Consider the following 49,507-nt stretch of genomic DNA (forward strand, 5'->3'; position numbering starts at 1 on the left):
GTCTCGTACGGGGCCCGGCGCCGACGTGTGTCCCGGGCCCGCTCACCGATCGCCCGAAGCGGCCGGGAAGACGGACGAGGGTCGCTAGGCTCGGGCCATGGAGATCATCGAGGGGGCGGGCGCCTGGACGCGGCCCGGTGACGACGACACGGACTGGACCGAGCAGCTGCGCAGGCCGGACCTGTCCGTCGGGACGTACTGCATCCCGGCCGGGGGCAAGGACACCCAGAGCCCGCACACGGAGGACGAGATCTACGTGGTCACGGCGGGCCGCGCGACGATCACGACCCCGGACCGCAGCGCCGAGGTCGGCCCCGGGGCGGTGATCTTCGTACCGGCCGGTGAGGAGCACCGCTTCACCGACATCACCGAGGACCTGGCCCTGCTCGTCGTGTTCGGCCCGGCCTACGGCTCACGCGGCTGAACGAAGCTCCACACCATCACCGCGCACGCCCCCTCGTCCACCCCGCCCGCGCTCCGGTACGCCGCGAGCGCGGGCGCGTTGTCCTGGTCGACGCCCACCCACATCCCGTAGCAGCCGCGCTCCCGGGCCAGGTCGGCCAGGGCGCGGATCAGGGCGCGGGCCGTGCCCCGGCGGCGATGGCCCTCGGCGACCGCCAGTTCGTAGAGGAACATCTCGCGGCCCTTGTCGGGGTGGAGCGTCTCGACGCCGCTGATGAAGCCGATCGGCCGGGCGGGATCGTCGGCGTCCTCGTAGGCCAGGAAGAGGTGGTGGCCCGGCGTCGCGAGGAAGCCGGCGGCCCACTCGGGGCGGGCCGGGGCGTCGAACAGGGGGGACGCGGCGAGGATTTCGGGCACGGTGGTCGCTCGGTCGATCCGCATGGGGGAGTTCTAGCAGGCGCCGCCGGCAGCGGCGATCGCGTTTCCGCGACGCCTACTGCGGTCGGCGTACGCGTGGCGCGGAGCGTACTCCCCGGGGAGGGCGGCGGGTTCAGCCCCCCGGTGGGACGTGCCGGGAGGGGCCGGGCCTTAGCGTGGACGCCATGGATCTACGACTGGGCGGGGCGTGGCGGCGCGGACGGCGATGGGCCGCCGGGGCGGCCGTCGCCGTGCTGCTCGCGGGAGCGGGGACCTGGTCCGCGGTGGCCTCCGGCGGCGAGCCCACCGTGCACCGGCAGGACCGCATGATGACGATGGGCGGCGGCGTACGGGTCGACACCTCGTACTTCACCGCCGGTGACAGCGGCGAGAAGCGGCCCGCGGTGCTGCTCGCGCACGGGTTCGGCGGCAGCAAGGCCGATGTGCGCGGCGAGGCCGAGCGGCTCGCGCGCAGCGGGTACGCGGTGCTGACCTGGTCGGCGCGCGGCTTCGGCCGCTCCGGCGGCAAGATCGGGCTCAACAGCGCTGACGCCGAGGTCGCCGACGTGTCCCGGCTCGTCGACTGGCTGGCCGGCCGCTCCGAGGTGAGGCTCGACAAGGCGGGCGACCCGCGCGTCGGTGTCACCGGCGCCTCGTACGGCGGCGCGGTGTCCCTGCTCGCCGCCGCCCACGACGACCGGGTCGACGCCATCGCACCGCAGATCACGTACTGGAACCTCGCCGACGCCCTGTTCCCCGACGGCGTGTTCAAGAAGCTGTGGACCGGGATCTTCTTCACCTCAGGGTCCGCCGACCTCGGCGCGCGCACGAGCGCGGCCGGCACCGGGTGCGGGCGGTTCGAGAAGGACCTGTGCGCCATGTACCGCAGGGTGGCCGTGTCCGGGGAACCGGACGCCGCCGCCCGCAAGCTCCTCGAGGAGCGCAGCCCGTCGGCCGTCGGGGAGCGCATCAAGGTGCCCACCCTCATCGCGCAGGGGCAGACCGACTCGCTGTTCCCGCTCGGCCAGGCCGACGCGATGGCGCGGCAGATCCGGGCCAACGGCGCGCCCGTCGACGTCGACTGGCTCGCCGGCGGACACGACGGCGGCGACATGGAGGTGGACCGGGTCACCGGGCGCGTCTCCGCGTGGTTCGACCGCTACCTGAAGGGCGACAAGAGCGCGGACACCGGCCCCGCCTTCCGCGTCACCCGCACCGGAGGCGTCGACTCCACCGACGGCGCCGCCACCCTGCGCGGCGCGAGCGGCGCCACGTACCCGGGGCTGCGCGGCGAGCACCGCGTGTCCGTCCCGCTGAAGTCCGGCACCGAGACCTTCGAGAACCCGCCGGGCGGCGGCCCGCCGTCGATCTCCGCCGTGCCCGGCCTGGGCAGCGTCTCCTCGCTGTCCTCCTCGCTCGGGCTGAGCGTCGCCCTCGACTTCCCTGGCCAGTTCGCCCGCTTCGACACGGCGCCGCTGGACCGCTCCGTGCACGTCACCGGCTCGCCGGCCGTCACCGCGCACGTGACCTCGTCCACCGGCACGGCCGTCCTGTTCGCCAAGGTCTACGACGCCGGGCCCGGCGGAGCGCGCGAGGTGCTGCCCTCCCAGCTCGTCACCCCCGTGAAGGTGACCGGCGCGGGCGGCGCCGGCAAGGACGTCACGATCACGCTCCCCGCGATCGACCACGAGGTGCAGAAGGGGCACCGGCTGCGGCTCGTCCTGTCCTCGACGGACCTCGGGTACGCGTCACCGGCCGAGCCCGCCACGTACAAGGTCAGTCTGTCGGGCGGCGCGCTGAGCCTGCCGACGGCGCCCGGCGTCGAGACCGCCGCCGCGCCGCTGCCCTCCTGGGTGTGGTGGCTGCCGGCCGGGGCCGCGCTCGTCGCCGCCGCCCTCGTGCTGACCGCCCGCCGCCGCGCGAGCGCCCCCGCACCGGACCCGGAGCTCGCCGACGTCCCGCTCGTCATCACGGACCTGAGCAAGAAGTACGCGAAGTCCACCGACCGCTACGCCGTGCGCGACGTGTCCTTCCACGTCGAACAGGGCCAGGTCCTCGGCCTGCTCGGGCCCAACGGGGCGGGCAAGACCACCACCCTGCGCATGCTCATGGGGCTCATCCGCCCCGACGCGGGTGAGATCCGCGTCTTCGGGCACGCGATCCGCCCCGGCGCACCCGTGCTCTCCCGGGTCGGCGCCTTCGTCGAGGGCGCCGGCTTCCTGCCGCACCTGTCCGGCCGGGAGAACCTGGAGCTGTACTGGCGGGCCACCGGCCGCCCCGCAGAGGACGCGCACCTGGAAGAGGCCCTGGAGATCGCCGGGCTCGGCGACGCGCTGGCCCGGGCCGTGCGCACCTACTCGCAGGGCATGCGCCAGCGCCTCGCCCTCGCCCAGGCCATGCTCGGCCTGCCCGACCTGCTGATCCTCGACGAGCCGACCAACGGGCTCGACCCGCCGCAGATCCGCGAGATGCGCGAGGTGATGATCCGGTACGCGCGCGGCGGCCGCACCGTGATCGTCTCCAGCCATCTGCTCGCCGAGGTCGAGCAGTCCTGCACGCACCTCGTCGTCATGGACCGCGGCCGGCTCGTCCAGGCCGGTCCCGTCGCGGAGATCGTCGGATCCGGCGACACGCTCCTCGTCGGCCTGGGCGGCGAGATCGCCGACCCGGTGGTGGAGAAGATCGCCGCGCTGGACGGCGTCGACTCGGCGGTCCGCGCCGACGACGGCCTCGGCCTGCTCGTCCGGCTCACCGGCACGGGCAGCGCCACCCGGCTCGTCGCGGACCTCGTCCGGCTCGACGTGCCCGTGGCGTCCGTCGGCCCGCACCGCCGCCTGGAGGACGCGTTCCTCACGCTGATCGGAGGGACCCCCGCATGACCGCCACCGCCCCCGCGACCCCGACGGCCGCCGGCTACCGCCCCGGCCGCACCCTGCCCCTGCGGGTCGAGCTCGTCCGGCAGGTCAAGCGGCGCCGCACCCTCGTCATGGGCGCGGTGCTCGCACTCCTGCCCTTCGTGCTCGTCGCCGCGTTCGCCATCGGCGGCGAACCCGGCGGGCGCAACGGGCGCGTGACGCTGATGGACACGGCCACCGCGTCCGGCGCCAACTTCGCCGCGACCTGTCTGTTCGTGTCCGCCGGCTTCCTGCTCGTCATCCCCGTCGCCCTGTTCTGCGGCGACACCGTCGCCTCCGAGGCCAACTGGTCGAGCCTGCGCTACCTCCTCGCCGCCCCCGTGCCGCGCGCCCGGCTGCTGTGGTCCAAGCTCGTCGTCGCCCTCGGCATGAGCCTGGCCGCGATGGTGCTCCTCCCCGTCGTCGCCCTCGGCGTCGGCACCGCCGCCTACGGCTGGGGCCCGCTGGAGATCCCGACCGGCGGCGCGCTCGACGCGGGCACCGCGGCGCAGCGCCTGCTCGTCGTCATCGCCTACCTCTTCGTGTCCCAACTGGTCACCGCCGGGCTCGCGTTCTGGCTGTCGACGAAGACGGACAACCCGCTCGGCGCGGTCGGCGGCGCGGTCTTCCTCACCATCGTGGGCAACGTCCTCGACGCCGTCACCGCCCTCGGCTCCTGGCGCGACTTCCTGCCCGCGCACTGGCAGTTCGCTTGGGCGGACGTCATCCAGCCGCAGCCCGAGTGGAGCGGCATGATCCAGGGCACGGCCGTGTCGGTGGCGTACGCGGTGGTCCTGTTCGCCCTGGCCTTCCGGGGGTTCGCCCGCAAGGACGTCGTGTCCTGACACGACGGTCCGGTCTCCGGAGGATCACCCACCGGTCACGACCGGCACCCGCCGTGACCCCTTCGAGGCCAAGGCGCAACCGCCCGGGACGAACATTCCGGCCGCCTCCCGCGTCACAGTCACAAGGACACCGGCGACACCGGTGGATGACGCAACGGGAGGGGCGGCATGGAACACCGTACGGACAGGACCCGCGGCCGGAGGAGGCGCGGCGGCGCGCTCGTCGACGCCGCGCTCGCCGGCGGGCTGCTGCTCACCGGATGCGGCGCCTCGGACACCGACGGCATGTCCTCCGCCGAGGACAAGCGGCTGCCGGCCGTCGGCTCCGGTGGCGCGCAGGGCGGTCCCGCCGCCTCCGTCGCCCCCGACGACGAGCGCCGCGACATGAGCGACAACCGCTCGACCTTCGCCCTCGACGTCGACACCGCCTCCTACGGCTACGCCCGCCGCACCCTCGCCGACGGCCGGCTGCCGGAGCCGGACACCGTGCGCCCCGAGGAGTTCGTCAACAGCTTCCGGCAGGGCTACCGGCGCCCCGACGGCAACGGCTTCTCGGTGACCGTGGACGGCGCCCGCTCCGGCGCCGACGGCTGGCGGCTGATGCGGGTCGGCCTCGCCACCGCCCAGGCCTCCGCCTCCGGCGAACGCCCGCCCGCCGCCCTCACGTTCGTCATCGACATCTCCGGCTCCATGGCCGAACCGGGCCGCCTCGACCTCGTCAAGGAGTCCCTCGGCACCCTCACCGACCAGCTCGGCGCCGACGACTCCATCGCCGTCGTCACCTTCAGCGACGAGGCCGAGACCGTCCTGCCGATGACCCGGCTCGGCGCCCGCGACGGCGCCGCCCGCGACCGCGTCCACCGGGCCGTCGGCCGGCTCGAACCCACCGACTCCACCAACCTCGACGCCGGCATCCGCACCGGCTACGACACCGCCGTCGAGGGGGTGCGGGAGGGCGCCACCAACCGCGTCGTGCTGCTGTCCGACGCCCTCGCCAACACCGGCGAGACCGACGCCGACGCCATCCTCGAACGCATCGGGGACGCCCGCCGCGAGCACGGCATCACCCTGTTCGGCGTCGGCGTCGGCAGCGACTACGGCGACGCCCTGATGGAGCGCCTCGCCGACAAGGGCGACGGCCACACCACCTACGTCTCCACACCCGCCGACGCCCGCAAGGTCTTCGTCGACCAACTGCCCGCCAACGTGCAGCTGCGCGCCCGCGACGCCAAGGCCCAGGTCGTCTTCGACCGCGAGAACGTCACCGACTTCCGGCTCCTCGGCTACGAGAACCGGCGCGTCGCCGACGACGACTTCCGCGACGACACCGTCGACGGCGGCGAGATCGGCCCCGGCCACACCGTGACCGCCCTCTACGCCGTCAAGGTCCGCGAGGGCGCCGAGGGCCGCGTCGCCGAGGCCACCGTCCGCTGGCTCGACCCCGAGAGCCGGGCCCCGCGCGAGCGCAGCGGCACCGTCTCGGCAGCCGCCCTCGACCGCCCCCTGTGGTCGGAGGCCACCCCGCCCCGGCTGCGCCTGTCCGCGGCCGCCGCCTACTTCGCCCACCGCCTCGGCGGCTCGGGCGACACCCCGTTCCCCGGCGAACCGCCCCTCGACCGGCTCGCCGCCCATGTACGGGAGCTGGGCGCTTCCACCGAGGACCCGGACGTGCGGGACCTGGCCGAGGCGATCGAGGAGGCGGAGGGGCTGTGGCGGGCCTAGCCTCCCTTCCGGGAGCGGGTCCGTCAGAAGTGCCGGGTCAGCCAGTCGACGAGGATCGCGTTCGTGCCCTCGGGATCCTCCAGCTGCGTCCAGTGCCCCGTGTCGATCATCCGGCGCTCGAACTCCTCGAAGTACTGGAGGAGATCGTCGGTGAGCGCCGGATGACAGATCGGGTCGTGCCGCGCGGCGACGAGCAGTGCGGGGACACGGGCCTTGGGCACGTTCCCGTCCGGGAACCGCTCGCGCTGCACCTCCCAGTTCCGCAGGATGCTGTGGTACCAGCTCAGGCCGCCCCCGAACCCCGTACGGGCGTAAGCCTCGCTGTAGTACCGCAGCTCCTCCGGGCTCATCACGAGCTCGCCCGGCCACGTCGACTCGTCGTCCCACAGCCAGTGGATGTAGGACATGCTGTCGGGGTCGTGGCGGCCCGTCCGGGACAGGTTCGTGCCCGCGCCCGTGTCCCGCCGCATGAAGAAGCGGAACGAGCGCGCCGGGTCCTTGTCCAGTTCCTCCTCGCACTCGGGGGTGCGGAAGTGCGCCACGTAGTTCCGCGGCCCGTACGCCTTCTCGTACAGCTCGACGGGGTTCTCGCGCGAGTGGCCGAACGGGGTGTTGAGCGTGATGACACCGGCCACCGAGTCCGGTTGGAGGTACGGCATCATCCACGAGACCATCCCGCCGAAGTCGTGTCCGACCACCACCGCCTTCTCGTAGCCGGCGTCGGCGATCAGTGCGGCGACATCGGCCGTCGTCTCCGCGATGCTGTAGGCGCTGCGGTCCTCCGGGCCGCTCGACAGGCCGTAACCCCGCATGTCGGGGGCCATCACATGGAAGCCCGCGTCGGCGATCGGGCGCAGCTGATGGCGCCAGGACGCGGCCAGTTCGGGGAAGCCGTGGCAGAGCACGACGCACACGTCACGCGTCCTGCGCTCCGGCTTCTCCTCGAAGACGGCCAGGCGTGCGCCGTCGGTGTCCACGAAGCGCGGCTCGGGCAGCTTGATCTCTGCGGTCATCGTCTTCCGTTCTCCCGTTCGGGCAGGGTGGTTCGGGCGGGGCGTTCGGACAGTTCGGTTCGGGCAGGTCGGTCCGCGCCGTTCCTGGATCAGTTTTGATCAAGTGATTCAAGCGATCGATCGATTTCGGAAGGTCTGGTCTATGCTGCCGGGCATGGCCTCCAGCGCAGCGAACCGGCAGGGCGACGCCACCCGGCAGCAGTTGATCAAGGCCGCCGAGCGCCTCTTCGCCACCCAGGGCGTGGACGCCGTCTCGGTCCGCGCTGTCAACGCCGCGGCGGGCCAGGGACCGGCCTCCGTGCACTACCACTTCGGTTCCAAGGAGAACCTGGTGGCGGCCGTCCTCCTCGGCGTCGGCGCCGCCGTCCGCGACGAGATCGCCGCCAACTGCGACGCCCTGGCCGAACGGCGCGAGGCCCCCACGCCCACCGAGGTCGTCCGCGCCCTCACCGACCCGTACCTCGCCCTGCTCCTGCGCCACCGCGTGCGCGGCATGCGCTGGGTGCAGATCGTGGTGCAGATCTCGCGCGACGGCCGACCCGCCATCGAGTCCACCGGCCAGGACGCCGTCGCGGCGAGCCTGCGCAAGCAGGTGGGCCGCGCCTTCCCCGACTGCGACGCCGAACGCATCGACCTGCGCTGGCCGTTGGTGGTGATGGGCTTCCTCCAGATGCTCAGCCACGCCGACGGGCTCGGCGGCCGGGGCGCCCGCCTCGGCCGCGACGAACTCGTCGAGTTCTACGAGGACCTGGTCACCTTCGTCATCGGCGGCGCGGAGCGCATGCTCGGCTGAGCCCCGCCCTCGTCGACGGCCAGATCGCGGCCCCGGGTCTCCGCCAGCCGCCAGATCGCCAGCGCCGTCACCAGACCGCACCCGATCACCAGGCCCGCGAGCGGCGCGCTGCGCGCACTCCCCGACGCCGCGAACAGACTGCTCGCGACGAGCGGCGTGAACCCGGCCCCGACCAGCGCGGCCAGCTGATAGCCGAGCGAGGCGCCCGTGTACCGCACCCGGGTGCCGAACAGCTCGGACAGCAGCGGGGCCAGCGGCGCGTACATCGACGACTGGAGCAGTCCCTGCCCGAGCACCATCGCCGTGACCAGCAGCGCCGGTGACCCGGAGTCGATCAGCGCGAAGAACGGGAAGGCGCCCAGCATCGTGGCGACCGCCCCGCCGAGCACCACTTTGCGGCGCCCGATCCGGTCGGAGAGCGCGGAGAAGAACGGGATCGCGACCAGCCCGACGAGCGAGGTGTAGAGCAGCCCCGTCATCACGTTCGCGCGCGAGTACCCGATGGCCGTGGCGTACGTGAGCATGAACGTGCTGATCATCGCGGTCAGCGCGAACGGGCCGATGCCCACCGCGCAGCCGAGCAGCAGCGTGCGCGGCCGGCGCAGCACGCGCAGCAGCGGCATCCGCGGGCCTTCGGACGGCTCCCGCGCCGCGGCGGCCTGCTGCTGCCGGAAGAGCGGGCTCTCCGTCACCCCGAGCCGCACGTACAGGCCGATCCCGAGCAGCAGCGCGCTGCACAGGAACGGGATACGCCAGCCCCAGGCGAGGAAGTCCCTGGTCGGCAGCGTGGCGATCGCCGTCACCGTGATCGTGGAGAGCAGGCCGCCGAGCGGGGCGCCCATCTGCATGAGCCCGCTCCAGAACCCCCGGCGGCGGGCGTCGGCGTGCTCGACGACCATCAGCGTCGCGCCGCCCCACTCGCCGCCGATCGCGATGCCCTGCACCACGCGCAGCAGCACCAGCAGGGCGGGGGCGGCGACGCCGATCGTCGCGTACGTGGGCAGCAGGCCGATGAGGAAGCTGGCGCCGCCCATGAGGACCATCGTGAGGATCAGCATGGACTTGCGGCCGAGCCGGTCGCCGAAGTGCCCGAACACGGCGCCGCCGAGCGGGCGGGCGACGTAACCGGCGGCGAGCGTGCCGAACGCGGCGATGGTGCCGGCCGCCGGGTTGGACTGCGGGAAGAAGAGCTGGCCGAAGGCGAGGGCGGCCATGGTGCCGTAGACCAGGAAGTCGTAGTACTCGATGACGGTGCCGAGGAAACTCGACACCGCCACCTTGCGCAGCAGCACGGGGTCGGTGGGGATCGGTTCCGGGGACGGGGATGGGGACGCAGGCATGACGTACTCCCTTGAGCGGTAGGGACGTTGCCGGATCAGCCCTGCTGGTGGCCCGTGCCGTGGGGGAGCACGAGGATCTTCACGTGCTCGGCGGGGGAGCGCAGAGCGGCGAAGGCTTCGGGGACCTCGTCGAGTGGGATGCGGGACGTGATGATCGCCTCGGCGTCGATCTCACCGTCGGCGAGCCGCCGCAGCACCGTCTCGTACGCGTTCTCGGTGGGCCCGTGGCCGAAGTTCACGGCGATGCGCCGCAGCTGACCGACCACGGGGATGACCGTCTCGTCGGCGAACGGCGCGGCGAGGACCTGGATCCGCGAGTCGTACGGGAGCCGGTGCAGCAGCCCGCCCAGCATCCCGGCCCGCCCGCTGCACTCGTACGCGATGAGGATCCCGTCGCCCGTCTCCCCTTGCTGGACAAGGGAGTCGTAGAGCTCGATCGGGTCCTGCTCGGCCGGGTCGACGACATGGTCCGCGCCCATCTTCGCGGCGAGCTCCCGGCGTTTGGGTGAGGGCTCGGAGGCGATGACCGTACGGACGCCGCGGGCCTTCGCCGCGACGATCGCGCCGAGGCCGATCGTGCCGCAGCCGATCACCAGCGCCGAGTCCGCGGCGGTGAGCCCGGAGCGCTGGACGTGCATCTCGCCGACGTGCAGCGGCTCGGCGAGCGCCGCGTGCTCCAGCGAGAGACCGTCGGGCACGTGCCGGGCCCAGAACGCGTCCACGGTGATGAAGTCGCCGAAGGCCCCGTGGTACGTGTTCGAGTAGCCGATGATCGTCGGGACGCCGGTGGCCGGATCGGTGACGATGCCGAGGCCCGCCACGCGGTCGCCGACGGAGAAGTCGCCCACCTCGGCGCCCGCCTCCGTGACGACGCCGGAGAACTCGTGGCCGAGCACGATCGGGCGCTCCGGATCGAACCGGGCGAGCGGATAGTCGGCGCCCTCGACCACCTCGCAGAACCGGTCCGCGTCCTTCGACACCGTCAGATCGCTGCCGCAGATGCCGCACGCGGCGACCTCGACGCGGAGCTGGCGCGGGCCGAGGGGCGGGAGTTCGGGCACGTCGGCGAGGCGGAACTCGCCGTCCAGGAACTGCACGGCACGCATGGCTCAGGCCTCCTCGGCTCGGGGCTCGCCGTAGTACTCGGTGTGCGCCTTGGTGATCGCTCCGGCCAGCTGCCCGATGAGCTGCTCGCGGTGGTCCTCGGCGAACTGCAGGCTGGCCTGGCGGTTCCGGTTCCGGTTGCGGAAGTGCGGGACGACCTCGGAGGCGAACAGTTCGTAACTGCGCTTGGTGTCCTCCCAGTTCGCCATGTCGACGTGCAGGACGAGCATCGTCCCGAAGCCGCCCGTCTTCTCGATCAGCGCCTCGATCCGGGCGATGGCCTGGTCCGGGGTACCGATGACGGCCTGCCCGAACTCGCCGAGGGAGTTGTGGCGCCAGAAGTCGATGACGCCCTGCGGGGTGGCCGCCCAGTCGGGGTAGCGGCCGTTCTGCCGGTTCGCGTACGCGGCCATGGCCTGGATGCGGCGGCTGACCGCGCGCTCGGCGTCGGCCTGCGTCTCGGCCAGGAACATCGGGTTCACCAGGCGCCAGCGGGAACGGTCGGCGACGTGTCCGTGCTCGGCGGAGACCTTCTCGTAGATCTCCCAGTTCCGGTCCAGCGCGTCGAACCCGGCGGGGGAGCTCGCGGCCAGCGACAGCAGCGACAGGCCGTGCTTTCCGGCGAGCACCGAACCGTTCGGGGAGACGGTGGAGGCGGCGACGACCTCGATGCCGGCCGGGTCGTACGTCGGCAGCTGGGCCCGTGCCTCGCGGAGCGTGAACCAGTCCGTCTCCCGCGACACCACCTCGCCGCGCAACAGCGGCAGCACGACCTCCAGCGCCTCGCCCTGCATGCGCCGCTGCTCGGCCGGGTCGATGCCCATCATGCGCGCGTCCAGCGGGATCTTCCCCGGCCCGGTCCCCAGGATCACCCGGCCCCGGGTCTGCAGGTCGAGCTGCGTGATGCGGTCGACGGTGATCAGCGGGTGGTGGTACGGCAGCGAGACCACACCCGTGCCGAACCGGATCCGGGACGTCCGCTCGGCCGCCGCCGCGATGAACTGGTCCGGCGCGGGCACGATCTCCGCCCCCGTCGAATGGTGCTCACCCATCCACGCCTCCTCGAACCCGAGGTGGTCCAGATGGGTCATGAGATCGATGTCCCGCCGCAACTGGAGCGCGGGATCCGCGTCCAGCGGGTGGAACGGGGCGAGGAAGGCCCCGAACTTCAGTGATTCGGCCGTCCACATCGTTGAACTTCCCCTCACTTGACGCTACTTGGCGCTGCGTTGCGCAGGGCGGAGCGAGCACGGGAACACTCGGGCATCCCCGGCGAAGCGGTCCCGACGCCTGGTTGTGTATCACGTATTTCAATCACGTGATAGAACTCTTACCGCTGACCGGGACCGCCCCCCGGACATGCCTCAGGCCCGCGCTGCGTGGGGAACCAGCGCGGGCCTGAATCGACTTCTGTGCGGTTTGAGGGCGGATTGAGGGCGGTCTGCGGGTGGCCTGCGGGTGGGCCTACCGGATCTGCCGCCCCGAGATCGCGCGGGCGATGACCAGGCGCTGGATCTCGCTCGTGCCCTCGAAAATGGTGTAGATCTTCGCGTCCCGGTACATGCGCTCGACGGGGTGCTCGCGGCTGTAGCCGGCGCCGCCGAGGACCTGGATGGCCTTCTCCGTCGCCGAGACCGCGAGTTCGCCGGCCCGGAGCTTCGACATCGAGCCCTGGCCCGCGTCGAAGGTCTTGTTGTTGCGGGCCATCCACGCGGCCTGCCAGATGAGGAGGCGGCAGGCCTCGATCTCCGTACGGATGTCCGCGAGGGCGAAGGCGATGGCCTGGTTGTCGATGATCGGACGGCCGAACGCCTCACGTTCGCCCGCGTAGTCGAGGGCGTACTCGTAGGCGGCGCGGGCGATGCCGAGAGCCTGGGCGCCGACCGTGGGGCGGCTGACCTCGAACGTGGACATCGCGGCCTGTCCGCGACCGCCCCGGGTCCCCTCGCGGGCCCGCGCGAGACGGGCGTCGAGCTTCTCCTTGCCGCCGAGCAGGCAGTGGCCCGGGACCCGTACGTCGTCGAGGAAGACGTCGGCGGTGTGCGAGGCACGCAGGCCCAGCTTCTTGATCTTGCGGGCGCCTTCGAGGCCCGGAATGCCCGGCGGCACGATGAAGGCCGCCTGGCCGCGCGAGCCCAGCTCCGGGTCGACGGAGGCGACGACCACGTGCACGTTCGCTATCCCGCCGTTGGTGATCCAGGCCTTCTGGCCGGACAGGACCCATTCGTCCTTGGCCCCGTCGTGACGGGCCCGCGTCCGCATCGCCGCCACGTCCGAACCGGCCTGCGGCTCGGACACGCAGAACGCGGCGAGCTTCGGGTCCGTCTCGTCGCCGAAGCACTGCGGCACCCACTCGGCCAGCTGATCGGGCGTCCCGGACGAGAAGATCCCGGCCACCGCGAGCGAGGTGCCGAACAGCGACATGCCGATGCCGGCGTCGCCCCAGAACAGCTCCTCGTTGGCGATCTGCAGGGAGATCCCCGTCGGGTCGCCGAACAGCTCGGCCAGCGACTCGAACCCGTACAGGCCGATCTTCGCGGCCTCGCGGATCACCGGCCATGGAGTCTCCTCGCGCTCGTCCCACTCGGCGGCCGCGGGGCGCACGACCTCCGCCGCGAAACCGTGCACCCAGTCCCGCAGTTCCCGCTGCTCCTCGTCCAGTTCGAGAGAGAACACCATGCCCGCCGCGCCCCCTAGGCCTTCGGGATGTCGAAGTAGCGGGTCAGGCCGGAGGCGAGCGCGACATCGCCCGCGATCTTGACCTTGCGCATCATGAACATGGTGACGGGCGAGGAGTTGCCCGAGACCAGCTTGAGGAAGTCGGCGTCGCCCATGATGAGCGTGACGCGCGGCTCCGCGTCCGAACGGCCCTCGGTGACCGTGCAGGTGCCCTTCGAGATGTGCGTCTCGTAGACGGCCTCGGGGTTGTCGCCCTGACCCGTGACCTTCCAGCGGATCAGCGCCTCCAGCTGCCCGGCGACCTCGGGCTTGAACTGCCGCTCCATGCGCCCGAAGACCTCCTTCAGGACACGGCCGCGCAACTCGGCGTCCCGCGCGATCTCGCTGATCTCCTTCGCGGACAGGCCCTTGACGATCCGTGCGAACTCCTCGGGCGTGACGCTCGCGAAGTCGAGGCCCGCGATCTCGTCGGCACCGCTCATGGAAGTCTCCCTCGGTAAGTTTCTTACTAATCAGTAAGATTACTGCTTGGTAAGGTTACGGCGACGTAGATAGGCTGACAAGGGTGACGGGGACACGGGGAGCGGCTCAAGGGCGCACGGCAGCGGCCGGGCGGCGCAAGCGCGTGCCGCGCGAAGTGCGCGAGCAGCAGATCATCGACGTGGCCGTGGGCGTCTTCGCCAAGCGCGGCTATCACGCGGCCAGCGTCGACGAGATCGCCGAACTCGCCGGGATCTCCAAACCGATGGTCTATCTCTACCTCGATTCCAAAGAGGGCCTCTTCCTCGCCTGCCTGCGGCGCGAGGCCGCACGTCTGGTCGCGGCCTTCCAGGACGCGGCGCGCGGCGCCGGCGCCGCCCCCGAACTGCGGCTCTACGCAGGTCTGTCCGCGTTCTTCGCCTTCGTCGCCGAGCACCGCGACAGCTGGGTCGTCCTCCATCGCCAGGCCTCCGAGCTCAGCGAGGCGATCGCCGCGGCCGTCGCCGAGGCACGCCGCGCGGTGATGGCCGAGGTCGCCGGACTGATCAGCGATGGCATCAGCGACAGCGGCCGCGGCGAGCGACTGCGCGCCCAGGACGCCGACTTCGTGGCGCACGCCCTGGTCGGCGCCGCCGACTCGCTCACCGACTGGACCGAGCAGAACCCGGGCCAGTCACCCGAGGGCGTCGCCCTGCGACTCATGAACATGGTGTGGGTGGGCATGCGCGACGTACTCGACGGCGAGGCCTGGCTGCCCCGCGGCTGACTCCTCTCGCGACCTCCTCACGGCTCCCCTCCCGTTTCCTCTCGCGGCTCCCTTCCCGTCTCCCGTGCGGATTCCTGCGTGACCCGTTGAATTTTCCTTACGCGTGGGTAAGTTGACCTCCCAGTAAGTACGAGCAAGCACCGGAGTCCAGCAGCCGCGCGACCGGGAGCCGTCATGGGCGTACGCAAGGATCTGAAGCGGGCCAGGAAGCGAAGCGACCTCGCCGAACGGGCCAGACCCGAACTCGTCAGGGACGAACACGGAACCGTCCGCCAGGCACACGTCGCCCCGCTCGCCGCCCCACCCGCCGACGGCTCCACCCCCGCCGACATCCCGTACACCAACGCCGCCGAGGACCCGGGCGCCGTCGTCCTGCGCCGCAAGGAGGCGGGGGAGTGGAAGCCGGTCACCGCGGCCGCCTTCGCACGCGAGATCACCGCCGCCGCCAAGGGACTGATCGCCGCCGGACTCGAACCCGGCGGGCGCGTCGCCCTCATGTCCCGCACCCGCTACGAATGGTCGGTCCTCGACTTCGCGATCTGGGCCGCCGGCGGCCAGACCGTCCCCGTCTACGCCACCTCCTCACCCGAACAGATCGAATGGATCCTGCGGGACTCCGGCGCCCGTCAGCTCATCGTCGAGACCCCGGAGAACGCCGCGGCCGCCGAGAGCGCCCTCGCCGCGCTCCCCGAGAACGACCGCCCCGCTGTCCGCCAGCTCGACGCAGGAGCCGTCCTCGAACTCGCGACGCTGGGCCGCGACATACCCGACGAGGAAGTCACCAAGCGCCGCGCCGCTCTCACCCCCGACACCATCGCCACCGTCTGCTACACCTCCGGCACCACCGGACGCCCCAAGGGCTGCGTCCTCACCCACGGCAACCTCCACGCCGAGGCCGCCAACACCGTCGAGCTCCTCCATCCCATCTTCAAGGCCATCACCGGCCAGACCGCCTCCACCCTCCTCTTCCTCCCCCTCGCCCACATCCTCGGCCGAACCATCCAGATCGCCTGCCAGCTCGCCCGCATCGAGTTCGGCCACTGCCCGAGCATCAAGCCCGACGAACTACGGCCCGAACTCCGCTCCTTCCGCCCCACGTTCGTCGTCGGCGTCCCCTACCTCTTCGAGAAGATCCACGAGACCGGACGCGCCACCGCCGAGAAGATCGGACGCGGCGCCTCCTTCGAACGCGCCGACCGCATCGCCGTCCGCTTTGCCGAAGCCCACCTCACCCGCTTCCTGGACGGCGGTCAGGGCCCGGCCCCTGCCCTCCGGCTCGCCGCCGGCCTCTACGACCTCCTCGTCTACCGCCGCGTCCGCAAGGAACTCGGCGGCCGCCTGCGCTACGCCATCAGCGGTGGCTCCCCCCTCGACCGCAACCTCAACCTCTTCTTCTACACAGCCGGCATCGTCGTCTACGAGGGCTACGGCCTCACCGAGACCTCGGCCGCCGCCGCCATCACCCCACCGCTGCGCCCACGCCCCGGCACCGTCGGCCTCCCCGTACCCGGCACCACCATCCGGATCGCCGACGACGGCGAGGTGCTCGTCAAGGGCGGCATCGTCTTCGGCTCCTACTGGCAGAACCAGGACGCGACCGACGAAGTCCTCGACCCCGACGGCTGGTTCGCCACCGGAGACCTCGGCGAACTCGACGCCGACGGCTACCTCCGCATCACCGGCCGCAAGAAGGACATCCTCGTCACCAGCGGCGGCAAGAACGTCTCCCCGGCCGTCCTGGAGGACCGCCTGCGCAGCCGCTCACCCGTCGGCCAGTGCATCGTCGTCGGCGACAACCGCTCCTACATCGCCGCCGTCATCACCCTCGAACCCGAGTCCGTCGCTCACTGGCTCAGCGTGCGCAAACTGCCCGCCGACACCCCGATGTCCGAGGTGATCGCCGACCCGCGCATCGTCGCCGCCGTACAGAAGGCCGTCGACTACGCCAACGAGGCCGTCTCCCGCGCCGAGTCCATCCGCAAATTCACCCTGGTCGACGGCGAGTTCACCGAGGACAACGGGCTGCTCACCCCCTCCCTGAAGATCAAACGAACAGCGGTCATGGCGGCGTACGCCCGCGAGATCGAGGAGCTGTACGGTGCCTGAGCGCCAGCCTCAGCCTGATCCCGCGTCCGAGGCCGCGACCGAGGCAGTGTCCGAGACGGAGGCCCCGTCCGAGCCCGAGCCCGAGCCCGAGCCCGGCACGGACTACGACGTCGTCGTCGTGGGCTCCGGATTCGGCGGCTCCGTCTCCGCCCTCCGGCTCACCGAGAAGGGCTACCGCGTCGCCGTCCTCGAAGCCGGCCGCCGCCACACCCGCGACACCCTGCCCCGCACCTCCCTCTCCCTGCGCGACTACCTCTGGGCACCCCGCCTCGGCATGTACGGCATCCAGCGCATCCACCTGATGAAAAACGTCATGGTGCTCGCCGGCGCCGGCGTGGGAGGCGGCTCCCTCAACTACGCCAACACCCTCTACGTACCCCCGACCCCCTTCTTCCGCGACCGCCAGTGGGCCGACATCACCGACTGGCAGCGCGAACTCGCTCCGTACTACGACCAGGCCCGCCGCATGCTCGGCGTGCGCACCAACCCCACCACCACCGAGGCCGACGAACTGCTGCGAGACGCGGCCGGACGGATGGGCGCGGGGGACACCTTCCGGCTCACGCCCGTGGGCGTGTTCTTCGGCGACGGTGAGGACGCCGACGGTTCGACAACGGCCGGGCCCGGCAAGGAAGTTCCCGATCCCTATTTCGGAGGTGCCGGACCCGCCCGCACCGCCTGCACCGAATGCGGATCCTGCATGACCGGCTGCCGCGTCGGCGCCAAGAACACCCTCACCGAGAACTACCTCCACCTCGCCGAACGGGCCGGCGCCGAGGTCCGCCCCATGACCACGGTCACCGCAGTCCGCGAACGCTCCGACGGCACGTACGAGATCACCACCGTGCCCACCAACCGGCAGCGCCGCGGCCGCCGCACCGTGCTCCGCGCCCGCCACGTCGTCCTCGCCGCCGGCACCTACGGCACCCAGACCCTGCTGCACCGGATGAAGGCCGACGGGATCCTGCCCCGCCTCTCCGAGCGGCTCGGCGTGCTCACCCGCACCAACTCCGAGGCCCTGGTCGGCGCCCTGACCTGGCCCCGCCGGCTCGGCCGCAAGGACATCGACTTCACCCGCGGCGTCGCCATCACCTCGTCCGTCCACCCCAACCCCACCACCCACATCGAGAACGTCCGCTACGGCAAGGGCTCCAACCTCATGGCCCTCATCTGCGTTCCGCAGTACCGCCAGAACCTGCCCAAGCCGCTCGCCGCCGCCCTCGCCTTCCTCTCCCACCCGGTCCTCGTCGCCCGCACCGTCGTCCTGCGCCGCTGGTCCGAGCGGACCATCATCGGTCTTGTCATGCAGACCCACGACAACTCCCTCACCACGAGCCTCACCCGGCGCGGGCAGCTCACCGCCGAGCAGGGCCACGGAACGCCCAACCCCGTGCACATCCCGGAAGGCTGGGAGGCGGCGGGCCTGATCGCCGAGTCCATCAACGGCTTCGCCGGCACCAACCTCGGCGAGCTGCTCGGCAAGCCGCTCACCGCCCACTTCCTCGGCGGCTGCCCGATCGGCGCGACGCCGGAGCGCGGGGTCGTGGATCCGTACCACCGGCTGCACGGGCATCCGGGGATCTCGGTGGTGGACGGTTCGGCGGTCTCCGCGAACCTCGGGGTCAATCCGTCGCTGACGATCACGGCGCAGGCCGAGCGGGCCATGTCGTACTGGCCGAACAAAGGGGAGAAGGACCCCAGGCCCGAACCGGGGGCCGCGTACGCGGAACTGAGGCCGGTCATGCCGAAGACCCCGGCCGTTCCGGCAGGGGCGTTCGGCGCGCTGAGGTGGTGAGCGGGCGGCGCTGAGGGGGTGTCGGCGGGTGGAGCTCGGGCGGTCGGTCAGCGCACGGTCAGCGAACGGACAGCGTTCGGTCAGCGCTTGGTGGTGCTGTTGAACTTCGAGCGGGACCAGACGTAACCGACGGAGGCGATGACCATGCACCAGGCCAGCGAGATCCACCCGCTGTTGCCGATCTCCGTGCCCGACAGCAGCCCGCGCAGGGTCTCGGTCATGGGGGTGAACGGCTGGTTCTCGGCGAACCAGCGCAGTCCCGGGGACATGGAGTCGGCCGGCACGAAGGCGGAGCCGAGGAAGGGGAGGAACTGGACGAGCAGCGGCTTGTTGCTCGCGGACTCGACCGTCTTGGAGATCAGACCGAGCGCCGCCGACAGCCAGGTCACCGCGAACGCGATGGCCGCCAGGAGCCCGGCCGCGGCCAGCCACTCCAGCGCGGTCGCGTCCGACCGGAAGCCGACGGCGAACGCGACGGCGACGACCGGCACGAGACAGGCCATCGTCTGCACGACGCTGCCGATCACATGTCCTGTCATGAACGAGGAGCGGGTGATGGGCATGGTCCGGAAGCGGTTGATGATGCCCTCGGTCATGTCCTGGCAGACCGCGATCGACGTCGACATCGACCCGGACGCGACGCCCATGATGATGATGCCGGGCGTCAGATAATTCACGTAGGTGTCGCGGCCACCGCCCATGCCGGCGCCGATCGAGTCACCGAAGGCGTACGCGAACAGCAGCAGCATCAGGATCGGCGTCAAAGCGCTGCCGAAGCCGACCGCCGGGTAGCGGATGGCGTGCTTGAGGTTGCGCCGCAGCATGATCCGGGAGTCGTGCACGGCGTAGGTGAGCGAACTCATCGCAGGGTCTCCTTGATGTGCAGCTGGGCGACGTCGGCCGGGTCGGTGGAACCGGTGCCCTCGCCGGTCAGGGCGAGGAACACGTCGTCCAGGTCGGGGGTGTGCACGGAGAAGTCGGCGGTGCGGACCCCGGCGGCGTCGAGCCGGTCGAAGACGGTGCGCAGTGCGTCGAGGTCACCGCCGCCCGCGAGCCGCAGGGCGAGGTTCTCGTCGTCACGGGCCGCGCTCGGGAAGGCCGCGCCTGCCTGCTCGTAGGCGGCGAGGTCGTCGAAGCGCAGACGTACGTGGCTGCCGGGGATCTGCGCCTTGAGTTCGTCGGCGGTGCCCTCGGCGACGATCCGGCCGCCGTCGAGCACGGCGATCCGGTCGGCCAACTGGTCGGCCTCCTCCAGGTACTGGGTGGTGAGGAAGACGGTGGTGCCGTTCGCGACAAGCCCGCGCACGGTGTCCCACATGGTGCGGCGACTGCGCGGGTCGAGTCCGGTCGTCGGCTCGTCCAGGAAGATCACCTGGGGGTCGCCGACCAGGGTCATCGCCAGGTCGAGCCGGCGACGCATGCCGCCGGAGAAGGTCGCGGCGCGGTTCTTGGCGACGTCCGCGATGTCGAACCGTTCGAGGAGCGCCTGGGTGCGGGCCCGGCCCTCGCGTCGCCCGAGGCGCAGCAGGTCGGCCATGAGCAGCAGGTTCTCCTCGGCGCTGAGGAGGTTGTCGAGGGCAGCGAACTGGCCGGTGACACCGATCGCGGCGCGTACCGCGTCGGGTTCGGCGGCGATGTCGTGGCCCGCGACCTGGGCGTGGCCGCCGTCCGCGCCGACCAGCGTGGAAAGGATCTCCACGGTGGTGGTCTTGCCGGCTCCGTTCGGGCCGAGCAGGGCGAAGACGCTGCCGGAGGGGATGCGCAGATCGATGCCGTCGAGGACGGTCTTGTCGCCGTAGGACTTGCGCAGGCCGACGGCGGAGATCGCGGGGGCGGTCGAGGCCGAGACCGCTGTTGTGGATGTGGGCATGACAGATGAAGGCATGGAGCCCTCCCGGTGGGGGCCGAAGCCGAGGTGAAGGTGAAAGTGAAGGTGGCGGTGAAGGCGGGAGTGGTGGTGAAGGTGAAGTCGGTGGCGGGGCTCAGGGGCGGGCGCGGCGGACTTCGATGTTGCCCGCGCGGGTGCGGGCGTGGATCTTGACGGTGCCCTCCGTCTCCGCGGGCGGGGCGGCGTCGGCGAGGGTGTTGTGCACCTGCCCGTGTGCCGAGATGACGTCGAGCCAGGCGGCGGTGCCCTCGCGGACACCTACGTCGATGCTGCCGTACCCGGTGTCCAACTGGACGACCCCGGAGGCGACTTCACCGAGCCGCAGACTGCCGTACGCCGTGGTGGCGGTGACGGAGTCCTCGGCGCGGGTGATGTCGACCTCGCCGTGCGCACCGCTCGCCCGGAGCTCGCCCGTCACGGTGCCGACGGTGATGTTGCCGTGCGAGTTCTTGAGCACGGCGGAGCCGTCGATCACCCCGACGCGCACGTTGCCGGAACTGGTGGACAGCTCGGCGGCGCCCTCGACGCGGGTGACGTGGATCGCGCCGTGGGCGGCGCTGACCTGGAGCGGCCCGGTCTCCTCCAGGCGGATGTTGCCGCCGGAGGTCTTCACGTGGACCTCGCCGAGCCGGCCGTCACCGAGCACCTGGGTCCAGGAGCCGGTCACGTCCACGCGGGAGCCGGCGGGCAGTTCGACCGTCACGTCGACGGCGCCGCTGGGGCCGATGAAGCGCCGCTCCCTGGTCCGCACGGTCAGGACGCCGCCCGCGTACGCGACCTCGGTCTGCTCGGCGGCCTTGATGTCCTTGTCCCGCTTCGGACTGGCGGGGCGGACCTCGACGACCGTGTCGGCGCGGTCGCTCGCGGTGAGCCGGATGGAGCCGGCGCCCACGTGAGCGGTGACGGAGATCGGTTCCGGAGTGTCGAAAGAAGGCATGGCTGTTCCGTCCTTCTGGGTCTGGTGGGCGTCCCTGCCGGTGAGACGTGACGTGGTGAGGGGTGGTGGAAGTGGAGTGAGGTGCAGTGCAGTCAGGTGACGTGTTCGGCGCGGAGCCCGGTCAGCGCACCCAACCGGTGAAGCTCTGTCCTACGGAGCGGCTCTTCTCCTGGGGGCGTGGGGTGGCGCCACCGGCGTCGAGGGCGCCGGACACGGCGCGGACGAGCCAGGCGTTGACCGACAGCCCCTCGCGGTTCGCGGCCTCTTCGGCGCGGGCCTTGAGGTGGGCCGGCAGGCGCAGATTGACCCGGGCCGTGCCGCCCTCGTCCGTCTCGACGACGCCTGCGGGCGCCGGCGGGGCGAGGGTCGCTGCCGGGGGCTCGGCGCGTGGTGCGTCGCTCGGCGGCGGCGTCACCACGAAGTCGGGGTCGAGCCCGCGCAGCCGTACGTCGACCGAGCCCGGGGCGAGCTCGACGGTGATCTCGTCCATCGCGGCGGACAGAGCGTTGAGCAGGGTCAGGCGGGTCGCCGACTCGAGCGGGGCGGTGAGGCGCTCGGCCAGGGCGCGGGCTTCGTCGCCACCGGCTTCGGCGGCCACCGCGAGCTCCCGCTGGAGCGACTCGACGTACGGCTTCAGGTCCATGACGTCATAGTGGCACCACTGTGGTGCCATGCGCAAGCGGTCCGGAGAAATTTGGCACCACGGTGGCGCGCGGTGGCGCCATCTGGTGTCGCGTGGCGTCTGGAGGTGCGGGAGGGGTTCGAGTGGGTGGGGGTGGCCGGGCCGGCGGGGCGTTTCTGCGGGGCGGGGAACGGCTCGATTCAGGTGCGATGCCCTTGCGGCAGTTGGGAGTTGAGGGATTGGGGGAGGCGTGATGAGGCGGGACGATCGTCGCTGTGAGGGGCGTCGGAGGGTGGCGGGAGATGTGAGGGGAGGGAGAGGAGGCCGAGGGGACGTGGCGCCCGCAGGTACGCGAGGCATCGCCGGTGGCACTTATTGGTGCCACGTGACGCCAGATGGCGCCAACGAGTGCCACGTGATGCCGGAAGGTGCCGACGGGTGCCACGTGACGCCAGAAGGTGCCATCGGGCGTCGGAGTCATGCGGGAGCGGCGCCGGGCTGTGCCCGCTGTGACCCGGGGCGACGCCCGCGCGACTCGGCAGCCGAGGGCGAGCCCCACCCCGCCCCCGCTCTCCGCACTAGGGTCACCTCCATGCCTTTCGACGGGACGGGTGAGGCGGGGCCAGGGCCTGAGGCCGGGCCCGGTCCGGGGGCCGAGGCGGTCGCGGAGTTGGTGCGGGGTGCGCAGCGCGGTGATGCCCTGGCCATGGACGAGTTGCTCGGGGTTCTCGCCCCGTACGTGGGCCGGATCTGTGGGCCGATCGCGTTGCAGGACGGGCCGGACGCGACGCAGGAGGCGCTGATCGCGGTGTTCCGGGGGATCGGCCGGCTGAAGGAGCCCGCGGCGCTGTTCGGCTGGGCGCGGGCGATCGCGGTGCGGGAGGCGATCAGATGGGCCGAGCGACGTCGGCGCCGCCAGACCGTGCCCGTGGAGCGGGCGGAGTGGGACGAACTGCCGGCGACGACCGAGGAGGATCCGGAACTGGCCTCCGACATCGCCGACGTGCTGCGGCGCCTCGCCCCAGAGCACCGCGCGGTCCTTGTGCTGCGGCACGTGGAAGGGCTCGGGGAGCAGGAAGTCGCGGAGCTGCTCGACGTGCCCGTCGGGACGGTCAGGTCCCGGCTCTTCCGGGCCCGTAGATCATTCCGGTCGGGGTGGGGCTGACCGTGCGGAGACCCGGGCGGCCAGCCGGTCCAGCATCCGTTCGGCGCGGCGCGCGGACCACGGGGCCCGTACCCGGTCCGCGAGTTGCCCGCCGGGAAGCCGAAGGCTGCTGTAGAAGGCGAAGAGACAGCCGTCGTCGCCGTCCGCCCTGGCCGCCATGCCGCTGCCGAGCACCGCGCTCTGCATCAGGCACCAGCCGGGCCGCAGCACGATGTCGAACCGCTCCCGGTGCCCCAGCGCGCTGACCGCCCGTCCTTCGAAACGGTCCCTGGCGGCGGCACCTGCGGCACCCTCGCGCTCGCCGACGGGCGTCACGGCGAAGGAACGCAACCCGGAGACGAGCAGAGGCAGTTCGTGCTCGAGGTCGGAGGCGACGGCCCACACCTGTTCGACGGGGAACGCGAAGCGGCGCTCCGCGTAGACGGGCCGGCCGGACGCGCCCGCGATGACCTTCAGACGGCGCACCGGATCCAGCTCGGCCGTGGGCCAGCCGCCACCGTTCATCGCCGATGCCCCTTTCGCCCAGAAATCCTTGGCACGCAGAAATTTTCTCGGAATCCGAGGGAGTGCTTCGGCGTCCGCCTGCCCCTTCCTCCATGAGACCAGACAAGCGAACCCCGGGGAGACCCCATGGAGACCTTCGAGAGCCGACCGCGATCAGCCGAGTCCGAAGAGCCGCAGGACGTGCGGCACCGGTACGTGACCGTACGAGACGGCCTGCGCCTGCACATCACCGAGACCGGGAAGGGCGAGCCCGTGCTCCTCCTGCACGGGTTCCCGCAGGACGGACGCGCCTGGCGCCGCCTGGCCCCACACCTCGGCGACCAGTACCGCCTCATCTGCGTGGACCAGCGAGGCTTCGGCCGCTCCGACGCGCCGCGCACCGGCTACGACACGGACACCCGCGTTGCCGACGTCATCGCCCTGCTCGACGCGCTGGCTCTCGACCAGGTCCACCTCATCGGGCACGACTGGGGCGCCTGGGCGGGCTTCCACCTGTGTCTGCGAGCACCCCAGCGCGTGAGGCGCTTCCTGGCGCTGAACATGATGCATCCGTGGCCCCGCCACCGCAGACTGCTGCCGCAGGCCTGGCGCCTCTGGTACACGGCCCTGCTCGAACAGCCGCTCCTGGGCCGCTGGTTGCTCCACAAGCGCCCCGCCTTCACCCGCCACCTCCTCCGCAAGGGCGTGGTGGACCGGACGACCTGGGAACCTGCCGTGCTCGACGAATACACCCGCTCCAGCGCCGAGCCCGACCGGGCCCGCGCCGGCGAAGCCCTCCACCGCGCCTTCGCCCTGCGCGACATCGCCCGCCTCGCCCTGGGCCGCTACAAAAAGCTGTGCCTCACCACGCCCACCGTGATCCTCGGCGGCGAACGGGACTTCATGCTGCCCCCGTCCGTCCTCACACCCCCGGGCACGGCCCGCGCGAGCGACCTCCGCATAGAGGTGCTGCCGGACGTCGGCCACTACGCGCACGAGGAACGCCCCGACGCGGTGGCCGAGGCGGCCCGCACCCTCTTCGGGAGCTGACGCCGACGGAGACGGCCTGGGGGCGCCCAGGACTCAGCCGCGCTGCCGCCCCAGCAGCCGCGCGCCGAACCCGTAGTAGAGACCGAGCAGTACTCCTCCCACGGCGGCGACGATGCCGGTGGCCCGCCCGCTGCCCACCGCGCTCGTGAGCACGAGGGCGGCGGCGTACACGGTCGGCAGCCACCAGTTGAATCCGGCACGCGCGGTCGGCTTGGGCTGCTCCATCTGATCCCCCGTCATAGAGCTGTCGTAGTCGGGGCGATCTTTCCAGCCACATCAGATTCCGGAGAGGCATTTGGAAAACATGTACGAAGGCGAGGGCGAGGGTCGGGGAGAGGAGTGCGGCCACGAACTCGCCGAGCCCACCCCCGCCTCCATCGCCACCCCAACTCCCACCCCGAACCCGACCCCGACCTCAACACTCGAAGACGGACCAGCAGATGTCGTTCCGCAGCCGCTGGTCGTCGAGCACGAGGGCGCGGATCGGGTCCGGCAAGCGGTCCCGCTGCCACCGGCACTCGCGCCGCCCCGCGGCATCCGCCTCGTCCTTCGGCGCGGCGGCCCGGGCCGCCTTGATCGCGTACGCGGCCGCGCCGAGCTCGTGCGCGGCGACATGGGCGACGACGGCGGCCTGCCCGGCGGCGTACGCGGCGTTCCGGGCGGCGCCCTTCAGATCGCGCGCCGCACCCATCGCATGCCCGCCGGCCGCCCGCGTCTCCATCATCTTGAACTCGCCGCGCACCCAGGCCCGCGCATATGCGATCGCCTCCCGAGGCCGCGGATCGTCGGGCCGCTCCGCCTCGAACAAGGGCAGGACGTGCTCGGCGCAGTCGGCGGCCCACAGGGCCAGCAGGTGGTGATCGTCGTCGGTGAGCGTCCCGCCGCGTCGGATCGTGATGAACCGGGGGTCTCTCACCTTGGGGAGGATCATGCCCGCACGGTAGCGGCCGACGACCGCCGAGGCGGGTCAAGCAGCCAACTTCTCCTTCACCGCGGCCAGTTCCTCGTCCGGCCTGACCATCCGGGAGAGGACGTCCAGGTCGTCGGGGCTGTAGCGGGCCCGCACCTCGTCCCAGTGCTCGGCGGCGGCCTCCAGCGGTTCGACGGCCTCCGCGAGCCGGCCCAGCCGGTGCAGCGCCAGCCCGTAGTACCCGGCGGCCTCCCAGCGGTACGCGGCATCGCCGTCCTGCTCCCAGGCCATACGCAGGAAGGGCTCGGCCTCGGCGTGGGCGCCGCGCTGGGCCTTCAGCTTGCCCGCGAGCATGCTGTTGAGCCCGGACCCGTCCTCGGCGGCGCGCACGTACCAGCGCTCCGCCTCCCGATAGTCCCGGTGGTACTCGGAGAGCCAGCCCATGTGGTGGCAGGCGTCGTGGTGACCCGCCTCGGCGGCCGTTCGGTACCACTGATCGCGCAGCACCGGCTCGCGCCGCTTGTCATAGACCTCGGCGAGGTCGTGTGCCGCCTCCGGGTCCCCGGCCAGCGCGGCGGGTTCGATCAGCCGGAACAGCTGGGCCGCGTCCGCGCCGCCCCAGTCGCGGACGATCCGCGCGTAGGCGAACCCGGCCTGGACGTCACCGGCCTCGGCCCGCTCGCGCAGCCCGGGCAGCCGGTCCAGGTCCTTGCCGGGGGCGGCGGTCTCGCCCGCGCGGATCGCGGCGATCCGCGCGAGCTGCTCGACGACGTCCTCGTCGTCCTCGCCGACCGCACGGAACCAGCGCTCGGCTTCCTCGTAGCGCCGCTGCCGCTTGCACAAGAGAGCGAGGTTCCACTGCGCCGCCTTGTGGTCGTACCCGGTCGCGACCTCGTACCAGCGTTCGGCCTCGACGAGATCGCCGCGCTGCTCGTGCAGGACCCCGAGCGCGTACGAGGCCCCCTGGTATCCCGCTTCGTGCGCGCCGTGCAGCAGGCCCAGCGCCTCGGGCCAGGCGGCGTCGCCGCCCGTCTCCGTCAGGAACACGGCGTGATCCACCCGGGCGGACGCGGAGAGCGCGGACGCCCGCCGGTACAGGGCGGCGGCTTCGACGGTCAGGCCCGGGTAGGTGCGGAAATGCTTCTCGAGATCGAAGAGCGGACGCAGCGCCTCGACCGCGGCCTCCTCGTCCCCCTCGGCCTCGGCGGCGTCGAGATCCGCCGCGACGCGGTCGAAGTCCGCGCGGATCGAGTCGAACAGCTGCGACCAGCGGAAGACCGCGATGTCGCCGAGCTCGATATCGCTCATCAGGAACTTCGACGCCTCGGCGAGCTTCCCCTCGGCCGCGAGCAGCTTGCCGAGCTCGATCTTGCAGTCGAGATGCCGCCCGTCCTCCCACCCGCGCCGGAACCACTCGACGGCCTCGGGATCCCCGTTCTCCCGCAGCAGCACCCCGAGCCCGTACGCGCTCGGCGCGTGCCGCTCGGCGACGGCCCGGTACAGCGCGTCGGCCCCCGCCCGGTCACCCCGGATCTTCCGGTAGCGGGCCAGCGTGTAGTGAGAGAAGGCGTCCCCGGCCGCCACGGCCCGCTCCCAGTACGGGATGCCCTCGTCCACGTACGAATTGAGCACGAAGAAGTCGGTCCCCCGCCGAGCCCCCTGAGCATCCCCGGAAACCGCAGCGCCGACCAGAGCCTCACCGCGCGCCTGTATGTCCTGCGTGGTCGTCATGATCACATCGTGTCAGGCGCCGCCAAGTGCCCGAGTGCGGGCGGCTGTTGTGTCACGAGGGGTCCCCGGAAGCACTCGGGATCAAAGGGCGGTGAACACAGAAAATGCCCTCCCGGAGGGAGGGCGCGGCAGCGGAGCCGACTCGGATCGGACGGCGCCCCCGGCAGGACTCGAACCTGCGGCCAAGCGCTTAGAAGGCGCCTGCTCTATCCACTGAGCTACGGGGGCCGGTGTGTGGCCGGTGGCTCGGACGGACGGATGTGGGGGAGATCCGTGACCTTGCCGGGGACAAGGATAGAGCTCCCGGGTCCCTGTCCCTGCTGCTTCGCCTCCGTTTCGTCGCTGTGGCTCGATGTGGAGGTTCGGTGAAGCGGACCTGATAATCGCAGATGGGTACGAATCCTGCAGTGCTTTTGGTGCCTCGCGTCACGGGTGTTGTGCACTCGTTATGCCTGCGCCCCCACTTGTCCCTCGGTGCCCGCTGTGCGCTTCCTGTGTCGTATCGCACGACTTATCGGCGCGCAGACGGGGTCATATGCTTCAGAAAGCCACCAAAATTGGGCATTCTTCGCATGTGGTGACCTTGGACGTACGGCCTCAGCTGCTCGACGCTCTCACCGTGCTGCGCGACCGTGTCGCCGCCGCGCGTTTCCCGCTCCCCCTGCCGGGGGCGCCACGCGCGCGTGCCAACCGCGGTGAGTTGCTCGCCCAGCTCGACGACTATCTCGTGCCCCGCCTGCGGGCGCCCGAAGCCCCGCTGCTCGCCGTGATCGGCGGATCCACGGGCTCGGGCAAGTCGACCCTCGTGAACTCGCTCGTGGGACGGGTGGTGAGCGAGGCGGGCGTGTTGCGCCCGACGACCCGCACCCCGGTGCTGGTCTGCCATCCGGACGACCACCACTGGTTCTCCGGGATGAGGGTCCTGCCCGACCTGACACGCGTGTGGATGCCCCGCCAGACCGAGGGCGAGGGCGACGGCGCGGAGCGGGAGCCGGACGACGACGCGCTCGTGCCGCTCATGGAGGACGGCGAACGCGCCCTGCGCGTGGAGACCGCCGGCACCGTGCCGCGCGGCCTCGCCCTCCTCGACGCCCCCGACGTCGACTCCCTGATCGCCGAGAACCGCGTGCTCGCCGCCCGCCTGATCAGCGCGGCCGACGTGTGGGTCATGGTGACCACCGCCGCCCGCTACGCCGACGCCGTGCCCTGGCGCATGCTCCGTACCGCGAAGGAGTACAACGCCAGCCTCGTCACCGTCCTCGACCGGGTGCCGCACCAGGTGCTCGCCGAGGTGTCGCAGCAGTACGGCGCCCTGCTCACCAAGGCGGGGCTCGGCGAGGTCCCGATGTACACCGTGCCGGAGCTGCCCGAGTCGACCCGCGACGGCGGACTGCTGCCGGCCACCGCCGTCGCCCCGCTGCGCGCCTGGCTCGCCCACCGTGCCCAGGACCCGGCCGCCCGCGGCATCGCCCTCGCCCGCACCGCCCGCGGCGTCCTGGAGTCCCTGCGCGTACGGATGCCGGAACTGGCCTCCGCCGTCGCTCTCCAGTACTCCGCGACCGTACGGCTCACGACCGCTGCCGAGGAGGTGTACGACGACGAGCACGCGCGCGTGAAGGAGCGGTTGCAGAACGGTGCGGTGCTCGCCGGGGACGCGCTCAAGCGGTGGCGCAGCTATCCGCTGGACTGTACGGCGGGTGAGCTGCTCGACGCCCTCGTGGAGAGCCTGGGTTCGCTCCTGCTGTGCGCCGTCACCGCGGCGGACGCGCGCGTGGACGCGGCCTGGCGCCGCGAACCGGGCGGCGACGCGCCCGAACTCACCGGGCGCGACCGGGGGCTGGAGAGCGCCGAGCACCGTATCGGGCTGGCCGTACGCCGCTGGCGGCGCGTCCTGGAGGAGTACGCGGAGGAGCAGGTGCGCGGCGTCGCCGAGCTGACCGGGGGCACGCCGCCGGACCCGGAGGCCGTCGCCGCGCTCGTCGCCACCGCCCTGCTCGGCGGCCGCCGCGCCAAGTCCGCGGGCGAGCACCTCGCCGAACGCATCGGCGCCCAGGGCGCCCTGCGCCTGCGCGACCGCGGCGGCCGCCTGCTCACGGAGTACGTCGACAGCGTGCTCGGCACCGAACGCGAGCGCCGGCTCGCCCCCATGGACGCACTCGGCGTCGGCCCCGAGCCCCAGGCCGAACTCATCGCGGCCCTGTCGCTGCTGCAGAAGGAGAGGTGAGGGCGGTGACCACCGTCACGGATACGACCGAGAAGGCCGAGAAGGCCGAGAGGACCGAGAAGGCCGCGAAGGCTGAGAAGGCCGCGAAGGCGGAGAAGGCCGGGCGCGCTGAGCACGCCGAGTACACCGAGCACGGCGGGAACCTCAGGAGCGCCGGGAAGACGGGAAGGAAGGCCGCGCGGGGCGAGCGGGGCGAGAAGGCCGGGCCCTGGGACGACGGGCTCATCGCCCGGCGCGCCGAGGGCCGCCCGGCCGACGCCCTGACCACGTCCCCGTCCCCGGCACACGCCCCGGACACGACGGACCCGCTCAGCGCCCGCCTGGAGGCCCTGCGCGAGCTCGTCGGCCTGTCCCGCGCGCGGCTCGACGCCGGAACCCTCGCCGAGGCGGGCCGGGTCCTCGACGAGGCCGCGGCCCGGCGCCGGCTGTCCTCCCGGCACACCGTCGTCGCCGTCGCCGGAGCGACCGGCAGCGGCAAGTCGACCCTGTTCAACGCCCTCGCCGGCGTCCCCCTCTCCGAGACCGGCCTGCGCCGCCCCACCACCTCCGCGCCGATCGCGTGCAGCTGGACCGACGGAGCCGCCGCCCTCCTCGACCGGCTCGGCATCCCGGGCCGCTCCCGCCGCCGCCCGATCCAGCAGGGCGCACCCGGTTCCCTCGACGGGCTCGTCCTCGTCGACCTGCCCGACCACGACTCGGCCGCGCCCGAGCACCAGCACACCGTCGACCGGGTCCTCGATCTCGTCGACGCCGTGATCTGGGTCGTCGACCCTGAGAAGTACGCCGACGCGATGCTCCACGAGCGCTATCTGCGCCCCATGGCGGGGCACGCCGAGGTGATGTTCGTGGTGCTCAACCAGGTCGACCGGCTGCCCGACGAGGCCGCCGAGCAGGTCCTCGACGACCTGCGCCGCCTCCTCGACGAGGACGGCATCGCGCTCGGCGAGTACGGCGAGCCCGGCGCCACCGTGCTGCCGCTGTCCGCCCTCACCGGCGAGGGCGTGGGCGAACTGCGCGACGCCCTCGACCAGTTCACCGCGACCCGGCGGGCCGCCGAGCGCCGCATCGCCGCCGACATCGACGCGACCGCCGACCGGCTGCGGCCGCTGTACGCGGCGGGCCGGCAGGTCGGGCTGAGCGAGTTGGCCCGGGAGGAGTTCACCGACCGGCTCGCCGAGGCCGTCGGCGCCGCTGCCGCGGGACAGGCCGCCGAACGGGCCTGGGCCCGCGGGGCCAACCGCGCCTGCGGCACCCCGTGGCTGCGGCTGTGGCGCTGGTACGACGCCCGGCGCTCCCTCGCCTCGGCGATCCCGGCGCCCTCGGCCCCGGCCGACGACGAGATCACGGCGCGCCAGCGCGTCGAGCACGCCGTACGGGAGGTCGGCGACGCCGCCGCCACGGGCCTGCCCGCCAGCTGGGCACAGTCCGTACGGGACGCCGCCGCGCGCGGCGCCGAGGATCTCCCGGAGGCACTGGACGAGCTGGCGGCTTCGGCCGCCTCGCCCCAGGGCGGCTCGCGCAGGCAGCGCGCCGCGTACACGCCGGGTGCGCGTCCGCCGCGTCCCAAGTGGTGGCCGTTCGCCGTGCTCGTCCAGGTCGGGATGACGCTGCTCCAACTGCTCGGCGGGCTCTGGCTGGTGGCACAGATCGTGGGTGCCGTCTCGCCGAACCTGGGCGTGCCGGTGCTGATGATGCTGACCGGGATCGTGGGCGGGCCGTGCGTCGAATGGGCCTGCCGGGCCGCGGCGAAGGGGCCGGCGCGGCGGTACGGGCAGGAGGCGGAGCGGCGGCTGCGCGACGCGGCGGCGGCGTGCGGCCGGGCTCGGGTCCTTGACCCCGTCGCGGCGGAGCTGCTGCGCTACCGCGAGGTCAGGGAGCAGTACGTACGGGTGACGGGGTTTTCCACAACCGGCCGGTAGGTCACAGGCCGGAGCGGGGGAGCGGGGGCGGGAGCAGTCTGGGGATCGCGGTCCGGGAAGGGCTCGGGCCGCGATCACGCGTCCGGGCAGGGGCCGGCGCGGGAGGGGAGCGGACATGAACGAGACGCTGCTGACGGTCGTGGGGAACGTGGCGACGACGCCGGTGTTCCGGGAGCTGCCGACGGGGCCGGTGACCCGGTTCCGGCTCGCGGTGACGGCGCGCCGTTTCGACGCGGGGCAAGGGGCGTGGGTGGACAGCCACACGAACTTCTTCACGGTGTGGGCCTGGGGGAATCTGGGGGCGAACGTGCAGGGGTCGGTGTCGGTCGGTGAACCGGTCATCGTGCAGGGCCGGTTGAAGGTGCGTGACGAGGAGCGGGGCGGCCAGCACTGGACGTCGGCCGACATCCAGGCGACGGCCGTCGGGCACGACCTGTCGCGGGGCACGGCCGCCTTCCGCCGGGCGACGGCCCGCAAGGCGGCCACCGCGACGGAGGCTCAACAGGCCCGGGACGAACCGTCGTTCGAGATCGAGCCGGAGGCTCAGCCGGAGCCGGTCGGCTGAGGCGTTCGGTCGCGGGGGACCCATGGTGCGGTCGGCCGGGGTGTTCGGTCGCGGGGTGGACCCGTGGTGTGAGCCGCTGAGGTGGGGTTTCCGGATGTGGGCACTCCGGATGCCCGATGTGCGGCCTATCGCGCCTTGCGTGCCGGTGATTTGTCGACAAGTCCAGCTCAGGGTGCGTGTCGGCGATAACGATTGCGAGTCGGATCGGTTGCCGGGCGGCCGCTGCGGGGATCGTGAACAGCCGCTTACCTAGGATGCCGGGCGTGGCTCGAGCGAATCGAGGCGGCTCAGCGGGTTCACGAAGCCTCAGATGTCGCCCGGGTCACTGTGGTTGGCGACGAAGTGACCTCGATCTGCCGGCGGGACACCACCCCCCATGTGTCGACGCGTTCCGCCTGAAGGGGATTACGTGTTTTCTGTGTTCTCGCGGGCCGTGCGGGCCTCGTGGCGCGGGCGGGCCTGTGCCCGGGCCGCCGCGGCGGTCGCCGTGTCCGGCCTCCTGGCCGCCGGGGCGATAACCGGCGCCGGAGCGGCCCAGGCCGATGACGGCACCCAGCAGGAGGGTGGCGCCGGCGCCACCCTGGGAGGCCTCGAGACCTACGGCACGGCCGTGCTGCACGACAGCGGGCACGACGAGAAGATCCCCGCCGGACTGTTCCGGATGACCGTCGACGGCGGCGGCACGCTGCAGACGTACTGCATCGACCTGCACAACCCGACGCAGACCGATGCCAAGTACCAGGAGACTCCCTGGAGCGGCACGTCCCTGAGTCAGAACAAGGACGCGGGCCGCATCCGCTGGATCCTGCAGAACTCCTACCCGCAGGTGAACGACCTGGCCGCGCTCGCCCGCAAGGCCGGCGCCGGGAGCCTCACCGAGCAGGACGCCGCGACCGGCACCCAGGTCGCGATCTGGCGGTACTCGGACGGGGCCGACGTCGACGCGGAGAGCCCCGCCGCCGAGAAGCTCGCGGACTACCTGCAGCGCAGCGCCCGCGACCTCACCGAGCCGAGCGCCTCGCTGAGCCTCGTGCCCTCCGCCGTGTCCGGGCACCCGGGGGAGCGGCTCGGCCCGGTCACCGTGCGGACGAACGCGGACGCGCTCACCGTCACCCCGCCCGCCGAGGCGGCGTCCGGCGGCGTGAGGCTCGTCGACGCCAAGGGCGAGCCCGTCGTCTCCGCCTCCAACGGCAGCAAGATCTACTTCGATGTGCCCGAGGACGCCGCCGCCGGCTCGGCCGCGCTGACCGTGCAGGGTTCGACGACCGTGCCCGTCGGCCGCGCCTTCACCTCCGACAGCCGCAGCCAGACCCAGATCCTCGCGGGCTCCAGCGAGTCCGCGGTCTCCGCGACCGCGACCGCGACCTGGGCCGCCAAGGGGCCCGTGCCCGCGCTGTCCGCCCGTGAGAACTGCGCGAAGGGCGGCGTCGACATCACCGCGGTGAACAAGGGTGACGCGCCCTTCACCTTCACCCTGATGGACACCGAGTACTCCATCCCCGCCGAGTCCACGCAGACGGTGACCGTCCCACTGCAGGAGGACCAGGCGTACGACTTCACAATCCGGGGCCCGCACGGCTTCACCAAGCGACTGCGCGGCGTCCTGGACTGCCGCACCGCGTCGGCGGCCCTGGCCGTCACCTCCGACGACGGCGGCCTGCGCCCCCAGGCGACGACCCGCCCGAGCCCCGCGTCCGTCGGCGGCACCGGCACCCCCGGCCAGGACCTCGCCGAGACCGGCAGCTCGAACGCGACCCCGATCATCGCGGGCGCGGCGATCGCCCTCGTGGTCGTCGGCGGCGGCGCCCTGTTCCTCTCCCGCCGCAAGAAGACCCCGGACCAGCAGAACGACTGATCCCGAACGCTCCGGCCCACCCGCCACCACTGCCCGCCCCGTCCCGATCACGGAGGCGGGCAGCGGCATCTCATCCGGCCGGAGGCCGGGCGACGCCGCGCAGCCACGCGTGCAGCGCGGCGAAATCGGCGTCGGTCAGTCCCCGCGCCGGATCCACCCGGTGCAGCAGGAACGGCCCGGGGTGCGCGGCGGCGACCCAGTCGCGGTCCACGGCGCCGATCTCGTCATCGACCCAGACGAACGGCTCCGAGCCCGCCCACTCGACGATCAACGGCACCTTCCAGTGCAGCCCCCGCGGGCCCGGAGCCCCCTCACCGTCGCCGCCCGACCCGCCCAGCACCGGCAGCGGCGGCAGCCCGACCCGCGGCCCGACGATCTCGTCGGCATCCCCGCGCGTGGTCGCCGACAGTGATGCCCCGGCAACGCAGGGGTGTGTGGAAGAAGCCCAGTTCAGGCGCCCGCTCCGATACGGGTTTCCGCCCAGTGCTGGCCATGCGGCAAGATGGGGTGTATCTGCCCTCACGCGGTGGAGCCGCTTGACGCGGACCCGTACTTCGACTGCCGGACGGTTTCTCTTGGCTGAGTTCATCTACACCATGCGCAAGACGCGCAAGGCGCACGGCGACAAGGTGATCCTCGATGACGTCACCCTGAACTTCCTTCCCGGAGCGAAGATCGGTGTCGTCGGCCCGAACGGTGCCGGTAAGTCGACGGTCCTGAAGATCATGGCCGGGCTGGAGCAGCCGTCGAACGGTGACGCGTTCCTGTCGCCGGGCTACAGCGTCGGCATCCTCATGCAGGAGCCGGTGCTCGACGACTCGAAGACGGTTCTGGAGAACGTCCAGGACGGCGCCGCCGAGATCATGGGCAAGCTCAAGCGCTTCAACGAGGTCGCCGAGCTCATGGCGACCGACTACAGCGACGAGCTCATGGAGGAGATGGGCAAGCTCCAGGAGGACCTCGACCACGCCAACGCGTGGGACCTCGACGGTCAGCTGGACCAGGCCATGGACGCCCTGGGCTGCCCGCCCGGCGACTGGCCCGTCACCAACCTCTCCGGTGGTGAGAAGCGCCGCGTCGCGCTCTGCAAGCTGCTCATCGAGGCGCCCGACCTGCTGCTCCTCGACGAGCCCACCAACCACCTCGACGCCGAGTCCGTGAACTGGCTGGAGCAGCACCTGGCCCAGTACAAGGGCACCGTGGTCGCGATCACTCACGACCGGTACTTCCTCGACAACGTCGCGGAGTGGATCCTCGAGCTCGACCGCGGTCGCGCCATTCCCTACGAGGGCAACTACTCGACGTACCTCACCAAGAAGTCCGAGCGGCTCAAGGTCGAGGGCAAGAAGGACGAGAAGCGCCAGAAGCGCCTCAAGGAAGAACTGGAGTGGGTGCGGTCGAACGCCAAGGGGCGTCAGGCCAAGTCCAAGGCGCGTCTGGCCCGCTACGAGGAGATGGCCGCCGAGGCGGACAAGATGCGGAAGCTGGACTTCGAGGAGATCCAGATCCCGCCGGGCCCGCGGCTCGGCAGCATCGTCGTCGAGGTCAACAACCTCAGCAAGGCCTTCGGTGAGAAGGTCCTGATCGACGACCTCAGCTTCACGCTCCCGCGCAACGGCATCGTCGGTGTCATCGGCCCGAACGGCGCCGGCAAGACCACCCTGTTCAAGATGATCCAGGGGCTCGAGACGCCGGACGGCGGCGACATCAAGGTCGGCGAGACCGTCAAGATCTCGTACGTCGACCAGAACCGCGCCAACATCGACCCGAAGAAGACCCTTTGGGCCGTCGTCAGCGACGAGCTGGACTACATCAACGTCGGCCAGGTCGAGATGCCGTCGCGGGCCTACGTGTCCGCCTTCGGCTTCAAGGGCCCGGACCAGCAGAAGCCGGCCGGTGTGCTCTCCGGTGGTGAGCGCAACCGCCTCAACCTCGCGCTGACCCTCAAGCAGGGCGGCAACCTGCTGCTCCTCGACGAGCCGACGAACGACCTCGACGTCGAGACCCTGAGCAGCCTCGAGAACGCGCTGCTCGAGTTCCCGGGCTGCGCCGTGGTCGTCTCCCACGACCGGTGGTTCCTGGACCGAGTGGCCACGCACATCCTCGCCTACGAGGGCGAGTCCAAGTGGTTCTGGTTCGAGGGCAACTTCGAGTCGTACGAGAAGAACAAGATCGAGCGGCTCGGTGCCGACGCGGCCCGCCCGCACCGCGCCACCTACAAGAAGCTGACCCGCGGCTGATGGCTCGCCACGTATACGCCTGCCCCCTGCGCTGGGCGGACATGGATGCGTACGGACACGTCAACAACGTCGTGTTCCTCCGGTACCTGGAGGAGGCGCGCATCGATTTCCTGTTCCGCCCGGACAAGGACTTCCAGCAGGGGTCTGTCGTGGCGCGCCATGAGATCGACTACAAGCGGCAGCTCGTGCACCGGCACACCCCGGTCAGCATCGAGCTGTGGGTCACCGAGATAAAGGCCGCGTCGTTCACGCTCGCCTACGAGGTCAAGGACCCGGACCAGGTGTACGTCCGGGCCGCGACGGTCATCGTGCCGTTCGACTTCGAGGCGCAGCGGCCGCGCCGGATCACCGCCGAGGAGCGCGAGTTCCTCGAGGAGTACCGGGACGACGACGTGGACCGTGCGGAGGCGCTCGCCGCATGAGCGGGACCGCAGCGCCCGTGCTGCACTTCGCCGACGCCGGGGAGGCGGCGGATCTCGCCGCCTTCCTCGGCCGGCTGCTGCACTACGACAAGGCGGCCGCGGTACGGCTGCAGGCGCAGGCCGGCGGGCAGGCGCTCGCCGTGTTCGGCCGGCCGCCCTCGTTCGAGGTGCTGGCCGTCCGGGCCGTGCGGCTGCTCAAGCCGTACGAGAACGGGGTCGAGGACGCACTCGACGTCACCGTGTCCGCGGGGGAGCTCCTGGAGTCCGTGGACGAGGCGGCCGGGACGGTCGCCGTTCCGGCCGCGGTGACCGGGCCGCCGTGGGCGGGGGTGCTTCCTCCTCGCGGAGGGTGGCGGGTCGTCGAGGACTTTCCCGGTGGGGAGGCCCTGCGGGGGCTCGTGCGGGCCGCGGTCGTCGAGTTCCGGGAGCGGGTCGAGGGGCTGGAGCCCGAGGCGCGGACCCGGAGCGAGCTCGATCGGGTCGGGCGGGAGATCTGGTCCCGGGAGATCGGGGGCAGTGGGGTTCCCGTCCGGGTGGCTCATGCGGCTGTTTCCCTGGGATTTCTGCGCGGGGAAGCCGTTGATCTGCTCGTTGCCGGGGCGTGGGTTCGGCTGCGTACGGCGTACGGGGCGGTTGTCTATCGGCGGGTGTCGGCCGGGCTCGGCGGGTTGTCCGTCAGTCCCGTCTGAGGCTTGAGCCACGCGCGCCGTAGCTTCGCCCGTCTCGTCGGCGAGTGCCGGCCGGTGGGGCTTCTCGCGCCCCGCGACGGAGTCGCTGATCGGTACAGCCCCGCGCCCCTGAAATGCAGACCCTTCGGGTCGCATTTCCCCGATACGGGTTACCGCTCCTGGTCGTCCGGCCACACCTGGATGTGGTCCGACTCCAGTTCCAGCATCACGCGGTCCCGCATTTCCAGGGACTCCGTGTATTCGGCGGGGAGTTGGAGGCGGCCCGCGCGGTCGAGCATGGCGTATTCGCGGGAGATCAGGGACTCCTGGCCCGTGGTCGCGTCGACCTGGGTGTGGCGGAGCACCTCCGTCGAGGTGCGGCCGTCGCGGATGGCCACGGTGCGGCGCACCTCCGTCGCCACCGTCTGGTCGTGCGTGACGATGACGACGGTCGTGCCCAGTTCCTCGTTCGCCGTGCGGAACGCGGCGAAGATCTGCTCACCCGTGTGCGAGTCCAGTTCACCGGTCGGCTCGTCGGCGAGCAGGACCTTCGGCTCGTTGGCCAGGGCCACCGCGATCGCCACGCGCTGCTGCTGGCCGCCGGACATCTGCTGCGGGCGGCGGTTCTGGCAGTCGGCGACGCCCAGCAGGTCGAGAAGTTCGGCGGCGCGGGCCGCCTTCTTCGAGCGGCTGGTGCGGCCGCGCAACTGCATGGGCAGGGCCACGTTCTGACTGGCCGTGAGGTACGGGAGCAGGTTGCGGGCGGTCTGCTGCCAGACGAAGCCGACGGCCTCGCGGCGGTAGCGCAGGCGGTCCTTCGCGGTCATGGCGAGCAGGTCGTACCCGGCGACCTTGGCGGCGCCCGCCGTGGGCTCGTCGAGGCCCGCCAGAATGTTCATCAGGGTCGACTTGCCGCTGCCCGAGGCGCCGACCAGGGCCATCAACTCGCCCTCGCGGACCAGGAGATCGAGGCCCTGGAGCGCCTGCACCTCCACGCCGTCCGTCGTGAAGATACGGACCAGGCGGTCGCAGCTGATCAGGGCGTCGTGGCCGAAGGCCGGCCGGTCCCGGTGGGCCGTGGCCCGCTGTTCCAGATCGGCGAGGGTGGGGCCGGCGCCGGTCGTGGTGCTCTCTGTCGTCATGGCTGTACGGCCTCCCCGTTCGTCGACGTCAGCTCGTTCGAGTCGTGTGTCATGCGGACTCACCCGCCCGCAGCTCCTTCACCGAGCCGCGCCGCCCCGCCCACCAGGCCTGCAGCGACGCCACCCCGACCGCGACACCGAGCACGCACACGGCCGGTACGGCGAGGGAGAGCGGGTCGGTGGTCAGTCGGGAGACGGCGGCGCTCCTGGCGTCGGCGAGGGCCAGCGTCGACAGGTCGAGTCCGGGGGCCAGCAGGCGGATCGCCGCCCAGCCGGTGAGCGTGCCGCCGGCCGCCGCGAGCAGCGCCTGCGGCAGGGCTTCCAGGATCAGCAGGCGGCGGCCCTGGCGGCGGGTGAGGCCGAGGGTGCGCAGCCGGGCCAGGAGCGCGAGCCGTTCCGGGGTGGCCCGGGCCAGCGACAGCATCAGCGCCAGCACGGCGAACCCGGCGCCCGCCGCGACGGCCGACACGTACACGTCGGTCGCACCGGACTGCAGCGGCGAGTCGACGTAGCGGGCGCGCTCGGCGGCGAGGGTCTGGACGACGACGCCGCTGCCGGCCGCCTTGCGCAGCGCGGCGCCGTCGATCGCGTCGCCGGTCAGCAGCAGGGCGCTCGGGTCGGTGGTCGTGCCGCTCGCCCGGCCGAACCCGGCGGCGTCCATGACGAGGAAGTCGCGTTCGTCGTCCGCGAGAGCAGGGGTCGTAGGACGGACGGCGGCGATGCGGACGGGCAGTTCCTGGCCGTTGACCTGGAGGGTCAGGCGGCCGTCCGGGAAGCGGCGGGCCAGGGAGGACGAGGCGAGCGCCGGGACCGGGCCCTTGCCGCCCGCCACCGGCGCCAGCGCGTCCACCGGGAACGCGCCGAGGCCCGTGTGCCGGGACAGCCGGGCGTACGCGGCGCGGTCCACCGCGGCCACGCTCACCTGGCGGCCCGTGCCGGTGCGCAGGTCGGTGCGCAGCGCCACCGGGGCGACGTCCCGGACGCCGGGCACCGCCTTCACCCGGGCCGCGGTGCCGTCGGGCAGCGGCTGGGACAGGGCGACCCGGGCGTCCGCGCCGGTCGCCAGGAGGGCGGCCCGGTCCCGGGCCGCGTCGATCCCGGCGAGCACGCTGCCGCCGAACGCCGCCGTGGTCAGCGCCGTCAGCAGGGCCAGCAGCGGCAGCACCGCCGTGCCCGCGCCCGCCTGCGCACGGCCCGCGCGGGCCAGCGACAGATAGCCGACCGCTCCGCGCAGCCGGGACATCGGGCCCGTCAGCCGGCGCAGCGGCAGCGGGTAGAGCCGGACCAGGAGGAACGCGGCGACGACCCCCACGAGGACCGGGGCGAGCGCGACCAGGCTGTCGCCCTCGCCCGTGCCGCGCCGGCGCAGCGCCACGATCGCGCCGATCGCGAGGACGAGGACGGTCAGTTCGGCGACCGTGCGGCGGGCCGAGGGGCGGGCGGTGGCCACGTCGTCGCGCTCGGCCTGCATCCGCACCGTGCGGTGCGCGAACAGGGCCCGCACGGGCAGCGCCGCGCACGCGAGCACCGCGACGGCCGCCGCGCCCAGCACGGCGGGCGGCAGCGTGCCGTGGTCCGTCGTGCGGACGGCGAGGAAGCAGCCGAGGGCCGCGGCGGGCACCGCCACCACGGCGCTCTCCGCGCCGAGCCGCCCGGCGATCCCCTTCAGGGAGGCGCCGCGCGAGCGCAGCAGCGCGAACTCGCCCCGGCGCCGGTCCGCGCCGAGGCCGCCCGCCATCAGCAGCACGATGCAGGCGACGGTCGCCGTCCCGTAGGCGGCGACGGACACGACGGGGGAGATCCCGGAGCGCAGCCGATCGTAGGAGGTGAGGGCGTCGCCGAGGCCGGACGCGATGAACGTGTAGGGCGCGTTCGTCGCCTCGCGCGCCTTCAACAGGCCCTGCCCCGCCGTCATGTTCGCGAGCATGCCGCGCAGCCGGGGCAGGTCGGAGGCGGTCAGGTCCGAGCCGTCGGGCAGGTACTGGAGGTACTGCTCGGGCTTGCCGTCCGTCTGCAGCAGGACGGGCGCCGCGTCCGGCGGCAGGATCAGGCCGGCCAGCCAGTAGCGGGGCGACTCGGGGTCGCGGGGGTCCTCGTGCTTGAGCTCGGGCGTGCGCAGCAGGGTGTCGATGCCCCAGTAGCCGCCCGCCGGGTCGTCGGGCGTGACGACGCCCGTGATCCGTACGGTGATCCGCTTCTCACCGCCCGCCGGGAGGTGCAGCACCGAGCCCGGCTTGAGCCGCATCCGCTCGGCGACCGGCCCGGTCACGGCGGCCTCCACCTCCGAGGCGGCCGCGACCTTGCGCGGCAGCCGGCCCGTCACCTCGGTGGCGTGGCCGGCGAGGGCGCCCTGCGCGTAGAGCTGGAAGCGGGCGGGCCGCCGGTCGGGCCGGGGCAGCCACGTCTCGTCCGCGGCCAGCGCGTTCGTCGAGCGCACCCCGTACGAGGAGGCGTGCGCGTCGACCTCGAACGGTGCGGGCAGCAGGCCGTGGACCGTGCGGAACGCGTCGCGGACGACGTCCTCGCGCAGCAGCTGCGCGCGCTCGGAGTCGGGCCGGCCGATGCCGGGCTCGGCGGTCGTGACGGCCAGCACGGCGCGGTGCGGCGGGAGTTCGGCGACGGTGCGGCGCAGTCCGTCGTCCTCGTAGCCCGCGACGGCGCGCGGGAACGCGGCGGCGAGGAACGCGGCGAGCAGCACGAGCACGCCGAGCGCGGCGGCCGCACCGGGCGCGGTGCGCAGCCGGGTGCGCACCCAAGGGGCGGTGGGAGCCGCCATGTCACTCGCCTCCCTGCGTGCGCAGCACGGACGCGAGCTGCGGCGGCCGGCGCAGCGCGAGCGCCGCGATGATCAGTACGGGGGTCAGGGCGACGCCGCCGAGCAGCAACGCCACCTGTGACGGCGGAAGCTGGATCAGCACCTCGGGCACGGGCCGGGACGCGTCCCCGGTCAGCACGATCAGCGGCACCACGGCCCGGGTCAGGAACGCGCCGAGCGCCGCGCCCACGAGCAGTCCGATCGCGACGAGCACGCCCTGCTCGGCGGCGACGAGCCGGGTCAGCCGGCGGCGGGACGCGCCGAGCGCGGTGAGGACCGCGAACTCGTCGCCGCGTTCGCGCAGCGAGCCCACCGTGTTGACCGCGAAGCCGACCGCCGCGAGCGCGGCCGCGACCAGGGCCGCGGCCGACAGGGCGGACTGCGGGCCCGCGCCCAGCGGGTCGTCGCGCAGCGCGTCCACCAGCTCGGCGCGCGCGGTCACCTGCGAGGCGTCGACGCCGGGCAGATCCCGCGCGGCCGCGGCGGCGCGCGCGTCACCGCCCGGCTTCGTGGTCAGCCACCACTCGTCCGGGTCGAGCGCCGGGTACCCGAGCTCGGTGAGGGCGCGGTTCGCCGCGTGCAGGTCGAGGAGGACGGCTCCGCCGTCGCGCTCGGGGTCGGCGGCGCCGGTCGTCGGCAGGGCACGGACCGATCCGGCGATCCGGATCCGTACGGTGCCGGTGGGCACCGGCAGGTCCATCGTGTCGCCCTTCTTCAGGTCGGCCGAGGCCAGGAACCGGTCGGTGGCCACCGCGGGGACGGTGAGCGCCACCTGCCGGCGCACCGTGAGCCGCACCGTCGTGCTCGGCGTCGCCACGAACCATCCGGCGTCCTCGGCGGAGACGAACCCGGTGTCGTACGTGAACGCGAGACCGGAGCCGGCCCGCTCCGCGCGCGGCGCGGTCGCCGGGGCGTCCGCCGCGGAGGCCGGGTCGTCCCCGCCCGTCGTGCCCTCGGGGTCCGGCAGCTGAGTGCGCCAGCGCGCGGCGGACAGGTCGAGCGGCTCCTCGGCCCCCGCCGCCGTGCGGGCCCGCACGGACCGCAGGGTGACCCGCTGCGAGGCGTTCTCGCCGATGTGCTGCTCCGTCACGAACTCCAGGCCTGTCAGGCGCAGCGGGTACGCGGCCCGGCCCAGACCGGTGTCGAGCCGGTGCTCGCGGCCGTCGACCGGGAGCTTGCCGAGTGTGAGGCGGTAGGGCAGGCCGAAGCGGTCCACGACGGTGGCCGCGACCGCCGTCGTCTCGCCGGGCGGCGCGCCCTTCCCACCGGAGACGGTCTTCGCGCGCAGCGCGAACGAGAGGCTCGCCGCGTCCTTCGGCACCGGCGCCCCGGGGTCGGCGGAGCGCGCCGGACGTACCGCGCCGAGCACCTTCCCCGGCGTCGAGCCGGAGAGGTCGTCGCGCATCAGCATCCCGTCGTGGACGCGGGCCGTGTCCAGGGCCAGCGCGGTGCTGGTCCGGCCGCTCTGCAGCGGGACCTCGACGCGCCGCGCGGGCGCCGCGTCCTCGACGCCCGGCACCGCCGGATACGCCGCCGCCTGCGCCATGCCGGGCTCCGTGCCCTGCACCCGCACCGACGCGCCCGCCCGGAAGTCCGCCTGGTCCCGCTGCGAGCGGTCCCACGAGGCGCCCTGGCCGACCGCGAGCATGCCCATCGCCGAAGCGAGGACGAGGAGCAGCACCGGGCCCGCGCCGCGCATCGGGCGGCGGCTGAACTGCCAGCCCGCGAGCGCCGTCGACAGACCCCGGCCGCGGGCGGCGCCGCGCTCCGCGAGCCGCGCCACCGGCGGCAGCAGCCGCAGCGTGAGGACGGTGCCGGCGAGCAGCGCCAGCGCGGGCGCCACCACGAGCAGCGGGTCGATGCCGAGACTGCCCTTGCTGTCGCTGCTCAGCGCGCCCGTGCCCGAGGTCTGCTGGTCCAACTGCCAGTAGGCGACGGCCGCGACGACCAGCAGGCCCACGTCCGCGCCGGCCCGCAGCGGCGCCGGCAGCGCCCTGGCCCGGCCGCCGCCGGGACCCTGCGCGGTCAGCGCGGGCAGCGTCACCGCGAGCGCGCAGCCCACCGCGACGCCGATGCCGACCAGCCACACCGAGGCGGCGCCCACCCCCACGTCGAGCTTCAGGCCGATCCGGGACAGGGCGCCCTGCGCGGCGACGAGCCGGGTCAGCGGGCCCGCGAGCAGCGGCGCGCACACCGCGGCGGGCAGCGCGAGCAGCAGCGCCTCGCGGGCCGCGAGCGAGGCGATCCGCCCCCGGGAACCGCCGCGCGCCCGCAACGTCCAGGTCTCCCCGGCCCGTTCGGCGCTCAGCAGCCGCGCCACGAGCAGTAGCGCGTACCCGGCGAGCAGCACCAGTTGCAGCGCCACGATCAGCAGGGTGGACCGTGACACGAGCAGGGCCCGCTCGGCCCGGGTCAGCACGTCGGGCAGCGAACCGGTGACCGTCACCGAACCGGCGAGCGCCGGGTCGTGCTCCAGTTGCCGGGTGCCCGCCCGCGCCGCGTCGCGCAGTGCGTCGATCCGCCCGGTGGTCACCGCCGAGAAGTCCGCGGTGGCCAGCCACGCCGACTCGCCCACGCCGACCCGGCCCCCGGACAGCACCGACGGGTCCGCCATCAGCGGCCCGTACGTCGTGAAGCTCACCTTCTGCACGCCGTGCCCGCCGAGCTCGTCGAGCGCCCAGTACGGGGACTGCGGGCGGGCCGGGCGGTAGACGCCGGTCAGTTCCACGGTGAGCTTCTTGCCGCCGAGCCGGTCGGTGAGGACGAGACGGTCACCGGGCGCGAGCTTCAGCTGCTGCGCTGCGGCCTGGGGCAGTGCCGCCTCGACCGTCTTTCCGGGGACGGCCCGGGGGAGCCGGCCGTCGGTCAGCTTCACCTCGGAGCGGTCGAGGACCGCGAACCTGGTCAGATCAGGCCGGTCCCGGTCCGGTCCCGGCAGCGCGTACGCGCCCGACGACGTGAGCGACTGCCGGCGCACCGGAAGTCCGTCGAAAGCGCGGTCCGTGCCCTTGCGGACCGCGGTCGCGGCGGCGTCGCGGCCGGACACCGGCACGTCCGCCTTCACGACGAGCGCGGTCGTCGTCGCGTCCCGGGTGCGCAGCATGTGCCGCAGCGAGGCGTCGCCGATCGCCCCCGAGAACGCGCTGAGCATCGCGAGGACGGACGTCGTGAGCAGGACGGCGAGGACGGCCGCGGCCAGCAGCAGGCGGTGCGCCCGCACCCGCAGGAGGACAAAATCCCACACGCCAGCCGCCCCCGTATCCCCTGCGCTCTACGCCGTACATCCCCGAAAGTCTGTCCGGATGTTGTCAGAGGCGGTACGGATTGCGGAAGAGGTCTGGACCGGATCGTGACCGGAATGTGGAGCCCGTGTGCCGGAGATCGGGCGGAGGCGGTGCCTCCGCCCGGGGCGCGCGGGGCCGGGCGGGCTCAGCCGGCGGTGTTCACCATCGAGGCCGCCGCGTACGTCAGGTAGTTCCACAGCGTGCGCTCGTGCTCCTCGGACAGGCCGAGCTCGTCCACCGCGTCCCGCATGTGCCGCAGCCACGCGTCGTGCGCCGCGCGGTCCACCTGGAACGGCGCGTGCCGCATCCGCAGCCGCGGATGCCCCCGGTGCTCGCTGTACGTGCGCGGGCCGCCCCAGTACTGCATCAGGAACAGCACGAGCCGCTCCTCGGCCGGGCCCAGGTCCTCCTCCGGGTACATCGGACGCAGCAGCGGGTCCGCGGCCACGCCCTCGTAGAACCGGTGCACCAGGCGGCGGAACGTCTCCTCGCCACCCACCTGCTCGTAGAACGTCAGCTCCTGAAGCGTGTCGCGCGGGATCTCAGTCACCCGTCCATCGTCTCAGACGCCCCGGCCGAGGACTCGGGGCTTAGGACCCCGCCCGGCCCGGTCCCGGGGCTCGCCGAACCGTGGCCGCCGGGGCAGGGTGGACATATGGGTGCAGAGCACGCCGACGCCGAGGGCGGCGACAGCGACGGTGACCTCGCGGTCCGTGCGGAGCGGGCACGGGCCGCACTCGTGCGCGAGATCGAACTGAGCGGGGCCTTCGACGCCGATCCCCGCTGGCGGGACGCGTTCGCCGCCGTGCCGCGCCACCTCTTCGTGCCGTACTACATCGTCGGCGTCCCCGGCGGCTACGAGCGGCTGTGGGGGCAGGATCCCGACCCGCGGCGGCGCCTGCGCTGGCTGGAGGGCGCCTACGCGGACCAGCCGCTGGCCACCCGGATGCGGGACGGGGAGCTGATCTCCTCCAGCAGCCAGCCCTCGCTCATGGCGACGATGCTCGTCGAGCTCGGGGTGGAGGACGGGGACCGGGTCCTGGAGGTCGGCGCCGGCACCGGCTACAACGCGGCGCTGCTCGCGCACCGGCTCGGGCCCGACGCCGTCACGACCGTCGACCTCGACCCCGAGATCACCGAGTCGGCGCGGGCCCATCTCGCCGCCGCCGGGTACCGGGCGGTCGTCGTCACCGGGGACGGGGCGCGCGGGTGTCCCGAACGGGCGCCGTTCGACCGGATCATCGTGACGTGCGCGCTGCGCGGGGTGCCGTTCGTGTGGCTGGAGCAGTGCCGGCCGGGGGCACGGATCCTGGCGCCGCTCTCCACGGGGATCGTCGTGCTCACGGTGCGGGACGCGGGGTTCGCGCAGGGGAGGTTCCTGAGCACCTCGGCGTACTTCGTCGCCCTGCGGGGGGCCGGCGGCGGGGAGGCCGGATCAGGGTGGGCCGGCCGCCTGCCGAGGAGTCTCGTACGGGACGAGGTGTTCCGGTTCGTGCTCACGCTGGTCGGCGAGTACGGGGGTGTGGACGCGCGGGAGGTGCTCCGGGTGTGGGAGCGGGAGGGGCGGCCGGGGCGCGAGCGCTTCGGGGTGACCCTGGACCGGGGCCGGGCCTATGCGTGGCTGGACGATCCGGCGGGGCCGCATGTGTGGCCTCTGCGGGGTTCCGCATGAGGGGGCGGCTGCTCGGTCGCCGTGGGCGGGTGCGGCCCGGTGGGGGCTGGTCGCGCAGTTCCCCGCGCCCCTGAAATGCAGGCGCTGCGCGCCGCATTTCCCCGATCAAGGCGCAGGGCGCCTTTCATCTGGGGAAGGCGCGGCGAAGCCGCAGCCTTCCAGGGGCGCGGGGCTGTGTCCATCAGCGGCTCCGCCGCGGGGCGCGACCAGCCCCCACCGGCCGTCAGTCGACGAACCGGCCCAGAACGCTCAGCCGCGATGGATCGTGATCGTCGTCCACGCGCCCACGTGGACGCGGTCGCCGTCCTGGAGCGGGATGGGGACGAAGGGCTGGATGGGCTCGTCGCCGCCGTTGACCGTCGTGCCGTTCGTCGAGTTCTGGTCGACGACCGCCCACGAACCGTCCGGCTGCTGCACGAGCACCGCGTGCTGGTGCGAGACCCCGGGGTCCTCCGGCGGCACCGACAGGTCGATGTCCGGGGTGTCCCCGGTCGAGTGCCGGCGGCGGCCGATCGAGATCTGGTTGCCCACCAGCTCACGGCGCTGCTCCGGCGAGTACGCGGGCAGGTTCAGACCCGACGCCTCGGGACCGCTGCGCTGCATCATCGCCATGAAGTACTCGCGGTCAGGACCGATCGTCGCCGACCAGGTCACAGGGCCGGGCGGACCGGGCTGCGGCGCCGGCGGCATCGGCTGCTGCTGGAAACCATGGGGCGGCGGCGCGGGCGGGCCCGGCTGCTGCGAGGACGGAGGCGAGATCACCCAGTCGTCCCCGCCGCCGAAGGACGGGGCGGGCGGCGCGGGCGGACCGGGCGGGCCCGGCTGCACCGGCGCCGGGGGAGGCGGCTGCTGCTGGAAGGCCTGCGGGACACCGCCGCCCGTCGCGTGCGGACCCGGCGGCGGAGCCATCGGCCCCGAGGGGTCGCCCCCGAACGGGTTCGGCGGGATCGGCTCGGCCGGCCGGTTCACCTGCGACGGCCGCGAACCCTGGTACTCGTACGGGTCGGGCCCCTGCGGCGGCTGCTGGAAGCGCAGCGCCGGATTGGCGCCCTGAGCCCCCTGCGGGCCACCGGAGGTGTGCGGCAGCGGCGGGTTCGGCGCGGCCGGGGTGTACGACGTCGCCGTGTTCGTGAGGAAGTTCCAGCGGCACTCCTCGCAGAACGGCGCACCGCCCTCACGCGGCGTACGGCACTGCGGGCACAGTTCGGGCGCGCCCGGTCCGCCGCCCTGCGGCGCCTGCGGCACCGACGGGCCGGGATATCCGTAACCGGCGGCCGGGGGCGGGGGCGGCGGGGGCGGGGGCACGGCACCGGCCATGCGGTGACCGCAGACCTCGCACCAGTCGTCGGAACCCGACTGGTGTCCGTTCGGGCAGGTCGGCATGTCGGCGCTTCCCCCTCTCCTTCACGTGCCTGGCTGTCAGGCGTACTGCTCGTCGTCCTGCGTCAGGCGTGCTTCTTCAGGCTTGTTTCTTCACGCGAACCGTCTTGGTGGACCGGGTCTCGAGAGTCATCTCGTCGGCCTCCGCGACCTTCGCCTTCAATCGAACAGTACCTTCCGCGGCATCCACCACGTCCACCACCTTCGAAAGCAGCTTCGCGGTGTCCGCGTTTCCGGAGAGCGCCGCCAGCTGCACCGCGCGGCCCAGCTTCGCGGTCGCCCCGTCCACGTCTCCGGCCTTGCGGGCGTCCAGCCCCTGCTGGATGACCTGCGCCAGTTCGGCCTGGCCCGTGTAGTGCGCGACCTGCGGATTGATCGACGTGGACGCCGCCATGTCGTCCGTCCACACCGCCCGCACCAGCCCCTGCGACAGCGTCTGCGCCGTGCCGTCGGGCTGCGGGATCACCAGCGAGACCCGGGCCGCGAGCATCTCCTGGCCCAGCTCCGCGTTCGGCACCCGCACGCACACGTGGTAGTCGCGGGACTCGTCGCCCCACGAGCCCGTCGGATAGTCACCGGCGCGCGGGCCCGCCTCGGTGCGGCGGTCGGTCAACTCCTCGACCGCGGGCGCCACCTGCTTGACGAACGTGATCTCGGAGCCGAGCGGGGTCCACAGGCGCAGCGCCACGTCCGCGACCTCCTTGCCCATCGCCGTCTCCATCATCTGCGTGAAGTCCCCGGCCAGATGTGCCGGATCCGCGACGATGTCCGCCGTGCCGAGCAGCGCGGAGGCGATCCCTGTGACCTCTTTCACCTCCCAGTCGGTGCCGACCCCGCGCGCATCGCACGTGAAGCGGCCCGCGCAGTGGTCGAGCGCGGCCTTCAGGTCCTCCGGCGACTCGTGCTCGTTGCGCCCGTCGGTCAGCAGAATGCCGTGCCGCACCGCCGTCGGGGACACCTCGGGCGAGGACAGCAGCCGGTCGGCCAGCCGCAGCCACGTGCCGATCGCGGTGCCGCCGCCCGCCGACAGCTTGCGCAGCGCCTGCTTGGCCTGCTCGCGGGTGGCCGGGTCCGCGACGGCGAGCCGGCCGCCGCCCGGATAGACCTCCCGCGCCACGTGCGTGCCGTCGATCACCGCGAAGCGCACCCCGTCGCGCAGCGTGTCGATCGCCGCCGCCGACGCCTCGCGGGCACCGCGCATCTTCGTCGGCGGATAGTCCATCGAGCCCGAGCAGTCCACCATCAGCGCGACCGCCGCGTCCGGGCCCCCGCCCGCGCTGTACAGGTTCGGCGCCCCCACCGCGCCGCTCGCCGCGCCGACGGTGCCCCCGCCGGTGGACGTGACCGTGACGATCGCGTTGACGTCACGGCCGCCCTCCGGCAGGTACTCGTTCTGGTAGACCTCCACCGAGAACTGCGGGGCGTTCGATTTCGAGAAGTTGGCCATGTGACAAGTCCCCCTGCTGTATCAGGCCTTCTGTGGCAGACCGGATCAGGCCGATCCTGCCCCCGTCGGCGGGACGGGGAACGGCAGCACCGCCACTGTTACGTTGTCGTGCCCGCCGCCGTCCAGGGCGTGACCGACCAGAACCTGCGCCGCGTGCAGCGGCCGCGCCGCCGCGTCGGCCGGGACGGCCCGCGCCATGTCCTGCGCCGACTCCGCGTAGTTCCACAGCCCGTCCGTGCACACCACGACCACCCCGGGCCGGTCCGGCTTGAACGAGGCGGTGTGCGGCTCCAGTTCGTACGCGTCCGCGCCGAGCCAGCCCGTGATCGCGTGGGCCCGCTCGTCGGCGTACGCCTCCGCCTCGTTCATCAGACCGGCCGCCACCATCTGCGCCGCCCACGAGTCGTCCTCGGTGAGCCGGGCCGCGGGCGCGGTCCGGTCGTCCGGCACCCAGTAGGCGCGCGAGTCGCCGACCCAGCCGACGACGAGCAGCTCCTTGGTGACGACGGAGCCGACGAAGGTGCAGGCCGGCGCGTTCTGGTGCGGCTGGTGCTCGCGGGCCGTCTCGGGCTCCGCCGCCAGCGCGTTCACCGCGTCCGCCGCCGCCACGATCGCCTCGTGCAGCGCCTGCTGCGGGTGCGTGCCGCGCGGCAGGGACTCGTGCAGCGCCTCGTTGGCCGCGCGGGACGCGGCCAGGGACGCGTCGTCCGGCCGGGTCGCCGAGGAAACCCC

41 protein-coding genes and 1 tRNA gene are annotated in these 49,507 nt (G+C 72.8%); 18 read left to right on the forward strand and 24 right to left on the reverse strand.

All coding sequences use genetic code 11. The annotated features are described in order from the left end of the window. Nucleotides 1-97 precede the first annotated feature (97 nt). Nucleotides 98-424 (forward strand): cupin domain-containing protein, encoded by a 327-nt coding sequence (locus ACFW9D_RS15575; protein ID WP_384622160.1) that lies wholly within the window; start codon nt 98-100, stop codon nt 422-424. Here the strand turns inward: ACFW9D_RS15575 and ACFW9D_RS15580 are convergent. Then, the gene (locus ACFW9D_RS15580) at nt 406-843 is read right to left on the reverse strand and encodes a GNAT family N-acetyltransferase (RefSeq protein WP_384622163.1); all 438 of its coding nucleotides are present in this window, start codon (nt 841-843) and stop codon (nt 406-408) included. The genes ACFW9D_RS15575 and ACFW9D_RS15580 overlap by 19 nt on opposite strands. A gap of 161 nt (nt 844-1,004) precedes the next feature. Between ACFW9D_RS15580 and ACFW9D_RS15585 the strand changes: the two genes are divergently transcribed. The 3 genes from ACFW9D_RS15585 (at nt 1,005) to ACFW9D_RS15595 (ending at nt 6,280) form a co-directional block, all read left to right on the forward strand. Beyond that, nucleotides 1,005-3,698 (forward strand): alpha/beta fold hydrolase, encoded by a 2,694-nt coding sequence (locus ACFW9D_RS15585; RefSeq protein ID WP_384622165.1) that lies wholly within the window; start codon nt 1,005-1,007, stop codon nt 3,696-3,698. Continuing rightward, a complete protein-coding gene (locus ACFW9D_RS15590; RefSeq protein WP_384622168.1) occupies nt 3,695-4,558 on the forward strand; it encodes an ABC transporter permease in 864 nt (287 codons plus the stop codon). Before ACFW9D_RS15585 ends, ACFW9D_RS15590 begins: the two co-directional genes overlap by 4 nt. A gap of 168 nt (nt 4,559-4,726) precedes the next feature. Next, nucleotides 4,727-6,280, forward strand: a complete 1,554-nt coding sequence (locus tag ACFW9D_RS15595) for a von Willebrand factor type A domain-containing protein (RefSeq protein ID WP_384622172.1) — start codon at nt 4,727-4,729, stop codon at nt 6,278-6,280. 23 nt (nt 6,281-6,303) lie between these two features. Here ACFW9D_RS15595 and ACFW9D_RS15600 read toward each other — a convergent pair whose 3' ends face one another. Further along, nucleotides 6,304-7,293 (reverse strand): alpha/beta fold hydrolase, encoded by a 990-nt coding sequence (locus tag ACFW9D_RS15600; RefSeq protein ID WP_384622175.1) that lies wholly within the window; start codon nt 7,291-7,293, stop codon nt 6,304-6,306. A 154-nt stretch (nt 7,294-7,447) separates the two neighbouring features. Here ACFW9D_RS15600 and ACFW9D_RS15605 point away from each other — a divergent pair, with 154 nt between their 5' ends. Then, a complete protein-coding gene (locus tag ACFW9D_RS15605) occupies nt 7,448-8,086 on the forward strand; it encodes a TetR/AcrR family transcriptional regulator (RefSeq protein WP_188338859.1) in 639 nt (212 codons plus the stop codon). Here ACFW9D_RS15605 and ACFW9D_RS15610 read toward each other — a convergent pair. The 5 genes from ACFW9D_RS15610 to ACFW9D_RS15630 all read right to left on the reverse strand — a co-directional run bounded on the left by ACFW9D_RS15610 (nt 8,032) and on the right by ACFW9D_RS15630 (nt 13,691). Then, complete coding sequence (locus ACFW9D_RS15610) at nt 8,032-9,426, reverse strand: MFS transporter (RefSeq protein WP_384622178.1); 1,395 nt, start codon at nt 9,424-9,426, stop codon at nt 8,032-8,034. The genes ACFW9D_RS15605 and ACFW9D_RS15610 overlap by 55 nt on opposite strands. A gap of 35 nt (nt 9,427-9,461) precedes the next feature. Further along, a complete protein-coding gene (locus tag ACFW9D_RS15615; protein WP_384622181.1) occupies nt 9,462-10,532 on the reverse strand; it encodes an alcohol dehydrogenase catalytic domain-containing protein in 1,071 nt (356 codons plus the stop codon). Between the two features lie 3 nt (nt 10,533-10,535). Further along, complete coding sequence (locus ACFW9D_RS15620; protein WP_384622184.1) at nt 10,536-11,720, reverse strand: LLM class flavin-dependent oxidoreductase; 1,185 nt, start codon at nt 11,718-11,720, stop codon at nt 10,536-10,538. Nucleotides 11,721-11,994: 274 nt separating this feature from the next. Then, a complete protein-coding gene (locus ACFW9D_RS15625; protein ID WP_384622187.1) occupies nt 11,995-13,209 on the reverse strand; it encodes an acyl-CoA dehydrogenase family protein in 1,215 nt (404 codons plus the stop codon). A 14-nt stretch (nt 13,210-13,223) separates the two neighbouring features. Next, nucleotides 13,224-13,691: an SCP2 sterol-binding domain-containing protein gene (locus ACFW9D_RS15630; protein ID WP_384622190.1), complete on the reverse strand. Its 468-nt coding sequence runs from the start codon at nt 13,689-13,691 to the stop codon at nt 13,224-13,226. Nucleotides 13,692-13,774: 83 nt separating this feature from the next. Here ACFW9D_RS15630 and ACFW9D_RS15635 point away from each other — a divergent pair, with 83 nt between their 5' ends. The 3 genes from ACFW9D_RS15635 (at nt 13,775) to ACFW9D_RS15645 (ending at nt 18,356) form a co-directional block, all read left to right on the forward strand. Beyond that, nucleotides 13,775-14,455: a TetR/AcrR family transcriptional regulator gene (locus tag ACFW9D_RS15635; RefSeq protein ID WP_384622193.1), complete on the forward strand. Its 681-nt coding sequence runs from the start codon at nt 13,775-13,777 to the stop codon at nt 14,453-14,455. Nucleotides 14,456-14,629: 174 nt separating this feature from the next. Further along, a complete protein-coding gene (locus ACFW9D_RS15640; protein ID WP_384622196.1) occupies nt 14,630-16,561 on the forward strand; it encodes an AMP-dependent synthetase/ligase in 1,932 nt (643 codons plus the stop codon). Nucleotides 16,562-16,607: 46 nt separating this feature from the next. After that, nucleotides 16,608-18,356, forward strand: a complete 1,749-nt coding sequence (locus ACFW9D_RS15645; protein WP_384622251.1) for a GMC family oxidoreductase N-terminal domain-containing protein — start codon at nt 16,608-16,610, stop codon at nt 18,354-18,356. Nucleotides 18,357-18,436: 80 nt separating this feature from the next. Here the strand turns inward: ACFW9D_RS15645 and ACFW9D_RS15650 are convergent, their stop codons facing one another. From ACFW9D_RS15650 to ACFW9D_RS15665, 4 genes are all read right to left on the reverse strand, one after another. Next, nucleotides 18,437-19,219, reverse strand: a complete 783-nt coding sequence (locus ACFW9D_RS15650; RefSeq protein ID WP_188338867.1) for an ABC transporter permease — start codon at nt 19,217-19,219, stop codon at nt 18,437-18,439. Further along, on the reverse strand, nt 19,216-20,226 hold the full coding sequence (locus tag ACFW9D_RS15655) for an ATP-binding cassette domain-containing protein (protein ID WP_384622200.1): 1,011 nt from the start codon (nt 20,224-20,226) through the stop codon (nt 19,216-19,218). The genes ACFW9D_RS15650 and ACFW9D_RS15655 overlap by 4 nt, the downstream gene beginning before the upstream one ends. Nucleotides 20,227-20,338: 112 nt before the next feature. Then, nucleotides 20,339-21,181: a DUF4097 domain-containing protein gene (locus tag ACFW9D_RS15660; protein ID WP_384622203.1), complete on the reverse strand. Its 843-nt coding sequence runs from the start codon at nt 21,179-21,181 to the stop codon at nt 20,339-20,341. Between the two features lie 121 nt (nt 21,182-21,302). After that, nucleotides 21,303-21,824 carry a toxin-antitoxin system HicB family antitoxin gene (locus ACFW9D_RS15665; protein ID WP_188338870.1) on the reverse strand — a complete coding sequence of 174 codons (522 nt, stop codon included), beginning with the start codon at nt 21,822-21,824 and terminating at the stop codon, nt 21,303-21,305. Between the two features lie 685 nt (nt 21,825-22,509). On the opposite strand from ACFW9D_RS15665, the gene ACFW9D_RS15670 reads away from it, so the two are divergent. After that, the gene (locus tag ACFW9D_RS15670; RefSeq protein WP_384622254.1) at nt 22,510-22,968 is read left to right on the forward strand and encodes an RNA polymerase sigma factor; all 459 of its coding nucleotides are present in this window, start codon (nt 22,510-22,512) and stop codon (nt 22,966-22,968) included. Here the strand turns inward: ACFW9D_RS15670 and ACFW9D_RS15675 are convergent. Next, on the reverse strand, nt 22,945-23,472 hold the full coding sequence (locus tag ACFW9D_RS15675; RefSeq protein WP_384622206.1) for a hypothetical protein: 528 nt from the start codon (nt 23,470-23,472) through the stop codon (nt 22,945-22,947). The two genes, ACFW9D_RS15670 and ACFW9D_RS15675, sit on opposite strands and share 24 nt — an antisense overlap. Nucleotides 23,473-23,598: 126 nt before the next feature. On the opposite strand from ACFW9D_RS15675, the gene ACFW9D_RS15680 reads away from it, so the two are divergent. Further along, nucleotides 23,599-24,501 (forward strand): alpha/beta fold hydrolase, encoded by a 903-nt coding sequence (locus tag ACFW9D_RS15680; protein ID WP_384622209.1) that lies wholly within the window; start codon nt 23,599-23,601, stop codon nt 24,499-24,501. Between the two features lie 33 nt (nt 24,502-24,534). Here the strand turns inward: ACFW9D_RS15680 and ACFW9D_RS15685 are convergent, their stop codons facing one another. The 4 genes from ACFW9D_RS15685 to ACFW9D_RS15700 all read right to left on the reverse strand — a co-directional run bounded on the left by ACFW9D_RS15685 (nt 24,535) and on the right by ACFW9D_RS15700 (nt 27,370). Continuing rightward, nucleotides 24,535-24,741: a hypothetical protein gene (locus ACFW9D_RS15685; protein ID WP_188338874.1), complete on the reverse strand. Its 207-nt coding sequence runs from the start codon at nt 24,739-24,741 to the stop codon at nt 24,535-24,537. Nucleotides 24,742-24,916: 175 nt separating this feature from the next. Further along, nucleotides 24,917-25,432 carry a putative immunity protein gene (locus ACFW9D_RS15690; RefSeq protein ID WP_188338875.1) on the reverse strand — a complete coding sequence of 172 codons (516 nt, stop codon included), beginning with the start codon at nt 25,430-25,432 and terminating at the stop codon, nt 24,917-24,919. A gap of 36 nt (nt 25,433-25,468) precedes the next feature. Then, complete coding sequence (locus ACFW9D_RS15695) at nt 25,469-27,142, reverse strand: sel1 repeat family protein (protein WP_384622212.1); 1,674 nt, start codon at nt 27,140-27,142, stop codon at nt 25,469-25,471. Nucleotides 27,143-27,297: 155 nt separating this feature from the next. Continuing rightward, nucleotides 27,298-27,370, reverse strand: a tRNA-Arg gene (locus tag ACFW9D_RS15700). A gap of 346 nt (nt 27,371-27,716) precedes the next feature. Here ACFW9D_RS15700 and ACFW9D_RS15705 point away from each other — a divergent pair. From ACFW9D_RS15705 to ACFW9D_RS15720, 4 genes are all read left to right on the forward strand, one after another. Then, nucleotides 27,717-29,366 (forward strand): dynamin family protein, encoded by a 1,650-nt coding sequence (locus ACFW9D_RS15705; RefSeq protein ID WP_384622215.1) that lies wholly within the window; start codon nt 27,717-27,719, stop codon nt 29,364-29,366. A 5-nt stretch (nt 29,367-29,371) separates the two neighbouring features. Then, a complete protein-coding gene (locus ACFW9D_RS15710) occupies nt 29,372-31,285 on the forward strand; it encodes a GTP-binding protein (RefSeq protein ID WP_384622218.1) in 1,914 nt (637 codons plus the stop codon). A 115-nt stretch (nt 31,286-31,400) separates the two neighbouring features. Then, complete coding sequence (locus ACFW9D_RS15715) at nt 31,401-31,850, forward strand: single-stranded DNA-binding protein (protein ID WP_384622221.1); 450 nt, start codon at nt 31,401-31,403, stop codon at nt 31,848-31,850. Nucleotides 31,851-32,268: 418 nt separating this feature from the next. Next, nucleotides 32,269-33,705: a Cys-Gln thioester bond-forming surface protein gene (locus ACFW9D_RS15720; RefSeq protein ID WP_384622257.1), complete on the forward strand. Its 1,437-nt coding sequence runs from the start codon at nt 32,269-32,271 to the stop codon at nt 33,703-33,705. A 70-nt stretch (nt 33,706-33,775) separates the two neighbouring features. Here ACFW9D_RS15720 and ACFW9D_RS15725 read toward each other — a convergent pair whose 3' ends face one another. After that, nucleotides 33,776-33,976: a hypothetical protein gene (locus tag ACFW9D_RS15725; protein ID WP_384622224.1), complete on the reverse strand. Its 201-nt coding sequence runs from the start codon at nt 33,974-33,976 to the stop codon at nt 33,776-33,778. 304 nt (nt 33,977-34,280) lie between these two features. On the opposite strand from ACFW9D_RS15725, the gene ettA reads away from it, so the two are divergent. From ettA to ACFW9D_RS15740, 3 genes are read left to right on the forward strand one after another with little or no spacing between them, the layout of a single operon-like run. Then, nucleotides 34,281-35,945: an energy-dependent translational throttle protein EttA gene (ettA, locus tag ACFW9D_RS15730; protein ID WP_384622227.1), complete on the forward strand. Its 1,665-nt coding sequence runs from the start codon at nt 34,281-34,283 to the stop codon at nt 35,943-35,945. Continuing rightward, nucleotides 35,945-36,367, forward strand: coding sequence for a thioesterase family protein (locus ACFW9D_RS15735; protein ID WP_188338882.1), 423 nt, complete (start codon nt 35,945-35,947; stop codon nt 36,365-36,367). Before ettA ends, ACFW9D_RS15735 begins: the two co-directional genes overlap by 1 nt. Further along, nucleotides 36,364-37,056, forward strand: coding sequence for a hypothetical protein (locus ACFW9D_RS15740; RefSeq protein WP_384622231.1), 693 nt, complete (start codon nt 36,364-36,366; stop codon nt 37,054-37,056). The genes ACFW9D_RS15735 and ACFW9D_RS15740 overlap by 4 nt, the downstream gene beginning before the upstream one ends. A 149-nt stretch (nt 37,057-37,205) precedes the next feature. Here the strand turns inward: ACFW9D_RS15740 and ACFW9D_RS15745 are convergent, their stop codons facing one another. The 4 genes from ACFW9D_RS15745 to ACFW9D_RS15760 all read right to left on the reverse strand — a co-directional run bounded on the left by ACFW9D_RS15745 (nt 37,206) and on the right by ACFW9D_RS15760 (nt 44,826). After that, complete coding sequence (locus ACFW9D_RS15745) at nt 37,206-38,177, reverse strand: ABC transporter ATP-binding protein (protein WP_384622234.1); 972 nt, start codon at nt 38,175-38,177, stop codon at nt 37,206-37,208. Between the two features lie 49 nt (nt 38,178-38,226). After that, nucleotides 38,227-40,953 carry an FtsX-like permease family protein gene (locus ACFW9D_RS15750; RefSeq protein WP_384622236.1) on the reverse strand — a complete coding sequence of 909 codons (2,727 nt, stop codon included), beginning with the start codon at nt 40,951-40,953 and terminating at the stop codon, nt 38,227-38,229. A 1-nt stretch (nt 40,954) separates the two neighbouring features. Then, nucleotides 40,955-44,236: an FtsX-like permease family protein gene (locus ACFW9D_RS15755; protein ID WP_384622239.1), complete on the reverse strand. Its 3,282-nt coding sequence runs from the start codon at nt 44,234-44,236 to the stop codon at nt 40,955-40,957. A 185-nt stretch (nt 44,237-44,421) separates the two neighbouring features. Beyond that, the gene (locus ACFW9D_RS15760; protein WP_188338887.1) at nt 44,422-44,826 is read right to left on the reverse strand and encodes a globin; all 405 of its coding nucleotides are present in this window, start codon (nt 44,824-44,826) and stop codon (nt 44,422-44,424) included. 105 nt (nt 44,827-44,931) lie between these two features. On the opposite strand from ACFW9D_RS15760, the gene ACFW9D_RS15765 reads away from it, so the two are divergent. Next, nucleotides 44,932-45,948: a methyltransferase domain-containing protein gene (locus ACFW9D_RS15765; RefSeq protein ID WP_384622242.1), complete on the forward strand. Its 1,017-nt coding sequence runs from the start codon at nt 44,932-44,934 to the stop codon at nt 45,946-45,948. A gap of 249 nt (nt 45,949-46,197) precedes the next feature. Here the strand turns inward: ACFW9D_RS15765 and ACFW9D_RS15770 are convergent, their stop codons facing one another. The 3 genes from ACFW9D_RS15770 to ACFW9D_RS15780 all read right to left on the reverse strand — a co-directional run. Beyond that, nucleotides 46,198-47,331, reverse strand: a complete 1,134-nt coding sequence (locus ACFW9D_RS15770; RefSeq protein WP_384622245.1) for an FHA domain-containing protein — start codon at nt 47,329-47,331, stop codon at nt 46,198-46,200. A 76-nt stretch (nt 47,332-47,407) separates the two neighbouring features. After that, a complete protein-coding gene (locus ACFW9D_RS15775; protein ID WP_188338890.1) occupies nt 47,408-48,775 on the reverse strand; it encodes a VWA domain-containing protein in 1,368 nt (455 codons plus the stop codon). A gap of 45 nt (nt 48,776-48,820) precedes the next feature. Next, nucleotides 48,821-49,507 (reverse strand): protein phosphatase 2C domain-containing protein (locus ACFW9D_RS15780; RefSeq protein WP_384622248.1); only part of this gene is annotated, 687 nt, incomplete at its 5' end.

The organism is Streptomyces sp. NPDC059524 (genome assembly GCF_042749255.1).
GTDB classification, from domain to species: domain Bacteria; phylum Actinomycetota; class Actinomycetes; order Streptomycetales; family Streptomycetaceae; genus Streptomyces; species Streptomyces xanthii.

Bases quoted from the DNA above. Each gene is read 5' to 3' on its own strand.
- ACFW9D_RS15575 (WP_384622160.1), top strand. From the start codon at position 98: ATGGAGATCATCGAGGGGGCGGGCGCCTGGACGCGGCCCGGTGACGAC.
- ACFW9D_RS15580 (WP_384622163.1), bottom strand. From the start codon at position 843: ATGCGGATCGACCGAGCGACCACCGTGCCCGAAATCCTCGCCGCGTCC.
- ACFW9D_RS15585 (WP_384622165.1), top strand. From the start codon at position 1,005: ATGGATCTACGACTGGGCGGGGCGTGGCGGCGCGGACGGCGATGGGCC.
- ACFW9D_RS15590 (WP_384622168.1), top strand. From the start codon at position 3,695: ATGACCGCCACCGCCCCCGCGACCCCGACGGCCGCCGGCTACCGCCCC.
- ACFW9D_RS15595 (WP_384622172.1), top strand. From the start codon at position 4,727: ATGGAACACCGTACGGACAGGACCCGCGGCCGGAGGAGGCGCGGCGGC.
- ACFW9D_RS15600 (WP_384622175.1), bottom strand. From the start codon at position 7,293: ATGACCGCAGAGATCAAGCTGCCCGAGCCGCGCTTCGTGGACACCGAC.
- ACFW9D_RS15605 (WP_188338859.1), top strand. From the start codon at position 7,448: ATGGCCTCCAGCGCAGCGAACCGGCAGGGCGACGCCACCCGGCAGCAG.
- ACFW9D_RS15610 (WP_384622178.1), bottom strand. From the start codon at position 9,426: ATGCCTGCGTCCCCATCCCCGTCCCCGGAACCGATCCCCACCGACCCC.
- ACFW9D_RS15615 (WP_384622181.1), bottom strand. From the start codon at position 10,532: ATGCGTGCCGTGCAGTTCCTGGACGGCGAGTTCCGCCTCGCCGACGTG.
- ACFW9D_RS15620 (WP_384622184.1), bottom strand. From the start codon at position 11,720: ATGTGGACGGCCGAATCACTGAAGTTCGGGGCCTTCCTCGCCCCGTTC.
- ACFW9D_RS15625 (WP_384622187.1), bottom strand. From the start codon at position 13,209: ATGGTGTTCTCTCTCGAACTGGACGAGGAGCAGCGGGAACTGCGGGAC.
- ACFW9D_RS15630 (WP_384622190.1), bottom strand. From the start codon at position 13,691: ATGAGCGGTGCCGACGAGATCGCGGGCCTCGACTTCGCGAGCGTCACG.
- ACFW9D_RS15640 (WP_384622196.1), top strand. From the start codon at position 14,630: ATGGGCGTACGCAAGGATCTGAAGCGGGCCAGGAAGCGAAGCGACCTC.
- ACFW9D_RS15650 (WP_188338867.1), bottom strand. From the start codon at position 19,219: ATGAGTTCGCTCACCTACGCCGTGCACGACTCCCGGATCATGCTGCGG.
- ACFW9D_RS15655 (WP_384622200.1), bottom strand. From the start codon at position 20,226: ATGCCCACATCCACAACAGCGGTCTCGGCCTCGACCGCCCCCGCGATC.
- ACFW9D_RS15660 (WP_384622203.1), bottom strand. From the start codon at position 21,181: ATGCCTTCTTTCGACACTCCGGAACCGATCTCCGTCACCGCTCACGTG.
- ACFW9D_RS15665 (WP_188338870.1), bottom strand. From the start codon at position 21,824: ATGGACCTGAAGCCGTACGTCGAGTCGCTCCAGCGGGAGCTCGCGGTG.
- ACFW9D_RS15670 (WP_384622254.1), top strand. From the start codon at position 22,510: ATGGACGAGTTGCTCGGGGTTCTCGCCCCGTACGTGGGCCGGATCTGT.
- ACFW9D_RS15675 (WP_384622206.1), bottom strand. From the start codon at position 23,472: ATGAACGGTGGCGGCTGGCCCACGGCCGAGCTGGATCCGGTGCGCCGT.
- ACFW9D_RS15680 (WP_384622209.1), top strand. From the start codon at position 23,599: ATGGAGACCTTCGAGAGCCGACCGCGATCAGCCGAGTCCGAAGAGCCG.
- ACFW9D_RS15685 (WP_188338874.1), bottom strand. From the start codon at position 24,741: ATGACGGGGGATCAGATGGAGCAGCCCAAGCCGACCGCGCGTGCCGGA.
- ACFW9D_RS15690 (WP_188338875.1), bottom strand. From the start codon at position 25,432: ATGATCCTCCCCAAGGTGAGAGACCCCCGGTTCATCACGATCCGACGC.
- ACFW9D_RS15695 (WP_384622212.1), bottom strand. From the start codon at position 27,142: ATGACGACCACGCAGGACATACAGGCGCGCGGTGAGGCTCTGGTCGGC.
- ACFW9D_RS15715 (WP_384622221.1), top strand. From the start codon at position 31,401: ATGAACGAGACGCTGCTGACGGTCGTGGGGAACGTGGCGACGACGCCG.
- ACFW9D_RS15735 (WP_188338882.1), top strand. From the start codon at position 35,945: ATGGCTCGCCACGTATACGCCTGCCCCCTGCGCTGGGCGGACATGGAT.
- ACFW9D_RS15740 (WP_384622231.1), top strand. From the start codon at position 36,364: ATGAGCGGGACCGCAGCGCCCGTGCTGCACTTCGCCGACGCCGGGGAG.
- ACFW9D_RS15745 (WP_384622234.1), bottom strand. From the start codon at position 38,177: ATGACGACAGAGAGCACCACGACCGGCGCCGGCCCCACCCTCGCCGAT.
- ACFW9D_RS15750 (WP_384622236.1), bottom strand. From the start codon at position 40,953: ATGGCGGCTCCCACCGCCCCTTGGGTGCGCACCCGGCTGCGCACCGCG.
- ACFW9D_RS15765 (WP_384622242.1), top strand. From the start codon at position 44,932: ATGGGTGCAGAGCACGCCGACGCCGAGGGCGGCGACAGCGACGGTGAC.
- ACFW9D_RS15770 (WP_384622245.1), bottom strand. From the start codon at position 47,331: ATGCCGACCTGCCCGAACGGACACCAGTCGGGTTCCGACGACTGGTGC.
- ACFW9D_RS15775 (WP_188338890.1), bottom strand. From the start codon at position 48,775: ATGGCCAACTTCTCGAAATCGAACGCCCCGCAGTTCTCGGTGGAGGTC.